The 57,495-nt window shown below is 71.8% G+C and carries 54 protein-coding genes and 1 pseudogene (2 of these 55 only partly in view); 42 read left to right on the top strand and 13 right to left on the bottom strand.

Going from position 1 to position 57,495, the window contains the following annotated elements:
• From ACOOHC_RS16855 to ACOOHC_RS16835, 5 genes are all read left to right on the top strand, one after another.
• A protein-coding gene (locus ACOOHC_RS16855; protein WP_420451555.1) for a sulfatase crosses the window boundary here: on the top strand, positions 1-192 show its final stretch. Its footprint begins 1,338 nt before the window's first position; the window shows 192 of its 1,530 coding nt (coding positions 1,339-1,530); its start codon lies beyond the left edge, outside the window; its stop codon occupies positions 190-192.
• Positions 193-284: 92 nt separating this feature from the next.
• Positions 285-1,616, top strand: a complete 1,332-nt coding sequence (locus ACOOHC_RS16850; protein ID WP_420451554.1) for an acyl-CoA dehydrogenase family protein — start codon at positions 285-287, stop codon at positions 1,614-1,616.
• An 85-nt stretch (positions 1,617-1,701) separates the two neighbouring features.
• Positions 1,702-3,636 (top strand): Sip1-related alpha-galactosidase, encoded by a 1,935-nt coding sequence (locus ACOOHC_RS16845; RefSeq protein WP_420451553.1) that lies wholly within the window; start codon positions 1,702-1,704, stop codon positions 3,634-3,636.
• A gap of 351 nt (positions 3,637-3,987) precedes the next feature.
• Positions 3,988-5,055 (top strand): BclA C-terminal domain-containing protein, encoded by a 1,068-nt coding sequence (locus tag ACOOHC_RS16840; RefSeq protein ID WP_420451552.1) that lies wholly within the window; start codon positions 3,988-3,990, stop codon positions 5,053-5,055.
• A gap of 48 nt (positions 5,056-5,103) precedes the next feature.
• Positions 5,104-6,816 (top strand): hypothetical protein, encoded by a 1,713-nt coding sequence (locus ACOOHC_RS16835; protein ID WP_420451551.1) that lies wholly within the window; start codon positions 5,104-5,106, stop codon positions 6,814-6,816.
• Positions 6,817-6,869: 53 nt separating this feature from the next.
• Here ACOOHC_RS16835 and ACOOHC_RS16830 read toward each other — a convergent pair whose 3' ends face one another.
• On the bottom strand, positions 6,870-7,811 hold the full coding sequence (locus ACOOHC_RS16830; protein WP_420451550.1) for a sigma-70 family RNA polymerase sigma factor: 942 nt from the start codon (positions 7,809-7,811) through the stop codon (positions 6,870-6,872).
• 208 nt (positions 7,812-8,019) lie between these two features.
• Between ACOOHC_RS16830 and ACOOHC_RS16825 the strand changes: the two genes are divergently transcribed.
• The 3 genes from ACOOHC_RS16825 (at position 8,020) to ACOOHC_RS16815 (ending at position 10,017) form a co-directional block, all read left to right on the top strand.
• Entirely contained in the window at positions 8,020-8,355 is a 336-nt protein-coding gene (locus tag ACOOHC_RS16825; RefSeq protein ID WP_420451549.1) for a putative quinol monooxygenase, read from the top strand.
• 91 nt (positions 8,356-8,446) lie between these two features.
• The gene (locus ACOOHC_RS16820) at positions 8,447-9,283 is read left to right on the top strand and encodes a Bax inhibitor-1/YccA family membrane protein (RefSeq protein WP_420451548.1); all 837 of its coding nucleotides are present in this window, start codon (positions 8,447-8,449) and stop codon (positions 9,281-9,283) included.
• Positions 9,280-10,017: a hypothetical protein gene (locus tag ACOOHC_RS16815; protein ID WP_420451547.1), complete on the top strand. Its 738-nt coding sequence runs from the start codon at positions 9,280-9,282 to the stop codon at positions 10,015-10,017. The genes ACOOHC_RS16820 and ACOOHC_RS16815 overlap by 4 nt, the downstream gene beginning before the upstream one ends.
• Here ACOOHC_RS16815 and ACOOHC_RS16810 read toward each other — a convergent pair.
• From ACOOHC_RS16810 to ACOOHC_RS16770, 9 genes are all read right to left on the bottom strand, one after another.
• Complete coding sequence (locus ACOOHC_RS16810; protein ID WP_420451546.1) at positions 9,980-10,963, bottom strand: alpha/beta fold hydrolase; 984 nt, start codon at positions 10,961-10,963, stop codon at positions 9,980-9,982. The two genes, ACOOHC_RS16815 and ACOOHC_RS16810, sit on opposite strands and share 38 nt — an antisense overlap.
• A 25-nt stretch (positions 10,964-10,988) precedes the next feature.
• Positions 10,989-12,176 carry a hypothetical protein gene (locus tag ACOOHC_RS16805; protein ID WP_420451545.1) on the bottom strand — a complete coding sequence of 396 codons (1,188 nt, stop codon included), beginning with the start codon at positions 12,174-12,176 and terminating at the stop codon, positions 10,989-10,991.
• Between the two features lie 101 nt (positions 12,177-12,277).
• Positions 12,278-12,811, bottom strand: coding sequence for a hypothetical protein (locus tag ACOOHC_RS16800; RefSeq protein WP_420451544.1), 534 nt, complete (start codon positions 12,809-12,811; stop codon positions 12,278-12,280).
• A 35-nt stretch (positions 12,812-12,846) separates the two neighbouring features.
• On the bottom strand, positions 12,847-13,698 hold the full coding sequence (locus tag ACOOHC_RS16795) for a DUF455 family protein (protein WP_420451543.1): 852 nt from the start codon (positions 13,696-13,698) through the stop codon (positions 12,847-12,849).
• Positions 13,699-13,728: 30 nt separating this feature from the next.
• Positions 13,729-14,418, bottom strand: a complete 690-nt coding sequence (locus tag ACOOHC_RS16790) for a hypothetical protein (protein ID WP_420451542.1) — start codon at positions 14,416-14,418, stop codon at positions 13,729-13,731.
• A gap of 11 nt (positions 14,419-14,429) precedes the next feature.
• Positions 14,430-15,368, bottom strand: a complete 939-nt coding sequence (locus ACOOHC_RS16785; protein ID WP_420451541.1) for an SRPBCC family protein — start codon at positions 15,366-15,368, stop codon at positions 14,430-14,432.
• Positions 15,365-16,105: a helix-turn-helix domain-containing protein gene (locus ACOOHC_RS16780; RefSeq protein WP_420451540.1), complete on the bottom strand. Its 741-nt coding sequence runs from the start codon at positions 16,103-16,105 to the stop codon at positions 15,365-15,367. Before ACOOHC_RS16780 ends, ACOOHC_RS16785 begins: the two co-directional genes overlap by 4 nt.
• A gap of 198 nt (positions 16,106-16,303) precedes the next feature.
• Positions 16,304-17,767, bottom strand: coding sequence for an ABC1 kinase family protein (locus ACOOHC_RS16775; RefSeq protein WP_420451539.1), 1,464 nt, complete (start codon positions 17,765-17,767; stop codon positions 16,304-16,306).
• The gene (locus ACOOHC_RS16770) at positions 17,764-18,015 is read right to left on the bottom strand and encodes a hypothetical protein (RefSeq protein WP_420451538.1); all 252 of its coding nucleotides are present in this window, start codon (positions 18,013-18,015) and stop codon (positions 17,764-17,766) included. Before ACOOHC_RS16770 ends, ACOOHC_RS16775 begins: the two co-directional genes overlap by 4 nt.
• Before the next feature lie 133 nt (positions 18,016-18,148).
• Here ACOOHC_RS16770 and ACOOHC_RS16765 point away from each other — a divergent pair, with 133 nt between their 5' ends.
• The 4 genes from ACOOHC_RS16765 (at position 18,149) to ACOOHC_RS16750 (ending at position 23,095) form a co-directional block, all read left to right on the top strand.
• The gene (locus ACOOHC_RS16765) at positions 18,149-19,159 is read left to right on the top strand and encodes a polyprenyl synthetase family protein (RefSeq protein WP_420451537.1); all 1,011 of its coding nucleotides are present in this window, start codon (positions 18,149-18,151) and stop codon (positions 19,157-19,159) included.
• Positions 19,160-19,244: 85 nt separating this feature from the next.
• Positions 19,245-20,072, top strand: a complete 828-nt coding sequence (locus ACOOHC_RS16760; protein ID WP_420451536.1) for a nucleoside phosphorylase — start codon at positions 19,245-19,247, stop codon at positions 20,070-20,072.
• A 72-nt stretch (positions 20,073-20,144) separates the two neighbouring features.
• Positions 20,145-21,494 (top strand): Trk system potassium transporter TrkA, encoded by a 1,350-nt coding sequence (trkA, locus tag ACOOHC_RS16755; RefSeq protein WP_420451535.1) that lies wholly within the window; start codon positions 20,145-20,147, stop codon positions 21,492-21,494.
• On the top strand, positions 21,491-23,095 hold the full coding sequence (locus tag ACOOHC_RS16750; RefSeq protein WP_420451534.1) for a TrkH family potassium uptake protein: 1,605 nt from the start codon (positions 21,491-21,493) through the stop codon (positions 23,093-23,095). Before trkA ends, ACOOHC_RS16750 begins: the two co-directional genes overlap by 4 nt.
• A 49-nt stretch (positions 23,096-23,144) precedes the next feature.
• Here ACOOHC_RS16750 and ACOOHC_RS16745 read toward each other — a convergent pair whose 3' ends face one another.
• Together ACOOHC_RS16745 and ACOOHC_RS16740 are read right to left on the bottom strand one after the other, a co-directional pair.
• Entirely contained in the window at positions 23,145-24,374 is a 1,230-nt protein-coding gene (locus tag ACOOHC_RS16745) for an NAD(P)/FAD-dependent oxidoreductase (RefSeq protein ID WP_420453817.1), read from the bottom strand.
• A 64-nt stretch (positions 24,375-24,438) separates the two neighbouring features.
• A complete protein-coding gene (locus ACOOHC_RS16740; RefSeq protein WP_420451533.1) occupies positions 24,439-25,335 on the bottom strand; it encodes a hypothetical protein in 897 nt (298 codons plus the stop codon).
• Between the two features lie 301 nt (positions 25,336-25,636).
• Here ACOOHC_RS16740 and ACOOHC_RS16735 point away from each other — a divergent pair, with 301 nt between their 5' ends.
• The 30 genes and pseudogenes from ACOOHC_RS16735 to ACOOHC_RS16590 all read left to right on the top strand — a co-directional run bounded on the left by ACOOHC_RS16735 (position 25,637) and on the right by ACOOHC_RS16590 (position 57,211).
• Complete coding sequence (locus ACOOHC_RS16735; protein WP_420451532.1) at positions 25,637-26,113, top strand: hypothetical protein; 477 nt, start codon at positions 25,637-25,639, stop codon at positions 26,111-26,113.
• A 91-nt stretch (positions 26,114-26,204) separates the two neighbouring features.
• Positions 26,205-26,618 (top strand): 4Fe-4S dicluster domain-containing protein, encoded by a 414-nt coding sequence (locus ACOOHC_RS16730; protein WP_420451531.1) that lies wholly within the window; start codon positions 26,205-26,207, stop codon positions 26,616-26,618.
• 1 nt (position 26,619) lies between these two features.
• On the top strand, positions 26,620-27,405 hold the full coding sequence (gene extP / locus ACOOHC_RS16725; RefSeq protein ID WP_420451530.1) for a selenite/tellurite reduction operon b-type cytochrome ExtP: 786 nt from the start codon (positions 26,620-26,622) through the stop codon (positions 27,403-27,405).
• A gap of 46 nt (positions 27,406-27,451) precedes the next feature.
• Entirely contained in the window at positions 27,452-28,231 is a 780-nt protein-coding gene (locus ACOOHC_RS16720; RefSeq protein ID WP_420451529.1) for a menaquinol-cytochrome c reductase cytochrome b subunit, read from the top strand.
• 34 nt (positions 28,232-28,265) lie between these two features.
• Positions 28,266-29,156: a ubiquinol-cytochrome c reductase iron-sulfur subunit gene (locus tag ACOOHC_RS16715; protein WP_420451528.1), complete on the top strand. Its 891-nt coding sequence runs from the start codon at positions 28,266-28,268 to the stop codon at positions 29,154-29,156.
• The gene (locus tag ACOOHC_RS16710) at positions 29,156-30,232 is read left to right on the top strand and encodes a c-type cytochrome (RefSeq protein ID WP_420451527.1); all 1,077 of its coding nucleotides are present in this window, start codon (positions 29,156-29,158) and stop codon (positions 30,230-30,232) included. Before ACOOHC_RS16715 ends, ACOOHC_RS16710 begins: the two co-directional genes overlap by 1 nt.
• A gap of 4 nt (positions 30,233-30,236) precedes the next feature.
• Complete coding sequence (locus tag ACOOHC_RS16705; protein WP_420451526.1) at positions 30,237-31,079, top strand: hypothetical protein; 843 nt, start codon at positions 30,237-30,239, stop codon at positions 31,077-31,079.
• Positions 31,080-31,113: 34 nt separating this feature from the next.
• Positions 31,114-31,614 (top strand): NADH-quinone oxidoreductase subunit A, encoded by a 501-nt coding sequence (locus tag ACOOHC_RS16700; protein ID WP_420451525.1) that lies wholly within the window; start codon positions 31,114-31,116, stop codon positions 31,612-31,614.
• 44 nt (positions 31,615-31,658) lie between these two features.
• A pseudogene (locus tag ACOOHC_RS16695) lies at positions 31,659-32,186 on the top strand (NADH-quinone oxidoreductase subunit B); the annotation flags it as partial.
• Positions 32,187-32,214: 28 nt separating this feature from the next.
• On the top strand, positions 32,215-32,763 hold the full coding sequence (locus tag ACOOHC_RS16690) for an NADH-quinone oxidoreductase subunit C (RefSeq protein WP_420451524.1): 549 nt from the start codon (positions 32,215-32,217) through the stop codon (positions 32,761-32,763).
• Positions 32,764-32,815: 52 nt separating this feature from the next.
• A complete protein-coding gene (nuoD, locus tag ACOOHC_RS16685) occupies positions 32,816-34,222 on the top strand; it encodes an NADH dehydrogenase (quinone) subunit D (protein ID WP_420451523.1) in 1,407 nt (468 codons plus the stop codon).
• Positions 34,219-35,016 carry a hypothetical protein gene (locus tag ACOOHC_RS16680; protein ID WP_420451522.1) on the top strand — a complete coding sequence of 266 codons (798 nt, stop codon included), beginning with the start codon at positions 34,219-34,221 and terminating at the stop codon, positions 35,014-35,016. The genes nuoD and ACOOHC_RS16680 overlap by 4 nt, the downstream gene beginning before the upstream one ends.
• A complete protein-coding gene (nuoE, locus tag ACOOHC_RS16675) occupies positions 35,013-35,633 on the top strand; it encodes an NADH-quinone oxidoreductase subunit NuoE (protein WP_420451521.1) in 621 nt (206 codons plus the stop codon). Before ACOOHC_RS16680 ends, nuoE begins: the two co-directional genes overlap by 4 nt.
• Positions 35,630-37,036: a complex I 51 kDa subunit family protein gene (locus ACOOHC_RS16670; RefSeq protein WP_420451520.1), complete on the top strand. Its 1,407-nt coding sequence runs from the start codon at positions 35,630-35,632 to the stop codon at positions 37,034-37,036. The genes nuoE and ACOOHC_RS16670 overlap by 4 nt, the downstream gene beginning before the upstream one ends.
• The gene (nuoG, locus tag ACOOHC_RS16665; protein ID WP_420451519.1) at positions 37,033-39,693 is read left to right on the top strand and encodes an NADH-quinone oxidoreductase subunit NuoG; all 2,661 of its coding nucleotides are present in this window, start codon (positions 37,033-37,035) and stop codon (positions 39,691-39,693) included. The genes ACOOHC_RS16670 and nuoG overlap by 4 nt, the downstream gene beginning before the upstream one ends.
• Entirely contained in the window at positions 39,690-40,961 is a 1,272-nt protein-coding gene (gene nuoH, locus ACOOHC_RS16660) for an NADH-quinone oxidoreductase subunit NuoH (protein WP_420451518.1), read from the top strand. The genes nuoG and nuoH overlap by 4 nt, the downstream gene beginning before the upstream one ends.
• Positions 40,961-41,689, top strand: coding sequence for a NuoI/complex I 23 kDa subunit family protein (locus tag ACOOHC_RS16655; protein WP_420451517.1), 729 nt, complete (start codon positions 40,961-40,963; stop codon positions 41,687-41,689). Before nuoH ends, ACOOHC_RS16655 begins: the two co-directional genes overlap by 1 nt.
• Positions 41,686-42,297 (top strand): NADH-quinone oxidoreductase subunit J, encoded by a 612-nt coding sequence (locus tag ACOOHC_RS16650; RefSeq protein ID WP_420451516.1) that lies wholly within the window; start codon positions 41,686-41,688, stop codon positions 42,295-42,297. The genes ACOOHC_RS16655 and ACOOHC_RS16650 overlap by 4 nt, the downstream gene beginning before the upstream one ends.
• Positions 42,294-42,605, top strand: coding sequence for an NADH-quinone oxidoreductase subunit NuoK (nuoK, locus tag ACOOHC_RS16645; RefSeq protein WP_420451515.1), 312 nt, complete (start codon positions 42,294-42,296; stop codon positions 42,603-42,605). The genes ACOOHC_RS16650 and nuoK overlap by 4 nt, the downstream gene beginning before the upstream one ends.
• Before the next feature lie 3 nt (positions 42,606-42,608).
• Entirely contained in the window at positions 42,609-44,738 is a 2,130-nt protein-coding gene (gene nuoL, locus ACOOHC_RS16640) for an NADH-quinone oxidoreductase subunit L (protein WP_420451514.1), read from the top strand.
• Positions 44,735-46,381: an NADH-quinone oxidoreductase subunit M gene (locus ACOOHC_RS16635; protein WP_420451513.1), complete on the top strand. Its 1,647-nt coding sequence runs from the start codon at positions 44,735-44,737 to the stop codon at positions 46,379-46,381. Before nuoL ends, ACOOHC_RS16635 begins: the two co-directional genes overlap by 4 nt.
• A complete protein-coding gene (locus ACOOHC_RS16630; protein ID WP_420451512.1) occupies positions 46,378-47,895 on the top strand; it encodes an NADH-quinone oxidoreductase subunit N in 1,518 nt (505 codons plus the stop codon). The genes ACOOHC_RS16635 and ACOOHC_RS16630 overlap by 4 nt, the downstream gene beginning before the upstream one ends.
• Before the next feature lie 188 nt (positions 47,896-48,083).
• A complete protein-coding gene (locus ACOOHC_RS16625) occupies positions 48,084-48,608 on the top strand; it encodes a peroxiredoxin family protein (protein WP_420451511.1) in 525 nt (174 codons plus the stop codon).
• 66 nt (positions 48,609-48,674) lie between these two features.
• On the top strand, positions 48,675-49,061 hold the full coding sequence (locus ACOOHC_RS16620) for a nuclear transport factor 2 family protein (protein WP_420451510.1): 387 nt from the start codon (positions 48,675-48,677) through the stop codon (positions 49,059-49,061).
• A 71-nt stretch (positions 49,062-49,132) separates the two neighbouring features.
• Entirely contained in the window at positions 49,133-50,272 is a 1,140-nt protein-coding gene (locus ACOOHC_RS16615; protein WP_420451509.1) for a BMP family protein, read from the top strand.
• 6 nt (positions 50,273-50,278) lie between these two features.
• Positions 50,279-51,901: an ABC transporter ATP-binding protein gene (locus ACOOHC_RS16610; RefSeq protein ID WP_420451508.1), complete on the top strand. Its 1,623-nt coding sequence runs from the start codon at positions 50,279-50,281 to the stop codon at positions 51,899-51,901.
• Complete coding sequence (locus ACOOHC_RS16605; RefSeq protein ID WP_420451507.1) at positions 51,898-53,121, top strand: ABC transporter permease; 1,224 nt, start codon at positions 51,898-51,900, stop codon at positions 53,119-53,121. The genes ACOOHC_RS16610 and ACOOHC_RS16605 overlap by 4 nt, the downstream gene beginning before the upstream one ends.
• A gap of 16 nt (positions 53,122-53,137) precedes the next feature.
• Positions 53,138-54,010, top strand: a complete 873-nt coding sequence (locus ACOOHC_RS16600; protein ID WP_420451506.1) for an ABC transporter permease — start codon at positions 53,138-53,140, stop codon at positions 54,008-54,010.
• A gap of 64 nt (positions 54,011-54,074) precedes the next feature.
• Positions 54,075-55,097, top strand: coding sequence for an isopenicillin N synthase family dioxygenase (locus ACOOHC_RS16595; RefSeq protein ID WP_420451505.1), 1,023 nt, complete (start codon positions 54,075-54,077; stop codon positions 55,095-55,097).
• A 56-nt stretch (positions 55,098-55,153) separates the two neighbouring features.
• Positions 55,154-57,211, top strand: a complete 2,058-nt coding sequence (locus ACOOHC_RS16590) for an alpha/beta fold hydrolase (RefSeq protein ID WP_420451504.1) — start codon at positions 55,154-55,156, stop codon at positions 57,209-57,211.
• A gap of 72 nt (positions 57,212-57,283) precedes the next feature.
• Here the strand turns inward: ACOOHC_RS16590 and ACOOHC_RS16585 are convergent, their stop codons facing one another.
• On the bottom strand, positions 57,284-57,495 hold the final stretch of the coding sequence (locus tag ACOOHC_RS16585) for a thioesterase family protein (protein ID WP_420451503.1). Its footprint extends 670 nt past the window's final position; 212 of the gene's 882 nt are visible here — the last part of the coding sequence; its start codon lies off the right edge, out of view — the gene reads right to left on this strand; it ends in the stop codon at positions 57,284-57,286.

Raw genomic sequence — 57,495 nt, 5'->3', positions numbered from 1 at the left:
GAGCTGGCCGCTGCGATGTGGCGCGAGCAGTCGCGCCTCGGCGACGCCCCCCACCCCTCCCAACCCGTCCCGCCCGGGTGCGCGGACGTCCCCGTCGCCGCGCTCGCGGACATCCCCCGGTACCGCTGGCTCGACGCGGGAGCGATGGACGCGCCCCCCGATCGCGGCGCCGGCCGCCGACGGTCCGGGTGACGGCTCGCCCGCACCGGGCGCGGCGCGAACGCTCGTCACACCGAGTGGTCACGATGGGACGCCCGTCGACCGTCCTCGGTACCGTGGGACGCATGACCGCTCTCGAGTCCACCGTTGACATGTACGACCTGCGCATGTCGGACAGCGCGAAGCCGCTGTACGAGCAGGTCAAGACCTTCATCCGCGAGGAGGTGACCCCCGCCTCGGAGGAGTTCTTCAAGCTCGGCGAGAACCGCGAGGATCGCTGGTCGTACGCCCCGGGTCAGCTCGAGGTGCTCGAGGGCCTGAAGGACAAGGCGAAGGCGAACGGGCTGTGGAACTTCTTCCTCCCCGACGCCGGGAGCGGCGAGGGGCTGTCGAACCTCGACTACGCGTACATCGCCGTCGAGCTCGGCAAGAACCCGCTGGCGTCGGAGTCGATGAACTGCGCGGCTCCCGACACCGGGAACATGGAGGTGCTCGAGCGCGTCGGCACCCCCGAGCAGAAGGAGCGGTGGCTCGAGCCGCTGCTCAGGGGCGAGATCCGCTCCGCCTACGCGATGACCGAACCCGACGTGGTGTCGTCGGACGCGAAGAACGTCCAGTGCAAGGCCGAGCGCGACGGCGACGAGTGGCTCATCAACGGCGAGAAGTTCTACATCTCCGGAGCCGGCGACCCGCGCTGCAAGATCATGATCACCATGGTGCAGACGAGCGAGGACGGCCCCGCCCACCAGCGCCAGAGCCAGATCCTCGTCCCGATCGACACCCCCGGCGTGGAGATCCTCGGCCCGATGCACGTGTTCGGCAAGGACGACGCCCCGCACGGCCACATGCACATCCGCTTCGACAACGTGCGCGTCCCCTACGAGAACGTGCTGCTCGGCGAGGGCCGCGGGTTCGAGATCAGCCAGGTCCGCCTCGGTCCCGGCCGCATCCACCACTGCATGCGCTCGATCGGCCAGGCCGAGCGCGCCCTCGAGATGATGGTGTCGCGCGGGCTCACCCGAGAGGGCTTCGGCAAGCAGATCGGCAAGCTCGGCGGCAACATGGAGATGGTCGCGAAGGCGCGCATCGAGATCGAGTCGATGCGCCGCATGGTGCTCACCGCGGCGAAGGCGATGGACGAGCTGGGCAACGCCGAGGCCCGGGTGTGGGTCAGCGCGGTGAAGGCGATGGTGCCGATCCGGGTGTGCGAGATCATCGACCAGGCGATCCAGATCCACGGTGCGACCGGGGTGTCGCAGTGGACGCCGCTCGCCGACATGTACGCCAGCCAGCGGACGCTGCGCCTCGCCGACGGCCCCGACGAGGTCCACTGGATGGTCGTCGGCCGCAAGGAGCTCGCGAAGGGCGAGGAGGCCGCTCGGGACTACAACCCGAAGGAGACCTTCATGGCCAGCTCCTCGTCGATCGAGGACGGCGCCTTCTCCGGCCCCGCCTGATCCCGAGACGCCTGATGACGGGCCCGACCGCCCCCCGTGCGCAGGGGGAGCGGTCGGGCCCGCGTCGCGCCCGGGCGCACCTCGGGTGAGCGGGTCCGCCGGCTCCGCGCTGCTCGGCGAGCACTCGTCGCGCCCGGCGCCGGGGGTGACCGTCTCGGCGGCGGCGACATCGGGTCTCGCCGCCGATGCCGTCATCGAGATCACGGCCGAGCGCGACCTGTCGGCGCTGGCGACCGGTCGCTTCTCGTCGCCGTCGGTCGGCGTGTCGTGGGGTCGCTCCGACCTGCACCCGCGCCTCGAGCTCCTCGGCTTCGCGTTCACCCAGTTCGCCCTCCCCGTGGTCGCCGGGCCCGAGCTCGACTTCGACTTCCGTCCCGCACCGGGGCTTCGCTCGCCGCGCGCGGTGACCCCACTGGTCGCGCGTGCGGACGGGGTGGTCGTGCTCGTCGCCCCCGTCGACTCGTTCCACGAGCAGATCGTCGCGATCGACGACGACGGCCTCGTCGCCGGGTGGCACGGCGACCTCGACGACGTCCCCGCCGGGTTCCGGACGCGCATGGGCCTGTACGAGGGGCGGACCGTGGCCGGCGTCCTCGATCGGTGGAGCCGGGACCTCGGCGTCGATCAGCGCCGGCGCCGGCGGGGCGGGGCGCTGACCACGCACCTCTCGTACTGGACCGACAACGGAGCTGCGTACTGGTACCGGACCGAGCCGGGTCGCACCATCGCCACGTCCGTCGCCGAGGCCGTCGAGCGGCTGCGTGCCGACGACGTCCCGGTCCGTGCGATCGAGCTCGACTCGTGGTTCTACGACCACGAGGTCCCGCGCCCGATCGCCGAGATCGGGTACCCGCACGAGGTGCCGCCGACCGGGACCCGGTCGTGGACGCCACGCGCGGACGCGTTCGACCGCGCCGACGGGCTCGACCCCGGCGAGGACGAGCGGGGCGGGGGCGCCGCCCCCGGGTCGGACGTGGCCGGCGACGCCCTCGAGCGCTTCGCCGACCGCCTCGGCCGACCGCCGCTCGTGCTCCACGCCCGCCACGTGTCGCCGCGATCGCCCGACGTCGACGGCGGGTGGTGGGTGGACGAGCACGCGGCGTTCCCCCGAGACCCGGGGTTCTTCCGGCGGTGGTTCGCCGACGCCGCCCGATGGGGTGCGACGTGCATCGAGCAGGACTGGATGCTGATGTACTGGTTCGGGGTGCGGGCGATGCGCTCCGCTCCGGGCCGAGCCGCCGCCTGGCAGCGCGCGCTCGACGAGCAGGCCGCCTCGAGCGATCTCGACCTCGTGTGGTGCATGGCCACACCGGCCGACATGGTGCTCGCGGCCTCGCTGGAGCGCGTGGTGGCGGTGAGGACGTGCGACGACTACCGCTTCGCCCGTGATCCAGCGGTGCTGTGGACGTGGTTCCTCACCGTCAACCGACTCGCCGGCGCGCTCGGCCTCGTCGCGTTCAAGGACTGCTTCTTCTCGAACGCCGACGTCGACGACGGTGACGACGACATCGACGGCGACCCCCACGCCGAGCTCGAGGCGGCGCTCGCCGCTCTGTCGGGCGGTCCCGTCGGCATCGGGGACCGGATCGGGCGGACCGATCGTGACGTGGTGATGCGGACCTGCGACGACGACGGGCGTCTGCGACGGGTCGACCGCCCGATCGGCGCGATCGACGACTGCCTGTTCGGCGCCCCCGCCCGCGGGGAGCGCCTGATGTGGGCGACGACGACGACGACCGACGAGCACGACCGGGTGTGGACGACGGTCCTCGCGATCAACGTCGACGCCGCACGGCGGACCGTGACCGACTCGCTGGTCCTGGCCGACGTGGCCGGTTCGTCGACGATCGAGTCGCTGTACGACTGGCGCGCGCGGACCGCTCGCCGTGCGCCGACCGATCTCGAGCTGACGCTCGAGCCGCACGGGTGGTCCCTCCACGTCATCGGCCCGTCGGGCGCTCCCGACGCAGGATCCGTGGGGGACCCCGACCGCTACGTCGTCGTCGAGTCGATCGGCTGACACGTCGGCTGCGGTTCGCCGCGCACGGAGGGGGGAGGGGGAGGGGGGAGGCACCGGATCCGTGGCCCCGTCCCGAGGCTCCGACACGTCCGCTGAGGTGGGACTTCGCGCGCCTTGACGATCTCTTGAGTTGACGTTCCCCCATCTGGGTGAAGAAGGTGTCTCACCCGAAGTAGTGAGTCCAGCACCCGAGGTGAGAGCAACATGATCAAGAACCCGTTCCCGACGCATCGATCGGCCCAGCAGCAGCACGCTGATCGTGCGCTCACCAACCCGGATGGGGGAGGATCGGCCCCGACGACGCGGCGAGGCCGCCGCGCGATGGCGGTCGCGGGTGGAGCACTCCTCTCCGTGACCGCTCTGGGCGCCGTCTCACCCGTCCAGGTGAGCCTGGCGTCACCGACGGTGCACGGCGAGGCCGACACGCTCACCGCGTCGGAGGCCGAGGTCTTCGTCTCGCTGTCTCCGCAGCGCGCCCTCGACACACGCACCGGCGTCGGTGTGGCATCGGCCGCTCGTCTGGGGGAGCGCGAGACGATCACGCTCGAGATCGCCGGCGTGGGATCCGTCCCGTCCGACGCGACCAGCGTCGCGATCAACACGACCTTCCCGAAGGCCTCGACGGAACCGTCGTTCGTCACGATCTGGCCCACCGGTGACGCCCGCCCGACGACCTCGGCGAACAACTCGACGCCCGGTCAGGAGACGCCGAACCTCCTGCTCGCCCGCCTCGGCGACGGCGGAGCGATCGACATCTACAACGACAAGGGCGAGGCCCACTTCGTCGTCGACGTCGTCGGCTACTTCGTCCCCGCCGACTCGGTGTCGGGCCTCGGCACCGGTTCGGGCGGCGGCGACGGACGCACCCTCGTCGGTGACGGTGAACCCACGCCGTCGAGCGGCTCGGACGGCGACACGTACCTCGACCGGGTCGACCTGGTCTTCTACGGACCCAAGACGACCGGCGGATGGGGCGCAGGCGTCGACCTCACGGGCGACGGCACCGCGACCTCGGCCGGCGAGGCCTCGGCGATCAGCGCACGCACCGAGGGCGGCCTGCTCGACATCAGCGTCCTCGGGAGCTCGAAGGTCCCGTTCGACGCCCACGACGTCAGGGTGGGCACCGACATCAGCCTGAACGGCTCCGACGAGTTCGTCTTCGCCCGAGCCGGCACCTACCGCGTCGCCTACGACTTCAGCACCGTCTCGGCCTCCCTGCTCGGCAGCGACGTGGAGCTGCGAGTCGACGGGGTGGCCCGTGACTCGCGCTCGATCCTGAGCGCCGGCGTCCCGGTCTCGGGCACCACCCTCGTCGAGGTCGGCGTCGGAGACGTGCTCAGCCTGCATCGCGTCGGAGCGCTCGTCGCCGGCGTCGCCGTCGACGCCTCGATCGTGATCGACCTCGTCGCCCGCGCCTGATCGAGCTCCACCCGCCCCCCGCCCGTCCCCGCCGCATCGGAGTCCCCCTTGACCACCTCGTCCCTCACCCCACGCTCGGCCGGGCGCAGCTCGCGACGGCGGTCGCGCACGTCTCGCGCCGCCGTGGCCGCCGGCGCCGCCCTCCTGCCGGCGGTCGTCGTCACCACGAGCACGCTGATCGCCGCTCCGGCCGAGCCGGCCGCTCCGATCGACGGGGCCGAGGTGTTCTTCGGCATCGATCCGGTGAGGCTCCTCGACACCCGCGACGGGACGGGCACCGGCACGGTCGGCCCCCTCGGGGCGGGCGAGACCCGCCGCGTCACGGTCGCAGGACGCGACGGCGTCCCGGCCGGAGCCACCAGCGTGGCGATCAACGTGACCTTGCCCCGGGCCGCCACGGAGACGTCCTTCGTCACCGTGTGGCCGGCGGGGACCCCCCGCCCGGGGACGTCGGTCAGCAACGCCACCCCCGGCCTCGCCGTGCCCAACTTCGCGCTGTCCGAGCTGGGGACCGGCGGGGCGCTCGACGTGTTCAACGAGAGCGGCGACACCCACGTCGTGATCGACGTCGTCGGCCACTACGTGGCGCTCGACAGCGTGCTGGACGGCGCCGACGGGGCCGGTGCGACCGTCGGAACGGGTTCGCCCCCGGTGTCCACGGGTCAGCCCGGCGACGTCTACCTCGACGAGGACGGCGGCGACCTCTACGTGCGGAGCTCGACCGAGTGGGTCCTCGTCGTCGACCCGGGGCACGACGTCGATGCGCGCGTGATCGCACGGGCCGGAGCGCCGTCGACCGTGGTCGGGCTCGACGGTGACGTCTACCTCGACACCACGGGTCCGAGGATGTACGGCCCCAAGACCGGTGGCTCCTGGGGCGTGGGCGCGTCGATCGGCCCCGACGGGGACGGCATCGCGTTCACCACGGGGGCCGTCGCGCCGTCGGACACCACGGGTTCCGTCGGCGACATGCACCTGGACACCTCGACGCTGCTCCTGTACGGGCCGAGGACGTCGAGCGGCTGGGGGGCGGGGGTCGCCCTCGACGCCGGCGCCGGCGGCACCGACTTCCTCACGGGATCGGGCGCGCCGTCGGTGTCGCTGGGTGCGGACGGAGACACGTACCTCGATCTGTCGGCGTTGGAGCTGTTCGGTCCGAAGACGGGCGGGGCGTGGGGGTCGTCGGTCTCGATCGGCACCGGCCCCGAGCTGCTCACGGGATCGGGCGCGCCGTCGGTGTCGCTGGGTGCGGACGGTGACACGTACCTCGACCTGTCCGCGCTCTCGATGTACGGCCCGAAGTCGGGCGGGACGTGGGGATCACCCACCGCGCTGAACCCCGTCGACGTGCTCCCCGGCGCCAGCGTCTACGCCGACCCCGACCTCGGCGTGTCGCTGAGCATCGGTGCGAGCGAGTTCGCCGTCCCCTTCCCCGACGACGGCGTCACGGTCGGAGCCGGGCTCACCCGCATCGACGACGACACCCTGCAGGTCACGCGGGCGGGCACCTACCGGATCGACCTGCGGCTCGTGGCGGCCTCGCTCGCGCTGCTCGGGGCCCGCGACGTGGAGATCCGGGTCGGCGGGGTGGCGACGCCCGAGACCTACCGGCTCGCCTCCTCCGGCGTCGCGGTCGGCGGATCGACGCTCGTCCACGCGGACGTCGGCGACACGATCGAGGTCGTCTCCGGTCGTCCGGCGATCGCGTTGAGCATCTCGCTCGGCGGATCGCTGGTGGTGCAGATGGTCGAGTCGGACTGACCGTCGACCGCCCGCTGGAGAGCCGGTCCCGGTGAGGGGCCGGCTCGATCGCGTCAGACGGCGAGCAGGTCTCGAGCGCCGGTGTCGCTCGAGGGGTGGCGCAGCTTGCTCATCGCTCGGGCCTCGATCTGGCGGATGCGCTCGCGGGTGAGGCTGAAGTGGTCGCCCACCTCCTCGAGGGTGCGGGGCTCGCCGCGGTCGAGGCCGAAGCGCAGCTTGAGGATCTCGCGCTCACGCTCGTCGAGCGGGGCGAGGAGCCGGGAGATCTCCTCGGGGAGCAGCGCGGTCGCCGCCACCTCGAAGGGGGACTCGGCGGAGCGGTCCTCCACGACGTCGCCGAGCTCGGCGTCGCCGTCCTCGCGCAGGGGCTCCGACAGCGACAGCGGCTCGGCGGCGAAGCGGAGCGCCTCGGTGACCTTGTCCTCGGGCATCTCGACCTCCTTGGCCAGCTCCGAGAGCGTGGCGGGGCGGCCGTACTTGAGCTCGAGGCGCGAGCGCGCCTTCTGCAGGCGGGCGAGGGTGTCTCCGGCGTGGACCGGGAGGCGGATGGTGCGGCCGGTGTTCGCGATGCCCCGGGTGATCGCCTGGCGGATCCACCAGGTGGCGTAGGTCGAGAACTTGAAGCCCTTGCGCCAGTCGAACTTCTCGACGGCGTGCATCAGCCCGAGGTTGCCCTCCTGGATGAGGTCGAGGAGCGGGAGGCCCGACGCCTGGTACTTCTTCGCGATCGAGACGACGAGGCGCAGGTTGGACTGGACGAACTGCCGCTCGGCCTCCTCGCCCTTGCGGGCGGTCCGGCGGAGCTCGCGCTTCTTGGCCGGGGTGAGCTCCTTGCCGCCGTCCGCGTCGAGCTGCTCGATCGCCTCGTTGCCGGCCTCGATGGCCTTGGCGAGTCGAACCTCGTCCTCCTTGGTGAGCAGCGTGTACTGCCCGATGTCGGTGAGGTACAGGCGGACGAGGTCCTCATCGTCCCGTTCGACTCGATCTTTTGCCACCGGCGACTCCTTGGGTGTCTGAGAGACCTGGTTCCGCGAACCCGGATCAGGGCGTGCCCCACTGCTTGAAACACGCTTCCTCGTCTCGGATTGTGTTAAGGCAGCGAGACGGCCGTCACGATACCGAGGTGCCGGTCCTCGCCAACTCCCTCGGCGGCACACGGCGCCGGGTATCAGCGGTTCAGATGACGAGATGGGCAGTATCACGATGACAGATGACACCTCCGGTGACGCGAGGACCGACGAGATCGCCGTCGTCACGATGCGCTTCGACGGGTCCGATCCGGCGGCGCTGAACGCCGTGCTGTCCAAGTACGTGGTGCTCACCCGGATGGTCGACGGCTGCCGCAACGTCGATCTGTGCGCGTCGACGACCGTCCCGGGGCGATTGCTGGTGATCCAGAAGTGGGCCGACGCCCGGTCGCAGCGTCGCCACTTCGACTCGGCCCTGATGGTCGAGATGGCCGAGTCGTGCACCGGGCTGCTCGCCGCGCCTGCCGACATCGACCTGTGGGACGGCGTGAGCGCGCACGACCTCGCCTGAGCGCCGTGGACCACGGCCTGCTCGCCCGGCGCGCGGATCCCGCCGGACCGCCGATCCGGTGATCGTGGGGGGCGGTATCCTGGGACGCACCATGGCGAACCCATTCTTCAACGAGAAGCGGATGAACGAGGACGCGTCCGGGTGGGCGGCACCGAGCGGTGCCTCCTCCACCTCGACGGCGACCCCGGGAGCGTTCCCCGCGCCCACGAGCCCTCCCGTGACCGACGGCCCGATCAGCGACTGGAAGCCGTCGATGACCGTCAACGGCGTGATCACGGCCACGACCGTGCTGTTCGTGCTGCTGCTCGCCGCGGCGAGCGTCGGCTGGATCATGTCGTCGACCTCGCCCGAGGGCGAGTTCACGTTCCCGCCGTTCGCGATGGCGGGGATCCTCGTCGGGTTCGGCGCGGTGATGGTCGCCTACTTCAAGCCCCGCTGGGCGAAGGTGCTCGGGCCCGTCTACGCGATCTGCTACGGCTACGCGGTCGGCGCGATCTCGCGCGCCTACGAGACGTTCAACGACGGCATCGTGCTCCAGGCCGCCGGTGCCACGGTCGCGGTGTTCTTCGCGATGCTGGTGCTGTACCGCACCGGGATCATCAAGGTGACGCCCGGGTTCCGCAAGATCGTCGTCGGCGCGACGATGGGGATCATGGTCCTGTACCTGGTGTCGTTCGGCCTGAACCTCTTCACCGGTGGCGGGATCGCGTTCATCAACTCGCCGAGCCTGCTCGGGATCGGGTTCTCGATCTTCGTCTGCGGTCTCGCGGCGATGAACCTCGCCCTCGACTTCGACCTGATCGAGCGGGGCGTCGAGATGCGGATGTCGAAGGACTACGAGTGGGTCGCGGCGCTCGGGCTCGTGGTCACCATCGTGTGGCTGTACCTCGAGATCCTGCGCCTGCTGGCCAAGCTCAACCGCCGGTGAGCCCCCGGTCGCGACGCTTCGCGGAAGCCGTCGCGACCGCCGCCGCCGGATCGGTCCTCGGCGGTCTCGCCGCTCGCGCCGTCGGCCTCGGCGACGTGGCCCTCACCGTCGCCGCCGTCGCCGGGGCGAACGGTGCCATCTCCGGGTGGCGCCAGATCTACGCGTGGCGACGCCCGACCGGGGTCGTCGCGTTCGTGCTCGACTCGACGTGGTCCGCGCCGATGACCGCGGCCGGGCTGGTGGGGCACGCCGTCGGGTTCGTCCAGCGCGACTCGGGCTACGTCGCCGATCTCTCGCGGCGCGCCGACCGTCACGTCTACCGGCGGGGGTTCACCCCACGCCGCGGCTTCGCCACCACGCTCGGCCCGGTCGTCGCGGGGGCGGGTGACGTGACCAGCGCCCGTCGTCGACGCCTCGTCGTCGACCACGAGCACGTGCACTGCTGGCAGGCGCGCTGGCTCGGCCCGGCGTTCCCCGTCCTCTACGTCGGCTGGACCGTGCTCGGCGGCGCGGTCGGGGTCGTGGTGTGGCTCCTCGCGCGGCGCGACCAGCGCTTCACCGACGTCGTCGAGACGTTCGGCTACTACCTCAACCCCCTCGAGTGGTGGGCGTACAGCCGCGACGGCGACTGGCCGCCGCGCGGCAAGGTCGACGGCCTCGGGTGGAGCGACCCGTGCTGTCGCCCGCTGGTCGCGGTCAGAGCCGATCGAGGGTCGCCAGCAGCGCCGCGTTGAACTGCTCGGGGCGCTCCTGCTGGGTCCAGTGGCCCGCCCCCTCGATCATCGTCGTCCCGCGGAAGTCGTCGAGCAGGTGGTTCATCGAGTCGACGTACTCGGGGCGGTGCGCGATCACGAGGTCGTGGTCTCCGCCGATGAACGCGCACGGCATCGACGGCGCGGGGAGGTCGCGGGTGAGCTCCCAGTCGGCGTCGAGGTTGCGGTACCAGCTCACCGGCCCGAAGAACCCCGACGCCTCGAACTGCTCGACGTAGACCCCGAGGTCGGCGGGTCGCAACCAGTCGGGGAGCCCCTCGGGGACCTCGCGGCGGGTGCCGAACGCCGACAGGAAACCGGTCCCGTCGGCGGGAGGGAGGTCCGCCGGATCCGGTGGCGGCCCGTACATCTCGGCGCTGGCTCCCCACAGCACGAGGCGCATCGTCCGCTCGACGTCCTCCTCGAGCTCGATCTCGGCCGGGCCGACCTGCTGGAAGTAGGTCATGTAGAAGAAGCGGTCGCCCCACGTCGCATCGAACAGCTCCGTCGGGCGCATCGGCCACGGGGTGTACGGCACGCTGACGTTGATCACGCCACGCACGCGGTCGGGGTGGTAGCGGGCGAGGTCCCACACCAGCAGCGCGCCCCAGTCGTGGCCGACGAAGACCGCGTCGTCGGCGCCCACGTCGTCGAGCAGCGCGAGCAGGTCGCCGGCGAGGTGGTCCGAGCGGTAGGCGGCGACGTCGACCGGGGCCGAGGAGCGTGCGTAGCCGCGCTGGTCGGGCACGAGGACGCGGTAGCCGGCGTCGGCCAGCGGCTCGATCTGGTGGCGCCACGAGTACGACGACTCGGGGAACCCGTGGGACAGCACGACGAGGTCGCCGTCGACGGGTCCGGCGTCGATCAGCTCGATCTCGATGCCGCCGAACGACGAGGAGGTGGCGAGGCGGCGACGGGTCGTGGACATCGGACCATCGTCGCACGCCACGGTTTCAGAGGTAGTAGCCGGTGATGTCGACGACCACGTCGGCCGCTGCGGCGGCCTCGCCGCCGGCGATCACCTCGAGGCGCCGGTCGCCGCCGAGGCGGTAGATGCCGGCGTTCGACAGGTTGGCGCCGTCGGTCCAGTTGAGCGCGGACGCGCCGACCGCGTCGTCGCCGCCGGGGTTGACGGTGAGGAACCCGGTCCCGCCGGTGCGGACGGCGGCGACGTTCGCCGCCACCGCGACGGCGCCTGCGGGGACGGCGTCGCGCCGCACGACCGCGCCGGTCGTCGGGTCGAGCACCACCGCCACCGACACCGTGACCGAGTCGCCGGCTGAGAGTCGTCCTCCGGCGTCGAACCGGCTGTCGAAGGCGCGGAACGGGGTGAGCGGGTGGAGCGCCCCGGCCGTGGCGGCTCCGGCGAGGGTGCGCCACGTCCCCGGCGACCCGGCCGACACGCAGTACCAGAGGGTCCCGTCGCGATCCGCGACCACCTCGCCGCGACGGTGCGCTCCCGACCGGGCCGCGGGCGCGTCGCCGGCGTTGGCGAGCTCGAGGTTCGCGCGCTCCCCGATCGCGAGCAGCCCGGTCGCCCCGGCATCGGCGCCGTGGGCGACCACCCCGTGGCCGTCCCCGGTGGTGCGCCCGTACATCCCGTTGGGGACCGAGTCGCCGCCGTAGCCGGCGCTGGCCGCGGGGTGGTCCGTCGGGCCCGGGTCGAAGGGGAACGGGACGGCGTCGTCGACGTCGTCGACGAGGAAGATGTTCGCCGCGTACGGCCCGGCGATCCCGGGCAGGCGGGGCGCCTCGTCGTTGACGTAGGCGATCCGGGTGGAGGTCGTCCCCGAGTCGCCGGCGACGTTGACGTCGGAGCCGAGGACCAGGTTCGAACCGTCGGCGGCGGCCACGGTCCCCGAGCGCGACGCGAGGGCCGCTCCGGCGCCGACGGCGGCGGTGCCGGCGGCGAGTCGCAGGAGGTCGCGCCGCGACCCGCTCGGTCGCGCCGCGGTCCGGCCGTCGCCCGACGCACGGTGGTCGGCCGCGGCCGGTCGACGGGTGGGGGCGTGGCGGTCGCGTTCCCGGGGTGCGTCAGCCCCCGGGGTGCCGTGGCGGAACTCGGAGTGGCGAGCGAGGCGGGCCTCGATCGCGGCGAGGCGAGCGAGGGGGCCGTCGCTCGGGGGTTCGGACGTGGTCATGGCGGGTCCTCCATCGGTCACGCACGTGGGTGCGGACGCCGTTCTACCAGTGGCACGGGACGCGGCGCCGCGGAGGGTGCGACACGCGGTCGCGGGTGGGGTCAGTCGTCGCCGAGGAGGTCGGACCAACCGAGGTCGTCGGCGAGCCACACCTCGTCGAAGCGGCGGTCGACGGCGTCGGTGAACCCGAACCGGTTGCGGAAGTCGTAGCGGAACTGCTGCTCGGACGGCTCGAGGCCGGCGCGTGCGAGGCGTCCGGCGCAGTAGGTGTCCCAGGCCGCGTTCTGCGCGTTGGTCAGCTCGCGGTCGGAGGGCACGTCCGCGAAGTCGGGTCGCAGCCGGTCCCGGGCGCGCAGCAGCGCCAGCCCGGCGGAGAGCCGGGCGCGGCGCGGGCCGAAGTTGGTCAGGTCTCGGCTGTCCTCGAGGGCGCCGCTCTGGAAGCGCAGCACGACGGCCGTGTCGGGGTCGGGCGGTCCATCGAGCTCGGCGGAGCGCTTCGCGAGAGGGGTGGTCTCGTCGACGACGACGCGGATCGGGTTCGCGACGCCGAGAGCCGTCGCCACCTCGGCCACGGTGCGGGCGATCACGTCGGCGTCGTAGTCGACGAGAGAGAACTCCCGGGGCTCGACCGACACCGGTGGCCCGGCCGTGGCGGTGTCGCCGTGGGCGCTCAGACGCCCGCGGCTTCCTGGGCGAGGCGGACGGCCGCCTTGCGCTCCTCGAGCGCGTCCTGGTCCATCTGCGAGATCACGTCGACCTCGTCGTCGGTGAAGCCGGCGAGCTCACGGAAGCGGCGTGCGAGGCCGATCGAGCTCTCCTCGCTCTCGCCGCGGACCCCGCCGAAGCTGAACAGCTTGTCGACGACCTGCTGGAACTCGAGGGCGCGGGCCCGACGCTCGGGATCCTTCTCGGTCACCGCACGCAACCAGTCCGACCCCATCTTCACGTGGGTGACCTCGTCGGCGAGCATCCAGTCCTCGCAGAACTCCAGGAACGGATCGTCGGCCATCTGGCCGAACTCCTTCATCTGGGTGAACACGTCGATCGCCAGACCCTCGAGCGCCCGGTTGACCCCGGCGAGACGCAGGATCGGATCGTTCGAGCAGGCGGCCTCGAACAGGACCGTGTTCTCCTGGAACTCGCCGATCTCGGTCCCCATCCAGTCGGACAGCTTGGCGCTGATCTCGACGTGGCGGGCCTCGTCCCAGGCCTGTCGGGCCATGTCGAGCTTGAGCTCGAAGGGGACGGTGTCGCCGGTGCCGTCACCGGCGGGGAAGTCGTGGGCGGTGCGCCCGGCGCCCTCCAGCGCCTGGATCTCCCCGACCATGATGCCGTGCATCAGGCTGCGCGCCGCGTCGGACGCGTCGTGGCGCTCGGGGGTGAGGCGGCTCGACGACGAGCGGCTCCTCGACGTCGATCTGACGTCGACCGCCGAGCGCTTGTCGGCGAGGCGCGTGGCCATGTCGGTCTGCGCGAACCGCTCGTCACGAGCGAGGTCCTCGACGGGGAAGAACTGACGCATGGGTGCTCCTCGGTGGTGTCGGGGTCGATCCTACCCGCCCGTGCCGATGCTGTCCGGTCCGGAGACCCCGCCCGCCTCGACCATGATCGCCTCGAGGCGTGCCTGGTGCTCGCTCGCCCGGCGCACGTGGTCGGGGGTGGTGATCAGCGACTGCAGCAGCATCTCGCCGTCGCGCCAGTCGTCGTGCTCGTCGGCGAGGGCGAAGCGCAGGGAGCGGATCGTCGGGGCGTCGGTGATCTCGCTGGTGTTGTTCAGGTGGTACGTGTACGCGGCGATGAACCGGGGGATGAGCACGCGGTACGCCCCGACGAGCTTCTCGATCGTCAGCTCGGGGGCCTCGGGCTCGGTCATCGCCGCGACGAAGCGCTCCATCGCCTCGTTCGCCGGGACGGTCAGGCGCTCGGGCTTCATCTCGCGGAGCTCGGGGAGGCGCTCGTGCCACAGCTCGGCGTGCCACGCGTGGTGGTAGCAGTGGGTCCCGAGGCGCATCTTCACGTCGAGCTCGGGAACCGTGGCGACCCAGCCGCCGAGCGCCTCGAAGAGCTTCGTCTCCGTCCACTTGTAGTGGCCGACGCGCCGTGCCGTCTCCGCGACGTCGAACGCGCCGGGCAGCTCGCGGCGGTCCCACGGCGCGAACGGTGCCCGGACGGTCGACGCCGATCCCGCGTCGGACGCGGTCGGCCCGGTCGAGGCGGTGTCGGTCTCGGTGCTCGAGGACATGGTCGCGGATCCTAGGACCCACGCTCCGACGCGCTCCCACGGGCCTCGAGCCACTCCCGCCAGCGGGGGTCGTCGCGCTCGGAGGCGAGCGCGCCGTCGGGCCCGTAGAGGTAGGTCCAGACCGAGACCGAGATCGATCCGCCGACCTCCTCGGCCGCGACGAACGCGGTGCCGGGGGTCGGGCGGTCGACGACGAGGGCGAGGTGGTCGTGGGAGGTCGCGGCGACGACGCCGCCGAGCTCGGGGGCGTCGGCGGCGCTGGTCGCGACCCGGTCGCCCGGGCGCGGGTCCGCGGGGAGGCCGAGATCCGCGAGCAGGCGACGCCACGCCGCGTCGCGGGGCCCGGGCCAGGTGGCCATCGGCAGCGAGGCGGTGGCCGACTCGCCGGCGAAGTGCTCGAGGTGGAGGCGCAGGTTGGTGAGGAAGATCAGCCAGCCGTCGCGCATCGCGTCGTACTGGCCGTCCCAATCGGCGCCCGAGCCGAACCCGGAGTTGACCAGTCGCACGATGCAGCTCGTGCCGTCGCGCGCCTCCACCATCCACTCGAACGCGAGTCCGCCGGCCCCGTCGCCCCCGTCGAGCACGATGCGGTGCGGAGGCTCCCACACCGCCACGCGGCCGGTGCCGTCCATGCCGGGACCGAAGCTGAGCTCGACCGATCCGCCGGCGCGCTCCTCGACGGCGTGGGGGACGTACCACGACGAGATCCCGGGTCCGGTCGCGATCGCCCGCCACACCTGCTCGGGGGTGCCGGGGACCTCGACCTCCAGCTCGATCGAGCGCCCGACGCCGTCGGTGCCGTCGCTCGCGCCGGTTCCTCCGTCGCTCGCGCCGGTTCCTCCGTCGCTCGTCGTCGCGGGGTCGGCGGCGAGCGCGCTGGTGGGGTTCGCGTCGGCTCGGCCCGGCTCGTCGGTGCCGTCCGCGTCCTGGTGGGGCGTGTCGTGGTTCATGGCGTCTCCTCCGTGGGTCGGTGGGTGGGGTGGTCCGAGGGGTCGTGGGCGAGGTCGTCGTCGTCGACGGGGTCCGACGCCGGGGCGACCGTGGGCACGGCGGTGCGCTCGAGATCCCTCGTGGGCCGCGGGTGGGCGGCGACGACGAGGCGGTGCCACCGGCCGCCGGGGGCGGCCTCGTCGTGGAACTCGGCGACCAGGTCGTGGATCGTCGCGGTCAGCCGGCGCGCGAACTCCGCTCGGTCCGCGGCCGTGGCGAACCGGACGTCGGCGTCGACGGTGAGCGTGGGCAGCGGCCGACCGGCCGCGCGCGCCGACCGGGCGAGGTCGCCGACCTCGGACACGAGCCGGGCCGCGATCGCCAGGAGGTAGCGACTCGCCAGGCGTTCGTCTCGGCGGTCGTCGGGACGAACGTGGGGAGCGTTGTCCCCGGCGAGGGAGGGCGCGAGCAGCACGGCGTCGGAGGTGGCCACGACGATGCGCTCGACGAGCCCGCGCCGCGGGCGCTCCTCGACGAGGCGGACCAGGCCGTGCTCCTCGAGGGTGCGCAGGTGGTGGTTGACGCGCTGGCGCGTCTCGCCGAGCTCGGCGGCGACGGTCGACGCCGACCCCGGGGTCGCGAGCGCCGCCAGCACCCGCGACCGCAGCGGATCGAGCAGGAGCCGGGCGACGACGACGTCGTCGACGAGCGAGATGTCGCGAGCGATCTCGTCATCGGGAGCCGTGGGGGTGGCCACGTGCCCCACCGTACGTATTGACAACATGCTTTGTCAATACGTCGTGCAGGGGCCGGCGCGCGGGGTCCGAGCCCGCCCGGTCGTGCCGGGGCCGCGGCCCGCGGCGGGGCGCGACGGCGCCGGTGCGTTCGCGGAGCGGCGCCGGGCGGGTTCGCCGAACGAGGTGCCGGGTCTCGCGGGAACCAGGGGAGTCGGTCGTCAGGGCGCGGTGCGCGACGCCGCCCAGGCGGCCTCGGCGACGCCGAGCTCCGTGGCGGGCGGGCCGCCGGAGGTGTACTCCAGCAGCATCGAGCGCCAGGGACCGTGCGCCTCGAGCTTGCCGAGGATCGCGCTCACGCCCCACACCACGCGATCGAGGATCACGAAGCTGGGCGGCATGTTCAGCGACTCGATCACCCGGGCGTGGGGACCGTTGACGTCCATGATCGTCGCCAGCGTGTCGCGCATCCACTCCCGCGTGAAGGTGAACTCGTCGGTGAGGTAGGGCGTGTACGGGCTCGACACGTAGTCGTAGACGAGCTGGGGATCGAGGCCGTGGTCGGGGCGCAGGAACCCGTTGCGCTCCATCGTCGCCACCAGCAGCTCGGGATCGCGCTCGACCACGATCGCGTCCATCGACGGGGCGAGGCTCTCCCACTCGCCGGGCGACCACCGCTTGACGAGACCGAAGTCGAGGAAGGTGACGCTCCCGTCGTGGTGGAAGCGGTAGTTGCCCGGGTGCGGATCGCCGTTGAAGATGCCGTGACCCAGGATCGCGCCCTGGGAGAAGCGCCAGACGACCTCGGCGGCGCGCTGGCGCACCTCGGGGCTCGCCGAGGCGCGGAACTCGTCGAAGCCCATGCCGTCGACCCACTCGGTGGTCAGCAGTCGCCGCGTCGAGAACTCCTCGACGAGGACCGGGACCCGGGCCCACGGGTGCCCGGCGAAGCGACGCTGGAACTCGGCGACGTTGCGCGCCTCGATGCGGTAGTCGAGCTCCTCGCGCATCCGGTCGCGCAGCTCGTCGACGAGCCCGGCCGCGTCGAGGCCCTTGAGCATCATCGCGGAGAACATCGCGTACATCGTCTCGGCGGCGTCGAGGTCGCTCTCGATCGCCTCGCCGACGCCCGGGTACTGGACCTTCACCGCGACGTCGCGACCGTCGGGGGTGACGGCACGGTGCACCTGGCCGATCGACGCCGCGGCGACGGGGACGTCTGTCCAGTCGAGGAACGCCCGCTCGGGAGCGAGACCCAGCTCCTCGGTCACCACGCCGGCAGCGAGCGTCGGCGACATCGGTGCGGCGTCGGCCTGCAGCGTCGCGAGGGCGTCCTGGGCCTCGGGGGGGAGGGCCTCCATGATGAAGCTGATCATCTGCCCCGCCTTCATCAGCACCCCCTTCATCTGGCCGAGCTCGGCCGCGACGTCGGCCGCGGTGCGGATGGCGAACCGCTCGTCGAGCTCGGCGCGCCGCTCGCGCCCGCGCCCGACGCCGCGCACGCGCGAGACCGCGAAGCGCGCCGAGTTGCGCGTCGAGAGCCTCCAGATCCGAGCGGAGCGCCGGGCGCGGCTGGTCAACGGCGAGGCGTCGACACGCCGGGCCCCGACCGCCGCGGCGATCGCGGCGCCGACGACGGCCAGCGTGGCCGCCGAGGCGACCGGGCGTCGACGGCGCTCGATCACGCCTGGGCGCGTCCGCTCGTCGGGCCCGGGTCGGCGGACGTGCCCGACGTGACCGTGCCGTCGCCCGGTCGCGGGCCGGGGTCGGTCCAGTAGGTCCCGTCGTCCATGCGGGCCAGCGCGGCCTCGACCGCGGCGAGGTCCGACTCGATCTCGTCCAGGTCCACGGCGGCACCCGGCTCGGGCGCGGGCTCGGATCGATCCCCGCTCGCGGGCTCGGCCGTGGGTTCGTGCCGGCCCTCGTCGCTCACGTGGTGCACGATAGTCCGGTGGCCGATCCGGGCGCCCCGCGACGATCGCCGTGCCGGTCCCGTGGCCGTGACCGCGCGTGACCCGCGGCCGCCGCGTGGGCACCGAACGCACGACAGCACGTAGCCTGTCGAGGTGTCCTCGGAGAACGTCACGTCGAGCGTGCCGATGACGCCGCTCACGACGCTCTCGGACAGCGAGGACGATCTCGCCCGGATCGAGGAGGCGATGCACGCCTCGGTGATCACCGCCGACACCTACCTCACCGAGATCGCCTCCCACCTGATCGTCGCGGGCGGCAAGCGCCTGCGGCCGGTGCTGGCGACGGTGTCCGCCCGGATCGCCGGCTCGGCAGCGTCCGACGACGTCGTGCTCGGCGGGGTCGCCTGCGAGCTCGTGCACCTCGGATCCCTCTACCACGACGACGTGATGGACGAGGCCGACACCCGGCGCGGGGTCGAGACGGTGAACGCCAAGTGGGGCAACCTGCAGGCCATCCTCGCCGGCGACTTCCTGCTCTCGCGCGCATCGGAGATCGCCGCGTCGCTGGGCGTCGAGGTCGCCGGGCTCCTCGCGCGCACCATCGGCTGGCTGTGCGAGGGTCAGATCGAGGAGTTGCGGCACACCTACGACGTGAGCCGCTCCGAGGAGAGCTACTACGCGTCGATCCACGGCAAGACGGCGTCGCTGTACGGCACGGCGGCGCGCATCGGGGGGATCGTCGCCGGCCACGACGGGGCCACCGTCGAGGCGCTCACCGAGTTCGGCAACGCCTACGGGATGGTCTTCCAGATCGTCGACGACGTGCTCGACGCGACCGCGACCGAGGAGCAGCTCGGCAAGCCGGCGGGCCACGACATGGTCGAGGGCGTCTACACCCTGCCGGTTCTGCGCACGGTCGCCCTCGAGACACCCGCGGCCGCCGAGCTCGCCGAGCTGCTCGGCTCCCCGCTCGACGCAGCGAACCAGGCCCGGGCGCTTGCGATCGTGCGCGACGGCGACGGGGTGGAGTCGGCCCTCGCCACGGCCGGCGACTTCGCCCGGCGCGCGGTCGAGGCGTGCGACGGGTTCCCGGACTCGGCGGCCACCGACGCGCTGCGCTCGGCACCCGCCGCCCTCCTCGCCACGGTCACCAGCCCGGTCTGAGCGGTCCGGCTCCGTCGCCGCGCCGCGCGTGGCGGTCCCCGGTGTCGTGCCCCGGCGCCGCGCCTCGACGTGGCAGAGTCGAGCCATGGCCTTCCCGAACGTCGCCGGCAAGCACGACGGGGTCCCCGTCCTCACCCCGGCGGCGCTGCTCGCGCACCGCACCGACGACCTCGGCGAGACCCTCCCCGCCGGGATCCCGACGCGCGTCGTGATGACCTACCAGCCGCAGCTGCTCGACGCCGTCCGCTCGCTGGAGGAGACGACGCCGGTCCACGTCGGGGGGTTCACGCGCACGGTGCACGCCCTCGACCGGACCGCCGGCAGGGTCGGGGTCGTGGGCGGGTTCGGGATCGGCGCCCCGGCGGCCGCGGTCGTGCTCGAGGAGCTCGTGTCGCTCGGGTGCGACGCCGTCGTGAGCGTCGGTGCGGCGGGCGGCCTCGTCGAGCTCGAGATCGGCGACCTCGTCGTGTGCGAGGGAGCGGTGCGCGACGAGGGGGTGTCGCACCACTACCTGGCGGGTGACGTCGACGCGGTCCCCGACCGCGGGTTGACCGACGCGCTCGCGCAGCGGTTCGAGCGCGCCGGGCTCGTCCACTCGCGGGGTCGCACCTGGACGATCGACGCCCTGTTCCGCGAGACGGTCGACGAGGTGCGCCACCACGCCGCGAACGGCGTCGCGACGGTCGACATGGAGGCCGCCGCGCTGTTCGTCGTCGCCGCTCACCGGGGGGTCGACCTCGCCTCCGCGTTCTGCGTCAGCGACCTGCTCACGGGGGCGGTGTGGGAGGCCTCCTTCGACTCCGAGCGCCTGAAGGCGAACATGTGGAACCTCCTCGACGCGGCGATCGACGTGCTCGACGAGATCCCCGACGGCGACGGAGCCGGCGCAGCCCGGGAGCGGCCCGGGAGCTGACGATCGTCGTCGCCGCCACCGCGGCCCGAGTCGTGTGCGCGCTCCTCGTCGCGATCGGTCACACTGGCGGGCGTGCACGTGATCATCGTCGGGGCGGGGGAGGTCGGGCGCTACCTCGCGCAGCGCCTGGGAGCCGAGGGCCACGACGTGGTGATCGTCGAGCAGGACCACCTGGTGGCCGCCTCGATCGGCGAGGAGCTCGACGTCCAGGTGGTCGTCGGGAACGCCACGGCGCCGTCGGTCCTCGCGACGGCGGGGATCGACCACGCCGACGTCCTCGCCGGGGTCACCCAGAACGACGAGGTCAACTTCATCACCTCGCTGCTCGCGAAGGAGGCGGGTGTCGACCAGACCGTCGTGCGGATCCAGGCCGAGGAGCTGCGCGGCCCCGCCGGCAAGGCGCTGCGGGAGACGATGCGCGCCGATCTGATCATCGACCCCGACGCGGACACGGCGGACGAGATCATGGAGCTCGCCCGGGTGTCGGGGGCCGACGAGGTCTACCGGATGTCCGACGGCGAGCTGATCGTGATCGGGGCGCGGATCGCCGAGGGGTCGCCGCTCGCCGGGAGCACGTTGGCCGACATCGGTCGCAGCTACGAGTCCGATCGCCAGTTCCTGTTCGGGGCGCTGACCCGCGACGGCGAGACGGTGATCCCGCGCGGCGACCAGCGCCTGGCCGTGGACGACCACGTCCGCGTGCTGACCAACCGCTCCGCCCGACACGAGATCCTCGAGCTGCTCGGGGCGCGCCATCGTCGGGCGAAGCGCGCGATGGTGCTCGGCGGAGGTGCCGTCGGCTCGCGCGTCGCCGAGCGCCTGGCCGACGAGGGGACCGAGGTGGTGCTCATCGAGCGCGACCTCGACCTGGCGAAGCAGCTCAGCGAGCGCCTGGGTCTGGTCACGATCGTGCAGGGCGACATCGAGGACATCGACCTCCTCAACGAGGAGTCGATCACCCGGATGGACCTCGTGATCGCGGCGACCGGCGACGACGCCGCCAACGTGCTCGCGTGCGCCTTCGCGGCCGGCGAGCAGCGGACGTTCACCGTCGCGGTCCTGCACCGCCTCGCGCTGCTGCCCCTCGTGCGGCAGTTCGGCATCGACGCGGCGCTGAGCCCGCGGACGGCGTCGGCGAACGCCGTGCTGCGCCACGTGCGCGGCGGCACCACGTCGGTGGCGACCTTCCTCGAGAGCGACATCGAGGTCGACGAGTTCCGCATCGAGGCCGGGTCCGCGGCCGACGGGGGGCGGGTGGTCGATCTCCACCTCCCGCACTCGATGGTGCTCGGCGCGGTCATCAGCCCGGGCGAGCCCGGGCGCATCGTGAAGGGGGACACCACGCTGAACGCGGACGACAACGTGGTGTGCTTCGTGCGGCCCGACGCGATCCCGGCGCTGCGCAAGGCGTTCTCGGCGTGAGCGCGACCGACGAGTCGCAGCGCCCGATCCACGACTTCGACCCCCGCGGTCTGCTCGACCGGCGGACGTCGGCCTACGGCGCCCGTGGCGAGCGGCTCGTGCAGTCGAGCGGGATCCCGACCCTCGTCGGGCACATCGTCGGGCTCTCGCTGCTCGTCGTCGGTCTCGGGGTGGTCGTGGCCGGCCTGATCGACCTCGCGCACAGCGGTTCCGACGTGGTCGAGCTGCTCGTGGTCGGCACGATCGTGTCGGTGATCGGGCTCGTGCTGTGGAAGGCGACGGTCACGCCGAAGCGGATCCGGGTCCTCGACGTGTTCACCGCGGTGACCCTGACGTGGATCGTGATCGCGCTCGTCGGGGCCGTGCCGTACTACGTCACCGGCCACTTCGACCGCCTCGACGACGCGATCTTCGAGTCGATCTCGGGGTTCACGACGACCGGTGCGACCGTGACCCGCGACATCGAGTCCACCTCGCGCGGCCTGCTGTTCTGGCGCTCGACGACGCAGTGGATGGGGGGGATGGGCGTGATCGTGCTGGTCGTCGCCGTGCTGCCCACCGTGGGCTCGGGCGGGATGAGCCTGATGCAGGCCGAGGCGCCGGGGCCGACCGGGGAGCGGCTCACGCCGCGGGTGCGCGAGACCGCCCGCCGACTCTGGGCGGTCTACATCGGCTTCACGATCGCGCTGGCCGGCGCCTACGCGCTGGCGGGGATGGGGTTCTACGACGCCGCGAGCCACAGCTTCACCACCGTGTCCACCGGGGGGTTCTCGCCGTACCAGGCGTCGATGGGGCGCTTCGAGTCCGATGCCGTCCAGTGGGTCTCGATCGTGGGGATGTTCCTCGCCGGCGGGAGCTTCACCCTGTACTACCGGGCGCTGCGGCGCGATCCGAAGCCGTTGCTGCGCTCGACCGAGTTCCGCATCTACGCGGCGTTCGTCGCGGCGGTCACCCTGTGGTGCTACCTCACCGCGGGCAACGGTTCGGGGAGCGGGTCGGGGTTCCGCGACACCCTGTTCACCGCCGTCTCGACGATCACCACGACGGGCTACGTCACCAGCCAGTACGGGCTGTGGAGCCAGGCGGCGCAGACGCTGCTGCTGATCGTGATCCCGATCGGGGCGATGGCCGGCTCGACCGCGGGCGGCGTCAAGGTCCTGCGCGTCATGGCGGTGTCCAGCTTCGCCCACCGCGAGGCGCTCGGCCACCTGCACCCGAACCTCGTGCGGCCGGTGCGCGTCGGCAACGGCATCCTCCCCGACGACATCGCCGACAAGGTGGTCGGCTTCCTGCTCCTCGCGCTGCTGATCTTCGGCGGCGGGTCGTTCGCGATCGCGGCGACCGGTCCGGACATGATCACCGCGTTCTCCGCGTCGGCGACCTCGTTCGGCAACGTCGGCCCGGGGCTCGGGGGGTTGGACCACACGGGCGACTTCCTCGCCATCCCGCGGCTCGGGCGGGCGGTGGCGATGGTGCAGATGCTGCTCGGCCGCCTCGAGATCTACCCCGTCATCCTCGCGATGTCGGTGTTCACGCTGCGGCTCCCGCGCCCGGGACGGCGGATGCGGCTCCCGGGCGCGCTCGGGTCGAGCCGCTCCTGACGGCGAGGCCGGCGGCGTGCGTCCCCGGCGGCTCGCCGGCGTCGCGACGTCACCAGCTCGGGGCGAAGCGCGACGCGAAGCGGGCGAGGGCGTAGGCGCGCTCGGCGCCGCCGCGCTCGTGGGGACGCAACTCGTCGGTCGCGATGCGCAGCGCGGCACCCATCGCGGCGTCGGAGCGGATCGCGCCGGCCAGCGCGATGCGCAGCAGCCACGGGCGGCCGAGGAAGCGCGCCGTCAGCCTCCCGACCTTGTGGTACTGCCCGATCCGCCGCTCGAGGCTCGCCGGGTAGCGCTGCAGGGTGGTCGAGTTGCCGACCGTCAGCGCCTCGTCGATGACGGCGGCGGCCATCCGCCCCGTGGCGAGCGCGGCCTGGATCCCGTGGGCGTTGAACGGGTTCGCGAGACCTGCGGCATCGCCGGTGACGAGGAACGTGGGCCCCATGGTCGGCGAGACGGACCCGCCGAGCGGGGTGCGCCGCCGGACCGGCTCGACGAGGCGCTCGTCGGGGTCGAAGCGCCACCGCTCGGCGGTCGCGGCGCAGTACGAGTCGAGCAGCTTGACGATGTTCACCCCGAGCACGTCGCGGTAGCTCGACAGCGCCGTCACCCCCACCGAGAGCGTGCCGTCCCCGACGGGGTGGACCCACGCGTGGCCGGTGACCGGGTTCCCCGCCGGGTCGGGGATGCCCAGGCTCGTCTCGAACCACGACTCGGCGGTGAGGTCGCTGCGCACGTGCGTGGCGGCCGAGATGGCGTACGGCCAGCGTCGGTCTCGGTTCGTTCCCAGGCCACGCCCGAACCGGCTGTTGGCTCCGTCGGCGACGACGAGGAAGCGGCACCCGATCTCGCTGGTCGAGCCGTCGTCGGACACGACCGCCGCGCCGCGGACGAAGCCGCGCTCGACGATCGGGGTCGTCGCCGTCTGGCCCAGGCGCACGTCGACTCCCGCCTCGACCGCCCGTTCGCGCAGCCGCCGGTCGAGCTCCGATCGCCGCCACACGACCCCGACCGGTTCACCGTCGGGGCCCCGCGGCCAGCGGATCGCCACGGACCGGTCGCCCGATCGCATCCGCGTGCCGAGCACCGGGTGCGCGTCGGAGCCGGGTGCCGTCGGGTCGACGCCGACCTCGGCGAGCTCGCGCACGGCGCCGGGAGCGAGCAGGGCGCCGCGCGCCGACGAGGCGGGGGTGCGGCGGCGCTCGAGCAGGACGACCTGGTGGCCGGCCGAGGCGAGTCGCACCGCGGTGGCGCAGCCGGCCGGACCGCCGCCCACGACCAGGACGTCGGTCGTCGCGGAGCCGCCGGGACGCGTGGACGGGATGGTGGAGGGGGAGGCGTCGGGTTCAGGAGCCAGAGCCGGCCGAACCCTCGATCGGCTCCGGACCGACGGGCTCCACCGTCACCTCGTCGCCGTCCGCGTTCTCGACGGTGACGGGCTCGTCGGACACGAGGGTGAACTCGCCGGACTCGACCAGCTCGAAGATCGGCGATTCCTCCGAGCACCACAGCTCGAACTCCTCGGCCCACTCCTCGTCGTCGGGATCGGCGCCGCCGAGCGAGTAGCGCTCGTGGCAGATGACGCCCAGGATCTCCTCGTCGGCCAGGTCGCCGCCCGCCTCCGAACCCTGCTGGGGCATGACGCCGAACGACCCGGCCTCGTGGGCTCCCCCCGGCCGGTCCGGGTCGCCGTAGACGGACACGCCCGCGAGGTTGTACCCCTGCGTGCCCCAGTAGGTGAAGCGGAGCTGGTCCTGGATGACCGGGAACGTGTCGAGCACCTCACCGCCGGAGAACTGCCGTCCGACGCCGCCGCCGCCGTTCGCGCCGTGGCAGCTGGCGCACGACCCGTAGACCTCGGCGCCCACGCCGAGCGGTCCCTCGACGACCTCGGGGGCCTCGGTGACCGCACGGACGTACATGAAGCCCCACACCGGCATCAGCCCCAGGGTGGCCATCGCCCACCACGGCACCTTGCGTCGCGACTTGGCGGCGCTGACGTAGATCGGGTCGGGCTTCGGGGGCTTCGGCGCCTCCGGCTGCGGAGCGGCCGCGCGCGTCGGCGGCCCGCTCGGGCCGGTCTCGGCCGGGGTCGCCGAGCCTCCCCCCGAGGTGGTCGCCGGAGCGTCCGACGACGCCTCCGTCGTGGTGGGGGCGTCGTCGGATCCGCCGTCGCCTCCCTTGCCGATCGCGGATCGACGCTCGCGCGACCGCTTCAGCAGGTGCTCGGGGATCTCAGTCACGGGCCCGAGGATAGGTGCACGACAGCGACCTGGGAAACTCCCCGCGCACATTGTGAACGAGTGATGGAGCGCCGTCGACGGCCGCCCCGGCCGACGCCGCACCGACGGGCCGCGCGTCACGCGTGAACTTGCGCACAACCTGGCGCGGCTTCCGCGACCGTCTGCCAGACTTCTCCACACCCCCCGGCCCGGTTAGGATCGGTGGGACCACGGGTCGGCCGCCACGGCGTGCCGTCCGAACCCGTGGCATCCGACAGATGAACCGACGCAGACCGAATCGACGAGGAGTGACCCCGCACCGATGATCGCCATCGACATCCTGGAGTGGCCAGGCTTCAACCAGGCGTTCATCGTGTCGTTCCTCGCGTCGGTGGCGATGGTCGTGGGCATCGTGCTGTACGGCAAGCGCCGTCCCCGGGGACGTCCGGCGTCGTGGGGCGAGGCGATGCTCGGCGCGACCTACGTCTTCGGGATGCTGTTCCTGACCTACGGCATCCTCCCGCACCAGTTCATCGACCACGCCGACAAGAACCTCGGCTGGTCACGCGACATGCTCATCGCCGGCCCGGGCGGGATCCTCAGGTCCGAGGCCCAGGGCGGGTGGCTCCCTCTCACCCTCCAGTACGAGGCGGTGCGCGACACCCTCGTGGTCCTGCTCCACGCCGTGTTCTTCGGTCTGCACATGTGGGTCGCCGTGTGGTGGCAGAAGCGTGGCGAGACCAAGCAGGCCGAGCTCCCGACCTCCACCTACGGCCGACCCCTCGTGAAGAAGGCGTGAGCGCGATGACGACCCGTCCGACGATGCGAGCGAGCGAGCGCCGACGTGCGCACCGCCCGCGCACGGCCCGCGTGGCCGGGGAGCGCTGATCATGGCGAAGACCGACGCGAACCCCCCGATGATGCCGTACACCGACGAGTACACCCTCGTCGAGGTCGACGCTGACTACCTGACCAAGGCGGTCAAGCCGAAGCAGTTCATCCACATCGACCAGTCCGAGTGCATCAGCTGCGAGGGCTGCGTCGACATCTGCCCGTGGAAGTGCATCCACATGATCAGCCTCGACTCCGTCGACGAGGCGATCGGCACGGAGAAGCCGGGTCTCGACCCGTCCGACGCCTTCATGTTCACGATCGACGACGACATCTGCACACGGTGCGCCCTGTGCGTCGACCGGTGCCCGACCGGGGTCATCATCCTCGGCAAGGCCGGCCAGGCCACCGCCGTCGGCGACCACCACACCCGCACCAACAACCACGGCTACAGCTACGGCATGAGGCTCTGACATGGCGAAGATCATCGACGACAAACCACGCCCCACGATCAAGGACCGGGTGAACGACACGGTCGACGCGGTCCAGGGGAGCCAGGCGTGGGGGTCGATCTTCCGTCCGGGCTCGATCTTCCGCAAGGGCTACACCGACAGCCCGCGCAACCGCAGCTACGTGGTCATGAACTCGGTGCTGTACCACCTGCACCCGGTGAAGGTGAAGCGGCACGCGGTCAAGGTCAGCTACACCCTCTGCCTCGGCGGGCTGAGCTTCTTCCTGTTCATCCTGCTGACCGTGACGGGCATCTTCCTGATGTTCTTCTACCGTCCCGAGGTCACCGCGGCCTGGAACGACATCAACAACCTCCAGACCTCGGTCACCTTCGGTCTGCTGGTGCGCAACATGCACCGATGGGGTGCCCACCTCATGGTGCTGGCCGTCTTCTTGCACATGGCCCGGGTCTTCTACCACGGGGCGTACAAGCCGCCGCGCGAGTTCAACTGGGTGATCGGCGTGATCCTGCTGATGCTCACCCTGCTGCTGTCGTTCACCGGGTACCTGCTCCCGTGGGACCAGTTGGCGCTGTGGGCGGTGACCGTGGGCACGAACATGATGGGCTACACCCCGGTGTTCGGCCAGGAGGTCCGCTTCGTCCTGCTCGGCGGTGCCGAGATCGGCGCCGAGACGCTGCTGAGGTGGTACGTCCTGCACGTGCTGTTCCTGCCCTTCGTGATCGTCATCTTCATGGCGATCCACTTCTGGAGGGTCCGCAAGGACGGCGGGATCTCGGGGCCGCTGTGATCCGGATCGACGATCGGCGACGAACGATGAGCGGAGGCTCGGCACGATGACAGAGATCCCGGAGCACCTGCTCAAGCGGGCCGCAGCAGCCCGCGACAAGTCGAAGCCCGAGCCGGCCCAGGCCGGTGGCGGGTCAGCTGCCGCATCTTCGAGCGGCGATTCCCGCATCCCCGCCCACCTCCTCGAGCGGACCAAGGCGGCCAAGGAGAAGTCGGCCGGCACGGCCACCGCCGAGGACGGCGGCGGCTCGGTCGCCGTCGCCGAGAAGGTCGGATCCGTCGTCGCCGCCGGTCCGGCCGGTGCGGGCGTCCCGATCGGTGCGGGCCCCGGCGGTCACACGCAGCGGTTGCTGACGGTCGTCAAGTCCGGCACGATCCAGGACGTCAAGGCGACCCCGGTCGACAAGGTCCACACCTGGCCGCACCTGCTCGCCGCCGAGTTCGTGGCCGCCCTGGCGTGCACCGCGCTCACCTTCGTGTTCTCGATCTTCGTGCACGCGCCCCTGCTGCAGCTCGCGAACACCAACCAGACGCCGAACCCCTCCAAGGCGCCGTGGTACTTCCTCGGCCTGCAGGAGATGCTGACGATGTTCCACCCGATGGTGGCGGGGGTGACCCTCCCCGGCGTCGGCATGATCGCCCTGATCCTCACCCCGTACCTCGATCGCAACCCGTCCAACAAGCCCGAGGACCGCAAGTTCGCGACCTCGCTCCAGACCGTCCACCTGATGTTCTGGGCCGTCCTCGTGATCATCGGATCGTTCTTCCGAGGTCCGGGCTTCGCATTCGTCCTCCCCTGGGTCGAGGGCCTCTTCTTCGAGCTCTGAGCCTCGAAGGACCATCTGAAACGGAGACCACGTCATGAGCACCGCAGCAGCAATCGCCATCGTCATCGGGGCGGTCGTCGTCCTCGCGGCGATCAGCTTCCTCACACTCGCACGACGCAGCGACGTGCGCGGAGCGGGTGCGCTGTCGGGTGAGACCGTCGATCGCGACCAGCGCAACCGAGCGGAGTCGCGCGCCTTCGAGGCCGAAGCCACCCGCACCCGGACCCGCACCGCCGAGGTCGCCGAGGCCGAGGGCACGGCGTCGCGCGGCCAGGGCACGGCGCTCGCGAAGGTCGACGACGAGCCGGCGCTCGTGCCGTGGACCCCGCCGGACCCCGAGGCGCTCGGCGTCACCCGTCGCCAGTTCTTCAACCGCGCCACGGTCACCCTGATGAGCGCGGGTCTCGGAGCGTTCGCCGCGGCTGCGTTCGTCGGGTTCCTGTGGCCGAGCGGGACGGGCGGCTTCGGCGGCATGGTCCCCGTCGGCAAGCTCAGCGTCATCAAGGACGGCATCGACCAGGGCGGCGGCTTCTTCTACGCCCCCGAGGCCCGCTCGTGGATCACGGAGTACCCCTCCGACGCGCTGCCGCTCGCACGCACCGTCTACCCCGACAACCTGCTCTCCACGATGGAGGAGGGGATCGTCGTGCTCAGCCAGAAGTGCCCGCACCTGGGCTGCCGCGTCCCCGAGTGCAGCACCAGCCAGTGGTTCGAGTGCCAGTGCCACGGCTCGCAGTACAACCGGGTCGGCGAGAAGAAGGCCGGCCCGGCGCCGCGCGGCATGGACCGCTTCCCGGCGACGATCTCGCCCAGCGGTGACGTCACGATCAACACCGGCATCGTCGTGCCGGGTCCCGCGATCGGTGTGAACACCACCGGCCAGGAGGCCGAGGGGCCGCACTGCACGGGTGGTGGGGAGCACTGATGGTCGCTCTCGCAACGACGGCCATCGCCGGCTTCGCGTTCGCGATCATCGTCGTCGGGTTCATCGTCTACGCGGCGTTCAACATCCGCGCCGGGCGGGCCGAGATCGGCTCCGAGATCGAGCTCGCGGCGAACCGCAAGAAGTACTACGACGACGAGACGATGGAGGGCTCCCGCCTCGAGCGGATGCAGCTCCTCGGGGTGCTGCTCCTCATCGTCTCGGTGATCGGCCTGCCCTTCTACTGGATCCTCGAGCCCGGCCGCCAAGCCGGCGCCCAGGAGGGGTGGGACCGCCGCTTCGCGTCGTGGGGCTCGCAGCTCTTCGAGCCCACGGCCGACGGCGGGTTCAACTGCGCCGGCTGCCACGGCGGCATGAACGCCGTCGGCGGGGAGGCCCCGTTCACCGTGACCGACCCGGTCAGCGGAGAGGTGCAGGCCGTCAACTGGAAGGCGCCGGCGCTGAACACGGTCTTCTACCGCTTCGACGAGGCCGAGGTCACCTTCATCCTCAACTACGGCAGACCGTTCTCCCCGATGTCGCCGTGGGGCACCATCGGCGGCGGCCCGATGACCACCCAGCAGATCGAGACGCTCATCGAGTACATGAAGAGCATCCAGATCCCGCGCGAGGAGTGCGGCGAGGGCGAGCTGGGTGGCGACGAGTACTTCGACGTCCAGCTGTGCGAGAGCGGGGTCCTGCCCGCCGACGAGATGGAGGCGATCGAGACGGCCGCCCGATCGGCGATGGAGGCCGAGGGGATCTCCTACGGCCAGGCGCTGTACGAGCTCGAGCTGGGCAGCGGCGCCTACAGCTGCGCTCGGTGCCACACCCTCGGGTGGAGCTACGACCAGCCCGGTGTCCAGGGACAGGGCGCCTACGGCTGGAACCTGACGGGTGGCGCGACGAACAGCCACTTCGAGAGCGAGGACCAGATGGTCGACTTCATCAAGGGCGGATCGGAGTTCGGCAAGCTCTACGGGCTGAACGGCCAGGGGAGCGGCAGGATGCCGGCCTTCGGCGCCCTGCTCACCGACGAGCAGATCCGCGCCGTCGTCGAGTACGTGCGGAGCCTGTGATCCGATGAGCGTGCTGGCGATCGGCTGGGAGCCCGAGCTCCGTGGCCTGCTGACCGTGGTGATCGCGGTCGTGATCCTCATGGGATCGGTGTACATGATCATGGCGACGAACATGGGGGCGCGCCTCGCCTTCCTCGTCGCGCTGGCCGGCCTGGCCGGCTGGATGATGCTGATGGGCGTGGTCTGGTGGATCTACGGGATCGGGCTCGTGGGCGCGTCGCCGACCTGGCAGCCCGTGGCCGGTTCGGCCGTCCTGCAGGACACCGCGGCGCTGCGCAGCGGCGGCGTGCTCGACGTCCTCCCGCCGATCCCCGAGGACGCGAACCCGACCGAGGAGGCCTCGATCGTCGGGGCCGAGCTGATGGAGGAGGGCTACGTCGTGCTCGACCCGGCGTCCCCGGCGTCCGGTCAGGCCCAGGCCGAGGCGAGCGTGCTGCTCGAGGAGGCCGGTGCGTTCGAGGCCGGCCAGTACGCGATCACCAACATCTACGACATCGGCGGCGACCGCTACCCGATGATCGAGGCCGGCAAGGTGCCCGGCCTGACGAACGAGTCGCTCGACTTCCTCGCGTTCTTCCACGAGCCGCACTACGTGCTCGCCGAGGCCGCGCCGTTCCAGCAGGTGCGCACCGAGGCGGGCCGCGCCCCGGTGACCCCCCAGATCGACGAGACCCGCCAGCGGCAGTACGTGTACATGGTCCGCGACCTCGGGACCCGGCGCCAGCCGGCGGTCGTGCTGACCCTCGGAGGCGGCGCCATCTTCCTCGCCCTGTGCTGGCTGCTGCACCGCCGCGAGCGCCACCTGCAGCACAACCTCGACGAGAACATGGCGGTCACCCCGGCATGACCGTTCGCGGCGCCGCCACGGGTGCGGAGGCCCGATGAGCCAGTACCTCCCGATCGTCGTGCTGATGCTGCTGGGCATCGTGTTCGGCGTGCTCAGCCTGCTCGCGTCGCGCCTGCTCGGCCCACGTCGCCCGTCGGCGGCCAAGGAGGCCCCGTACGAGTGCGGCATCGTGCCGACGCGCGAACCCCCGGAGCGGTTCCCGGTCAGCTTCTACATCGTGGCGATGCTGTTCATCATGTTCGACATCGAGATCATCTTCATCTACCCGTACGCCGTCTCGCGTGGGGCGCTGGGGGCCTACGCCTTCTGGGCCGTGCTCCTGTTCTCCGTCGTGTTCTTCCTGACGTTCGTCTACGAGGTGGCCCGTGGCGGACTCGACTGGGGCCCGGTGCAGCGGTACCGGAGCCTGGAGCGCGAAGCGGCGATGGTGTCGCCGGAGCGGTCCGCGACGTCGACCATCCGGCGCGTCGGCGGCGAGGGCCGAGTCATCGAGACCCAGCGGGCGAACGAACCGATCGAACCGAACGCAGCCTGAGGAGAACCGACATGGGCATCGTCAACGATGTGCTCGACGACGGGATGGGCGGGCTGTCGCACAACGTCATCACCGGCAAGCTGGAGGACCTGGTCAACTGGTCGCGCGCGCGATCCTCGTGGCCCGCCTCGTTCGGCCTGGCCTGCTGCGCGATCGAGATGATGGCGGCCGGGGGCGCGCACTACGACATCTCCCGCTTCGGGATGGAGGTGTTCCGCGCGAGTCCACGTCAGGCCGACATCATGATCGTCGCCGGTCGGGTCAGCCAGAAGATGGCCCCGGTGCTCCGCCAGGTCTACGACCAGATGATGGAGCCGAAGTGGGTCATCTCGATGGGGGTGTGCGCCAGCTCCGGCGGGATGTTCAACAACTACGCGATCGTCCAGGGCGTCGACCAGGTGGTCCCGGTCGACGTGTACGCCCCCGGGTGCCCTCCGACCCCCGAGACGCTGATCCACGCGATCGAGCAGCTCCACGGTCTGATCGAGAACGAGCAGATCCTCAAGCGCCGGGCCGAGACCGGTGCGGGAGCGAACCTCCACGTCGAGCACATCGAGCCCGGCGCGACCCCGGTGCTGATGGGCACGAGGAACTGACGCCGTGGCCGACGAGACGACCGGGGACGAGGCGACCGACGACGAGACGGGCGACGTCGATGCGAGCGGGGACGACGACACCACCCCGATGATCCACGGGTGCCCCGTCACCGACTCCCACGGCGACGAGGTGGTGCACCCGACGCGCGAGCAGTACCTCGACGTCGCCAAGGCGCTCGCCGACGAGGGCTACACGATGGTCACGGACCTGTGCGGCATCGACTACCTCGAGCACCCGGACCGACCCCTCCCCGAGGGCATCGTGCCCGAGCGCTTCGAGGTCGTCGTCCAGATGCTCGACATCGGGAACCGCCGCCGCGTGCGGCTGCGCGTCCAGGTCCCCGAGGGCGACCCGGTCGTCGAGTCGCTGTTCGACCTGCACCCCGGGACCGAGGCCCACGAGCGCGAGACCTACGACATGTTCGGGATCGCCTTCGAGGGCCATCCCGACCTGACCCGCATCCTGATGCCCGAGGACTGGGAGGGGCACCCCCTGCGGAAGGACTTCGAGATCGGCCGGATCCCGGTCCAGTTCAAGGAAGCGCACACGTGAGCGGGGGCCGCCGAGCCAGCCACGACACGATCGCGAGAGAGGCACATCCTGCATGTCCACGACCGAAGAGGCACTGATCGACTCGGGTTCCGACCCGATCGAGATCGAGGACGAGCACGTCGACTCGCGCTACGCGGTGTTCGTCCCGAACACCCACGAGGGGCGCCAGCTCCTCAAGCCGCGCAGCGAGACCACGGCGCGCGAGCTGATGCGCGAGATCGGTTCCGTGCTGCGGTTGTCCGAGGCCGAGGCCGCCCGGCTGGGCGACCTCCCCGAGGACCCCGAGGACGATCAGACGATGATCATCAACATGGGACCCCAGCACCCCTCGACCCACGGGGTGCTCCGGTTGATGCTCGAGATGCAGGGTGAGCAGGTGCTGCGCTGCAAGCCGATCATCGGCTACCTGCACACCGGCATGGAGAAGACGGCGGAGTCGCTGACGTTCATGCAGGGCGGCACGAACGTGACGCGGATGGACTACCTCAGCCCGATCGCGAACGAGCTCGCCTTCTCGATGGCGACCGAGAAGCTGCTCGGCATCACCGAGGAGATCCCCGAGCGCGCCGTGTGGATCCGGACCCTGATGAGCGAGCTCAGCCGGATGGCGAGCCACCTGCTGTTCATGGCCACCAACGGCATGGACCTCGGCGCGGTGTCGATGATGATCTACGGGTGGCGCGAGCGCGAGGAGGTGCTGCGCTTCTTCCAGGAGGTCACCGGACTGCGGATGAACCACAACTACATCCGCCCGGGCGGGGTCGCCGCCGACCTGCCCGCCGGGTGGCGTGACGGGGTGGCCCGCCTGCTCGAGATGATCCCGCCCCGCCTCGACGAGTACGACACCCTCATGACCGGTCAGCCGATCTGGCGCGAGCGGTTGCAGGGCGTCGGCGTGATCACCCCCAACGAGGCCCTCGCCCTCGGGGCGACGGGACCGATCGTGCGCTCGACGGGGGTCCCGTGGGACCTGCGTCGCGACATCCCCTACGGCCGCTACGACCAGCTCGAGTTCGACGTGATCGTCGGCGAGTACGGCGACGCCTTCGACCGGTACGCGATCCGCCTGGCCGAGATCCGCGAGTCGATCCGCATCGTGGCGCAGATCGTGGAGATGATGCCCGGCGGCGACTTCCGGATCCAGGACAAGAAGGTCACCCCGCCGCCGCGCGCTCGGATCGACGAGTCGATGGAGGCGCTCATCCACCACTTCAAGATCTTCACCGAGGGGTTCAAGGTGCCCGAGGGCGAGGTGTACGTGGCGGTCGAGAGCCCGCGTGGCGAGCTCGGCTGCTACATGGCCAGCGACGGCTCGCCGACCCCGTACCGGGTGCACATGCGCGACCCCTCCTTCACCAACATCCAGTGCCTGCCGCACATGATGCGCGGTGGTCTCGTGGCCGATGCGGTCGCCGTGATCTCGAGCGTGGACCCGGTCCTCGGCGGGGTCGACCGATGAGGGCCGCCCGAGCCCTCCTCGTGGCGGTCGCGGTCGTGGCGGCCGGCTGCGGGAGCGATGACGACCCGACGACCGCCGAGACGACGGCGACCACCCCGTCGAGCTCCGAGACGGTGGTCGAGCAGACCGCCCCGGAGTCGACCGACGGCGCTGGCGCCACCGCGCCCGTGGACACGGCGGCGCCCGGCACCGCCGCCGACACCGCGGTGCCCGACACCGCGGCGCCCGACACCGCGGCGCCCGACACCGCGGCCGCGGGCACCGCGCCGGTCGGCACCGTGGACGGGTCCGCTCCCGGCACCTCGACGGAACCGGGAGGCGACGGCTCCTCCGAGGTCGACGCCGACGGCCGGTGGATCGCACCGTCGGGTGACTACTCCGTCGTGTTCCCCGACGGCGCCGAGCCGCGCGTGCTGGAGCAGGACGTGCCCCTCGGTCCCGAGACGCTCCGGATCCAGGTGCACCTCGTCGAGACGGGCGTCACCTCGGCCACGACAGCCACCCAGATCGACTACTCGAGCCTCGACGCCGAGGTGGTCCCCGACCTGCAGGGCGCGGTCGACGGAGCGATCGGGAACCTCCCCGGCGGCGAGCTGATCAGCCAGACCGAGCGCACGATCGACGGGCGCGACGCCATCGAGTACGAGTTCACGGCCGCCGGCGGGACCGGGTCCGGTCGCGCCCTGGTGGTCGAGCTCGACGGGACGGTGATCCAGCTCCAGGTGGTCCACGACGCGACCTCCGACGAACCCGACTTCATCGACACCTTCGAGCTGACGGGCGGTGCCGGATGAGCCGGTTGAGCGACCACAACGTCGTGCTGGCGCAGGAGATCATCTCCCGCTACCCACGGCCGAAGTCCGCCCTGATCCCGCTGCTGCACCTGAGCCAGGAGCAGAACGGCTACGTCACCCAGGACGCGATGCGCCACCTCGCCGAGCTGCTCGACATCACCCCGGCCGAGGTCATCGGCACGGCGACGTTCTACGAGATGTTCAAGTTCGAGCCGGTGGGCCGCTACGTGGTCAACATCTGCCAGACGATGTCGTGCGCCCTGCTCGGCGCCGACGAGCTCGTCCACCACGCCGAGCGCACCCTCGGGATCCGCGCCGGCAGCACCACCGCCGACGGGACGATCACCCTCGAGGTCGCCGAGTGCCAGGCGGCGTGCACCGAGGCGCCCACGCTGCAGGTGAACTACCGCCACCGCTACCGGGTGACCCACGACGACTTCGACCGCCTCGTCGAGGACCTGCGCTCGGGAGCGCTCGACGGCGAGATCCCGCCCCACGGGACGCTCGGCCGGTACCGGCAGGTGATCCCGTCGGACAAGTTCGTCGGAGCGCCCGACCCCGACGACGTGACGGAGGGGCCGGCGTGGATCCCGGTGACCGTCGGAGACGACTCGTGAGCGGCGCCGGAGACGAGATCGCCGTGGGGTTCCACGCGGGGGATCGCCCGCGCGTCGTCACCTCGCGCTTCGAGCACGCCGACAGCCACACGATCGACCGGTACCTCGCGACCGGGGGCTACGAGGGTCTGCGGGCCGCGCTCGAGCGCACCCCCGAGGAGGTCAGCGCCGAGGTGAAGGCCTCGACCCTGCTCGGACGTGGAGGCGCCGGCTTCCCGGCCGGCGTGAAGTGGGGGTTCACCCCCGAGGGCGTGTGGCCCCGCTACCTCGTCGTGAACGGCGACGAGTCCGAGCCGGGCACCTACAAGGACCGCCTGCTGATGGAGCGCGACCCCCACCAGCTCATCGAGGGGTCGCTGATCGCCTGCTACGCGGCGGGCCTGTCGCAGTGCTTCCTGTACGTGCGCGGCGAGATGCCCCTCGCGCACGAACGCATCGCCACGGCGCTCAACGAGGCCTACGAGCTCGGCTACGTGGGTCGCGGGATCATGGGCACCGACTTCAGCGTCGACGTCGTGCTCCACTGGGGTGCGGGCGCCTACGTCGTCGGCGAGGAGACGGCGCTGATCGAGTCGCTCGAGGGCGAGCGCGGGATGCCGCGGCTGAAGCCGCCGTACTTCCCGGCTGCGATCGGCCTCTACGGCCAGCCGACGATCGTCAACAACGTCGAGACCCTGTCGAACCTGCCCTTCATCGCGAGCAACGGATCCGACGCCTACACCGCGATCGGCACGGCCACGTCGCCGGGCACCCGCATGGTGGCGGTGTCCGGCCACGTGGTGCGCCCGGGGGTGTTCGAGATCGTCAACGGGTCGACGACCTTCCGCGACATCATCTACGGCGAGGAGTTCTCGCAGGGGATCCGCGACGGCAACGAGCTCAAGGCGTTCGTGCCCGGCGGGGGATCCGCGCCCTGGTTCGTCGAGGATCAGCTCGACATCCCGTTCGAGGGCAAGGAGGCCGGCCAGGCCGGCTCGATGCTCGGCTCGGGAGCGGTGATGGTGATGGACTCCGAGACCGACATCCCCGCGGCCGCCCTGACCCTCGTGCGGTTCTACGCCCACGAGTCGTGCGGCAAGTGCGTCCCGTGCCGCGAGGGCGGCACCTGGCTGCTGCGGATCCTCGAGCGCGTCTGCTCCGGGCACGGCACCACCGCCGACCTCGATCAGCTCCTCCAGGTGGGCCAGTCGATCTGCCCCGGTGACATGCCGCACGCCGCCAGCGAGCGGCTCGGCCTCGAGGCGGTGCCGTTCCCCTACAAGATGACGACCATCTGTTTCGTCGGGCCGTCCGCGTATGCTCCGGTCCACTCGGCGCTGACGTTGTTCCGCGACGAGTTCGAGGCGAAGGTGACCGCCGCACCCACGCGGATCACCATCCCCGTCACGGCAGCAGGCTCATGAGCGACGACACCCCCGACACCCCCGACCGCGACGCGGACGCCGACCGGGTCGACGAACCCGTCGACGCCGTCGAGGAGGGCTCGGCCCACACCGAGCAGAGCGCCGAGGTCGACGACGACGAGGTCGCCCGCGACGCGCACGCCGTCGAGGAGTCGAGCCAGGCGAGCGGGAAGGGCCCCGGGGAGCCGACCGACTCGGTCGCCGAGCCGTCCGGTGCCGCCACCGACGACGCGAGCCCGGCCCACGACGACAGCGACGACGACTTCACCGGGACCACCGACGAGGAGGCGGCCGATGCCGCCGACCCCGAGCCGGAGCCCGAGGCGGCGACGGTGCCGGTCACCCTGAACGGGCGGCCGATCGAGGCCCACGACGGCGAGCTGGTCATCGCGGCGGCCGACCGCCACGGTGCCTACATCCCGCACTTCTGCTACCACCCGCGCATGAAGTCGGTGGGGATGTGCCGTCAGTGCCTCGTCGAGGTCGACACCGGCCGCGGTCCCCAGCTCCAGCCGTCGTGCATGATCACCGTGTCGCCGGACATGAAGATCGAGACCGAGTCGCCCACGGCCAAGCGCGCCCAGGAGGGGATGATCGAGCTGCTCCTGGCGCAGCACCCCCTCGACTGCCCGGTGTGCGACAAGGGCGGCGAGTGCCCCCTCCAGGACCAGGCGTTCAGCCACGGGCCCGGCGAGTCGCGCTACATCGAGGAGAAGCGCCACTTCGAGAAGCCGATCCCGATCTCGGACCTCGTCCTGCTCGATCGCGAGCGCTGCATCCTGTGCGACCGCTGCACCCGCTTCGCCGACGAGGTCGCCGGCGACAAGCTGATCCACTTCACCCAGCGCGGCAACCAGACGCAGGTGATGACCTTCCCCGACGAGCCGTTCGCGTCGTACTTCTCGGGGAACACCGTCCAGATCTGCCCGGTCGGGGCGCTGACCGCCGAGCCGTACCGCTTCAAGGCGCGGCCGTGGGACCTCGCCCAGGAGGAGACCACCTGCACCACCTGCTCGGTGGGGTGCCGCACCGTCATCCAGTCGAGCCGCGACGAGATCCTGCGCTACCAGGGCGTCGACTCCGACCCCGTCAACCACGGGTGGTTGTGCGACCGCGGCCGCTACGACTTCGAGGCGGTCAACTCCGACCAGCGCATCGGGGATCCGCAGATCCGCACCGAGGCCGGACTCACGACGACCTCGTGGAGCTCGGCCCTCGGCGTCGCTCGCGACCTGATCGGCGAGGCGCTCTCCTCGGGCGGTGCGAGCAGCATCGGTCTGCTCGGCGGGGCGCGCGGCTCGAACGAGGACGCCTACGCGTGGGCGGCGATCGCGGACGCGCTCGGCATCGAGCACCGCGACGCCCAGCTCGGCGACGGGCTCCCCGCCTCGGTCCTCGGCTGCCGACGGGCGACGATCGACGAGGCGGCCACCGCGCCGACGATCGTCGTGCTCGGCCCCGACGTGAAGGAGGAGCTGCCGGTCCTGTACCTGCGCCTGCGCGAGGCCGTCGTCGACGGGTCCTCGAAGCTGATCGAGTTCTCGAGCATCGACACCGGCCTGTCCCGGGTGGCCACGCACACGTTCCGCCACCAGCCGGGGTTGCAGGCGAACGCCGTGGCCTCCGCCCGCGAGCACCTGCTCGACGCCGACGGCGACGTCGTGGTCGTCGTCGGTCGCTCCAACCTGGCCGAGTCGGCGGCGGGGACGATGACCGCCCTCGCGACCCTGCTCGACATCGTCCCCGGGGCGAAGGTCCTGCCGGCGCTGCGGCGCGGCAACGTCGTCGGGGCGATCTCGATGGGGTTGACCCCCGCCGACCCCGGACACGACGGCCTCGCCACCCTGCGGGCCGCCGCCGAGGGTCGCCTGGAGCTGCTGATCCTGCTCGGGTGCGACCCGCTGAACGACTGCCCCGACGCCGACCTCGCGCGCCGGGCCCTCGCCGGCGCGCGCCGGGTGATCTCGATCGACACCCACCCGAGCGAGTCCACCCAGCTCGCCGACGTGGTGCTCGCGGCCGCCGCCTACGGCGAGAAGGCCGGCACCACCACCAACATCGAGGGCCGCGTCACGACCCTCGCCGACAAGGTCACCACGACCGGCACGGCCCGGCCCGACTGGATGATCGCCGCCGAGCTCGCCGCGATGCTCGACGTGGAGACCGCGCTCGACGACGTGTCGACCGTCGCCGACGTCACCGAGGCGATCGCCGCCCACGTCGCCGGGTTCTCCGCCGTCACGCCCGCCGCCCTCGCCGCGAGCTCCGACGGGGTGCTCGCCGAGGTGGTGCCCACCGAGCTGGGCGACGTGTCGACCCCGGCCGGCATGCGCAACAGCTACGACCATCGCCTCGTGGTGAGCCGCAAGCTCTACGATCGGGCGATCGGCACCGCGATGTCCCCCTCCCTGGCTCGCCTCGCTCACGGAGCGGGCGCCTACGTCCACCCCCTCGACCTCGACCAGCTCGGGATCGAGGAGGGGCACGACGTCAAGCTCGTCGGGCGCACCACGTCGACCGTGCTGGCGATCCACGCCGACCCCCGGGTCGCGCGCGGGGTCGTGTGGTCGGCGTTCAACCAGGGCTCGAGCAGCGTCGAGGACCTGATCGACGCCTCCGAGGCCGTCACCGACGTGCGCATCGAGGTGGTGCGGTGACCGGCCTGGTCGCGATCGACCCGATCACCGAGGGCGGGCTGCTGTGGACCCCGATCCTGATCGTGCTGGTCAAGGTCGTCGTCGTGTTCGGGGTCAGCCTCGTCGCGACGATGGCGATGATCTGGGGGGAGCGCAAGGTCGTCTCGGGGATGCACAACCGGGTCGGTCCGAACAAGGCCGGCCCGTTCGGCCTGCTGCAGTCGCTCGCCGACGGGATCAAGGCGTTCTTCAAGGAGACGTTCACCCCGAGCAAGTCCGACCCGTTCATCTACAAGCTGGCGCCGTACCTGATGTTCGTCCCGGCGTTCCTGCTGTGGTCGGTGATCCCCCTCGGCGGCGACTTCTCCGACGGCCGCGACGGGACCGTGACGATCTTCGGGGAGACCACCCGCCTGCAGCTGGCGGATCCGCCGATCGGCATCCTGTTCGTGCTCGCGATGTCGGCGATCGCGGTGTACGGGGTGATGCTCGCCGGCTGGTCGTCGGGGTCCAAGTACCCCCTCCTCGGATCGGTGCGCGGCTCGGCGCAGATGATCTCCTACGAGGCCGCTCTCGGTCTGAGCCTGGCGGCGGTCCTCCTGACCAGCGGCACCCTGTCGACGGCGGGGATCGTCCGGGCGCAGGACGGCATCGCGAACTGGAACCTGCTCGCGACCGGGATCGTGCCGTTCGTGATCTTCGTCATCGCGACGACCGCCGAGCTCAACCGCCCGCCGTTCGACCTGGTGGAGGCCGAGCAGGAGCTGGTGTCGGGGTTCAACACCGAGTACGGCGGGATCAGCTTCGCGCTGTTCTTCCTCGCCGAGTTCATGAACCTGATCACGATGTCGGGGAGCATCGTCACGCTGTTCCTGGGCGGACCCCAGCCCCTGGAGATCGCCGGCTTCGACCTGTTCGGTTGGGCCGGCCCGGTCGGCGGCACCCTCTGGTTCGTCGCCAAGCTGCTGATGTTCCTGTACATGTACATCTGGTTCCGGGCGACGCTGCCGCGGCTGCGCTACGACCAGCTGATGGACTTCGGCTGGAAGATCCTCATCCCGCTCTCGCTGGGGTGGTTCCTGCTCCTCGCCGCGCTGCGCCAGTTCTCGCCCGACGGGACCTTCGCCGACAGCCTGCGAGTCGTGGCGATCTCGGTGGCCGTGGGTCTCGCGGCGACCGGGCTGTTCGTCGTGGCGCTGCGCGTCGCGGCGAGCGATCGCACCGAGTCCGTGGGGGCCGCCCCGCTCGATCCGCGGACCGCCGACGAGACGAAGGGAGCGAGCGTCTGATGGGCTACCTCGACGGATTCCTGGTCACCGCACGACAGCACCGCCTGTTCGGCGGCAAGCGCGTCACCACCGAGTACTCGGGGGGGCGCAAGGCGAGCGGGCGGCAGGCCAAGGACGCGTCGTCATCCGGCCCGCCCGCCCGCGACGTCGAGCACGACACCAAGCTCCCGCGCTTCGAGCGCCTCCACGGCCGGCACGTGCTGAACCGCTACGAGGACGGCATGGAGAAGTGCATCGGCTGCGAGCTGTGCGCCGGCGTGTGCCCCGCCAAGTGCATCCACGTCCGCGGTGCCGACAACGATCCGGTGAACCCGACCTCACCGGGGGAGCGGTTCGGGTGGATCTACGAGATCAACTACCTCCGCTGCATCCACTGCGACCTGTGCGTCGAGGCGTGCCCGACGGAGGCGATCACCGAGTCGAAGCTGTTCGAGTTCTCCTTCACGAACCGCAAGGACGCGATCTACACCAAGGACGAGCTCGTCGTCGACGACGAGGGCCGGCCGAAGGACCTCCCGTGGGAGGACTGGCGCGCGGGCGACGACGAGCACACCTCGGGGTGGATGCGCGCCACGTCGTCGTCGGGTGACGCCACCTTCGAGGGCGAGGTCGGGTGGAGCGGTGAGCTCGGCTACGGGGTGCGCGACGCCGAGCCGACCCAGGCCGTGGCCGACGACGCGTCGACGGAGTCGGCGCAGCGCACCACCGTGCGCAAGGTCGGTCGATGAGCGACGCCACCGTCCTCGAGTACGTCGTGTTCGCCGTGGCGAGCCTGATGATGCTCGGCGGGGCGGTCGGGGTCATCGCGTTCCGCAACCCCGTGTACTCGGCGCTCGGCCTCGTGCTCACGCTGTTCGGCGTGGCGGTCCACTTCGTCGCCCAGGAGGCGCACTTCCTCGCCGCGGTCCAGGTGATCGTCTACGCCGGCGCCATCGTCGTGCTGTTCCTGTTCGTCATCATGCTCCTCGGGGTCGACAAGGTGAGCGACCTGTCGATCGAACCCATCCCGATCCAGCGCCCGATGGCGGCCGTCATGGCCGTCGGACTGCTCGGTCTCGTGACCGCCGCCGTCGTCCGCGCCGGTGACGCGATCGGCTCGATCGCCCCGCGCGTCGACGCGACCGGCGCCCCGATCCAGCTCGACGTGGCCGGCCGGGCCGCGGCCGACGGCACGGTCGTCGGAGGCGACGGCAACATCCGCCAGCTGGCGCAGAACCTCTACACCGACCACGTCTTCGCGTTCGAGCTGACCTCGGTGCTGCTGATCGTCGCGGTCGCCGGCACCGTGATGATGACGCGCCGGTGGCCCAAGGCGGAGACGTCCGACGTCGCATGATCGCCGCCATCGAAACGACCTGGTACCTCGTCGTCGCCGCGCTCCTGTTCTCGCTGGGCGCGTTCGGCCTGCTGATCCGGCGCAACCCGCTGGTGATGTTCATGTGCATCGAGCTGATGCTGAACGCGGCGAACCTGACCTTCGTGGCGCTGGCGACGCAGCTGGGTGACATCAACGGCCAGACGGCCGTCTTCTTCGTGCTCGTGGTCGCGGCGGCCGAGGTCGTCGTCGGCCTCGGCATCCTGGTGTCGATCCTGCGCCGGCGACCGGGCGCGACGGCCGACGACCTCGCCGAGCTGAGGGGCTGAGCGGTGACCGAACTCGTCTGGCTCGTTCCCGCGTTCCCGCTGGTGGGCTTCCTCACGATCCTCGTCGCCGGGCGCCGCCTCGGCGAGCCGCTCTCGGGGTTCCTCGCGACCGCGATGGTCGGCGCGAGCTTCGTCGTGTCAGCGCTGATCTACCTCGACCTGCTCGGCACGGACGCCGAGGAGCGATCCCACGTCGAGACGCTGTTCTCGTGGGTGCCGGTGTCGGACCTGCAGATCGACATGGCGTTCCTCGTCGATCCGCTGTCGATCACGATGTGCCTGTTCGTGACCGGGATCGGGTCGCTGATCCACCTGTACTCGGTGGGCTACATGCACGGGGATCCGAAGTTCTCCAAGTTCTTCCTCTACCTCAACCTGTTCATCCTCTCGATGACGCTGCTGGTGCTCGGTTCCAACCTGCTGGTCACCTTCCTCGGGTGGGAGGGGGTGGGCACCTGCTCGTACTTCCTCATCTCGTTCTGGCACACGAAGGACGCCAACGCGACAGCCGGCAAGAAGGCGTTCGTCACGAACCGCATCGGTGACTTCGGGTTCATGCTCGCGATGTTCCTCGGCTTCGGTGCCGTCGGATCGGTGGACTACGCCGTGCTCAACGACTCCGCCCTCGCGGGGACGCTCGCACCGGCGACGGCGACCGGGATCGCCGCGCTGCTGTTCGTCGGTGCGGTCGGCAAGTCCGCCCAGCTCCCCCTGTACGTGTGGCTGCCGGACGCGATGGCCGGACCGACCCCCGTCTCCGCGCTGATCCACGCGGCGACGATGGTCACCGCCGGGGTGTTCCTGATGGTGCGGGTCAACCCGGTGATCGGCGCCGCCGCCGACTGGGTGCCCGTCGTCATCGCCTGGACCGGGGCGATCACCGCCCTGTTCGCCGCCACGGTCGCGCTCGCGCAGAACGACATCAAGAAGGTGCTCGCCTACTCGACGGTCAGCCAGCTGGGCTACATGTTCCTCGCGGTGGGCACCGGCGCGTACGTCGCGGCCATCTTCCACATGGTGACCCACGCCTTCTTCAAGGCGCTGCTCTTCCTCGGTTCCGGGTCGGTGATCCACGGGATGCACGAGGAGCAGGACATGCGCAAGATGGGCAAGCTCTTCCGCTTCATGCCGATCACCGCGGGCACGTTCATCATCGGCTGGCTCGCGATCGCCGGGGTCCCGCCGTTCGCCGGGTTCTGGTCGAAGGACGAGATCCTCCTCTTCGCGCTCGCCGAGAACCCCGTCCTGTACGTCATCGGCATCGTCACCGCGATCCTCACGGCGTTCTACATGACCCGCCAGGTCGTGATGACCTTCTTCGGCGAGCAGCGCTGGGGCAGCCGCGCGAACGCCGTCGAGGCGGCCCACCTCGACGGCGCGGCCGACGGGCCCGGCGGCGAGGTCTCCGACACCGCCGGGGCGACCGAGGGCGCCGAGGCCGAGGCCGTCGCGGAGGAGGGCACCGGCCCCGAGAGCTCGGACCCCGCGACCGCGCCGGACCACGACGGCGAGCCCGTCGGCGCGACCCACGGCGCGCACGGCGAGTTCAAGCCCCACGAGTCCCCCCCGTTCATGGTCATCCCGCTGGTCGTGCTCGCCGGGCTGTCGATCGTCGGCGGGGTCATCCAGCTCCCGTCGCTCGGGTTCGTGCCGTCGTCGTGGCAGCACAAGCTGCTCGACTGGCTCGAGCCGCTCGTCGAGTTCGGCGAGGGGCCCGAGTCGCGCGGCATCGGCGAGGCGATCATCGACGGCACCTGGGCCGACGACAACAAGATCGTGCTGATCGCGATCGCGGTGGCCTGCGCCCTCGCGGGGATCGTCGCCGCCTTCTTCGTCTACCAGCGACGTGCGGTCGACCCCGTCGAGCCCGAGCTGCTCGCACGCGGGTGGCGCTACGACGAGGCGATCGCCTGGTTCACGGGCAACCCCGGGCGCTCCGGGTTCCAGGGTGTCGCCGACGCCGACTCGCGGATCGTCGACGGGAGCGTGAACGGGGTCGCCGCAGCGGTCCGCGCGGTCGGCGGCGAGCTGCGACGCGGCCAGACCGGCTACGTCCGCCAGTACGCCGGCGTGATCGGCATCGGCGTCGTCCTGCTCCTCGTCTGGTTCGTCGTCGTCCGGGGGATCCTGTGACCGGCCGGGTCGAGGTCCTGGCCGCCGAGGCGGCCCACGGCGGGTCCGGGTCGTTCCCGATCCTGTCGATGCTGATCGTCGTGCCGATCGTCGCCGCGGCTGCGATCACCCTCACCGGCGCGCGTCGCACCGACTGGGCGAAGCTGATCGCCGTCGCCTCCTCGGTCACGACCGGGGCGATGAGCGTCTGGCTGCTCGCGTCGTTCGACCGCGACGCCGACGGCTTCCAGTTCGTCTCCGATGTCACCTGGATCGAGCGGTGGGGCATCGGCTGGCACCTCGGCGTCGACGGGATCTCGCTGTTCCTGGTGGTGCTGACGGCGTTGCTGTTCCCCCTGGCGATCGTCGGGATCGACCCCCACCACGACTCCAAGCCGTACCTCGCGTGGCTCATGATGCTCGAGGCCGGGGTCATCGGCTCGTTCGTGAGCCTCGACCTGTTCCTGTTCTTCCTGTTCTTCGAGATCGTGCTCGTGCCGATGTACTTCCTCATCGGCGGGTGGGGCTACGAGAGCCGCGAGTACGCGGCGATGAAGTTCTACCTGTACACGTTCCTCGGCTCCGCGTTCATGTTCGTGTCGATCACCGCGACCGCGTTCCTCGCGGCCGACGACCTCGGGCGCGTCACGTTCGACCTCGTGGAGATCGCCGAGGGAGCGGACTTCGCGGCGTCGACCGGCCGGTGGCTGTTCTTCGGGTTCGCCGTGGCGTTCGCCGTGAAGGTGCCCATCTTCCCGCTGCACACCTGGCTGCCCGACGCCCACACCCAGGCGCCCACCGCCGGGTCGGTGGTGCTCGCCGGGGTGATGCTCAAGCTCGGCACCTACGGCTTCCTGCGCTTCGGCCTGTACCTGTTCCCCGAGGCCGCGGTGTGGAGCCGGTCGCTGTGGCTCACCCTGGGCGTGATCGGGATCATCTACGGCGCGATCGCGGCGACGATGCAGACCGACCTCAAGCGACTCGTCGCGTACTCCTCGATCGCCCACCTCGGCTTCATCGTGCTCGGCACGTTCGCGTTCACGTCGCAGTCGATCTCGGGGTCGGTCATCCAGATGGTCAACCACGGGGTGTCGACCGGTGCGCTGTTCCTCCTCGTCGGGATGATCTACGAGCGCCGCCAGACCCGGGCCATCTCCGAGCTCAACGGGCTGCAGTCGGTGGCGCCGATCTTCGCCGCGGGGTTCATGGTGGTGATGCTCTCCTCGATCGGGGTCCCCGGCCTCAACGGATTCGTCGGTGAGTACCTGATCCTGATCGGCTCGTTCCAGACCGCTCGCTGGTGGGCCGTGGTCGCGACCGCCGGCGTGATCCTCGCCGCGCTCTACCTGCTGTGGGCCTACCAGCGGGTGTTCCACGGCGAACCGACCGACGACGACCGGACCTTCCCCGAGCTGCGCTTCACCGAGGCGCTGGTCCTCGTGCCGTTCCTCGTGGCGATCGTGTTCACCGGCGTCTACCCGAAGCCGCTGCTGGAGAGGATCGAGCCGAGCGTCGACCGCCTCGTCGCCCACGTCGTCGACAACTCGTCGCACGAGGATCCGACGATCGGCTCCCAGCGCGGTGAGTTCACCGTCGAGCACGGTGGCTCCGACGCCGGCGAGCACGGCGGCGACGACGAGAGCGGCGAGGGGGCCGACCGATGAGCGACCTGCTGGCGCAGTTCGACCCGATCTCCCCCGGCGGGCCCGAGGTGCAGTGGTTCGCCCTGTCCCCCCTGCTCGTCCTCGTCGGCGGTGCCCTGCTGATGCTCGTGGTCGGTGCGCTCACACCGCGGTGGCCGAGCGGCCTCACCGCCTTCGCGTCCGCCGCGACCGCAGGGACGGCCGGGGTGCTCGCGATCGTGCTGTGGGACGACATCTCCGACGACGGCCCGATGACCCTCGTGGAGGGCGCGCTGGCGTTCGACACGTTCGCGATGTGGTCGACGATCGTGCTGTCGGCGTCGGTGGTGCTCGTGTCGCTGCTCGCGGACCAGTACCTGCGCGACACCCCCAACGACGGCCCCGAGGTCTACGCGCTGCTGCTCGTGGCCGCGGCCGGCGGGATCGTGATGTCGGCCGCGAACGACCTGATCGTGCTGTTCCTCGGTCTCGAGACCCTGTCGCTCGCCTTCTACGTGCTCGCCGCCTCGAACCGTCGCAGCGACACCTCGGCCGAGTCGGGGCTGAAGTACTTCGTGCTCGGCGGGTTCTCGTCCGCCTTCTTCCTCTACGGGATCGCGCTGGTGTACGGCGCGACCGGCTCGACGAACATCTCCGAGATGGTCGCCAACCTCGCCGGCGGCCTCGACTCCGACAACGACACCCTCGCCCTCGCGGGGATCGCGCTGCTGATCGTCGGGCTCGGCTTCAAGGTGGCGGCGGCTCCGTTCCACGTGTGGACGCCCGACGTCTACCAGGGCGCGCCGTCTCCGGTCACCGCGTTCATGGCCTCGGCGGGCAAGGCCGCCGCGTTCGGAGCTCTCGTGCGCGTCCTGGTCAGCGGGTTGCCGTTCTACCGCGACGACTGGCGTCCGGTGATCTGGGCGATCGCGGTGGCGTCGATGCTCGTCGGCTCGTTCCTCGCGATCGTGCAGACCGACGTGAAGCGGATGCTCGCCTACTCCTCGATCAGCCACGCCGGGTACGTGCTCGTCGGCGTCGAGGCGGCGGCGCACACCGCCGGCGACGCGGTGGGGGGCCTCGGGATCTCCTCGGTCCAGCTCTACCTGCTGCTCTACGCGGTGCTGGTCATCGGCTCGTTCGGCGTGGTGACCGTCGTCGCCGGCACCGGATCGGCCGACATCTCGACGTTCGCCGGCCTCGCCAAGCGGTCGCCCGCCCTCGCGGTCGCGTTCACCGTGTTCCTCCTCGCGCAGGCGGGCGTCCCGTTCACGTCGGGCTTCGTCGCGAAGTTCGGCGTGGTGCAGGCCGCCGTCGAGGTCGACAGCTTCGTGCTCGCCATCATCGCGATGGTGACCGCGGTCGTCGCGGCGTTCCTCTACCTGCGGATCATGGTCAGCATGTGGCTGCACGACGGGGACGAGGGCTCGGCCAGCGTCGACGTCCCGCTGTCGGGTGCGGTGGCGATCACGATCGCCGCGGTGTTCACGATCGCCGTCGGGATCTACCCGTCGTGGTTGATCGACCTGTCGGACAGCATCCAGCTCGTCCGCTGACGCCGACGCCGTCGCCCGCCGATCTCCGGGGTGGCCCCGCCAGCGGTCATGATCGCGAGATGACCGAATCGAACGACATCGACGAACCGATCATGGGCCTGCGACGGGGCGGTTCCGCCGTCGTGCTGCTCACCTACCGCGGCGATTGGTGACCGTACTGCTGCGGCCAGCTCGTGAAGCTGGCGGCGATGAGCGACGGGATCCACGCAGCCGGGGGCGAGGTGATCGCGATCAGCGTCGACTCCGAGGAGCGCAACGCCGCCATGCGCGAGCGCTGGCCCGTCGAGAGCTTCCTGTTCGTCTCCGACCCGGGCGGCGAGGAGCACCTGCGACGGATGGACGTGTTCGACCCCGAGGAGCGAGGCGGGATCGCGCTGCCGGGCCTCTTCGTCCTCGCCCCCGACGGGCGTGAGGTCTTCGCGCACCGCGGGCGCGACTTCGCGGATCGCACCGAGGACGACGTCGTCGAGGCCCTCGAGCGGCTCGGCCTCGACGCGATCGAGGCGCCCGCCGGCGCCCCCGTCGTCGCCGACGTCGAGGTCGACCAGAAGGGCACCTTCACCCCGGAGCTGTTCACGCCGTACTTCCTCGGCAACCGCTTCGGCGCGATGGCGATCGCCGGGCGGCTGGACGGCGATGCGCGCGACGTCGCGGAGGAGCACGCCGACATGGCGGCGGCGATGCTCGAGGCGTGGAAGGAGGTCCGCTCCTGACGAGGCGGGTCCGAGGGGCCCGACGTGGGTCGCCGGGCCGGTGGCGCTCGCGGTACGGTGCGCGCGGTGGACGACGTCGATCCCGTCAGAGCTGCCAACGGCGCCTTCTACCGGGCCCACGAGGAGCGCGACCTCGACGCGATGGCGGAGGTGTGGCACCGCTCGGAGCGAGCGGTCTGCGTGCACCCGGGCTGGCCCGTGCTGCGCGGGTGGGACCAGATCGCCGAGTCGTGGCGGAGGATCTTCGCGGGTCCGGGGCGCAACCAGTTCCTGCTCACCGGCGAGTCGTTCGACGTCGGCGCCGACCGGGCGTGGGTGACGGTGGAGGAGAACCTCGTCGACGGCGACCGGATGGTCGCGGTGTCGGCGCTGAACGTGTTCGCGCTGGTGCCCGACCGGTGGGCGATGGTCGCCCACCACGCCTCGCCGATCGTCCCGATGCTCGACCGGTGAGCCGGCCCCCCCGCCCCTGTTCACGTCACCGAAACACGCGGGTAACAGAGGCATCGCTACCTTCCCGGGTCATGACGAGCACCACCTCCACCGTCCGCCGCGTCGCCGGCGCGATCGCCGCCGTCGGCCTCCTCGCCTCGTGCGGGAGCGACGGCTCCGCCGACGACGAGGCCGCGGACGACGGCGCGTCGAGCGAGAGCGCGACCACCGACGAGCCCGCCGGGACCGCTGTCGGGGCCGAGACCGACACGACGTCGCCGGCGGGGACCGCGGGCGGCACGGCGAGCGCCGGATCCGCGTCGGGTGACGCCCCGAAGCTCGCGATCGTGTACTCCGCCGAGTGGTTCGACGGGTCGTGGGGCGAAGCCGCCTACGACGGCGCGAACGCCCTCGAGGAGGAGGGCGTGGTCAGCGAGATCGCCCTCTCGGAGAACGTGCAACCCGGTGCCGAGGCCGAGCGGGCGATGCGCTCCTACGCCGAGGACGGGTTCAGCCCGATCATCGCCCACTCGTTCGACTTCGGAGACGACGTCAAGAAGGTCGCCGCCGACTTCCCCGACACGATCTTCGTCTACGCCGGCGGCTTCGGTGACGTCGAGGGCAACGTCGGCGACTACGAGCAGCCCTTCTACCAGGCGTCGTACCTGGAGGGGATCCTCGCCGCAGGAGCCACCGAGGAGGGTGACGTCGCCGGGGCGGCCGGGTTCGAGATCCCCGCCTGCTACTCCATGTACGAAGCCTTCCTCGCCGGCGCCCGAGAGGTCCGGCCCGAGACCGAGGGCAGCTTCGTGGCCGTCGGCGACTGGTACGACGTGCAGCTCGCGAAGGAGGCCGCGATCGGCCAGGCCGACGGCGGCGCGACGATGTTCGTCGGGTGCGGCCAGGCCCCGACCTTCGGCCAGATCGAGGCCGCCAACGACCTCGGCGGGGTCTCGACCGGCTACGTCGGCGACATGGGCGATGTCGGCGAGTCGGTGCTCTCGTCGTTCGTCTGGAACCTCGACACGGTGTTCGCCCAGATGGTCGAGACCGTGCGGTCCGGTTCGAGCGCGGCCGAGTACTACGGGGTCGGCCTCGCCGACGGCGGTCTGGAGGTCGTGATCGACGACCCCGAGGCGGTCTCCGACGAGGCGATGGCGCTCTACGACCAGCGCCTGAGCGAGATCCAGGACGGCTCGTTCGAGGTCCCGTTCGTCCCCGAACGAGGCTGAGGGTCGATGACGTCGGGACGCGCCGGGCCGTCGGACGGCCCGAGCGCGTCCACGGCGCCCGAGCGCGGTCGCCCGGCGGTCGAGATGTCGGGCATCCGCCGGTCCTTCGGGACGACGGTCGCGCTCGACGGCATCGACCTCGTCCTGCGCGACGGGGAGATCCACGCCGTCCTCGGGGCGAACGGAGCGGGCAAGACCACGCTGATGCGCGTCCTCGCCGGCCTCGAGCGCCCCGACGCCGGCGAGGTGGTGATCGACGGTGAGGCGGTGAGCGAGTTCGAACCGCGCCGGGCGCGCTCGCGCGGGGTGGCGCTCGTGCAGCAGCACTTCACCCTCGTCCCGACGCTGACCGCGGCGGAGAACCTCGTGCTCGCCCGTCCCGACGGGCGCCTGCGACCCGATCGAGGCGCCCTGCGCCGTCGCCTCGACGAGCTCGTCGAGCGCTACGGCCTCGACGTGCGCGGCGACGTCGCCGCCTCCGAGCTGTCCGTCGGTGAGCAGCAGCGCCTCGAGCTCCTGCGTGCGCTCGACGCCGATGCGCGGGTGCTCGTGCTCGACGAGCCGACCGCGGTGCTGACCGACCGCGAGGCCGAGCACCTGCTGGGGGTGTGCCGGTCGCTCGCCGACGACGGTCGAGCCGTCGCGGTGATCACGCATCGGCTCGGCGAGGTGTTCTCCGGCTGCGACCGGGTGAGCGTGCTGCGCGCGGGGCGCGAGGTGCTCGGAGACGTCGCGGTCGCCGACTGCGACCGCGCCCAGCTCGCGACGGCCATGATCGGATCGGAGTCGACCGGGAGGTTCGCGGCGCGCGAGCCGGCCGTGCCCACCCCGTCGATCGACGGCGGGATCCGCGGGTCGGTGACGAGGGGATCGGGGCCGTCCCCGGACGCGCCGCCGTCGCGGCGCGTCCGCCTGGCCGCTCGCGGGCTCGGCGCCGGACGGGTCCACGGCCTCGACCTCGACGTGGCGGCCGGGGAGATCGTGGGGATCGCGGGGATCGACGGGAACGGCCAGTCGGATCTCGAGGCGGTGCTGTCGGGGCGGGCCGCCCCCGACGCCGGCACGGTCACCATCGACGGGTCCGCGATCGAGACCGGCGACCCGGCCGCCCGGGCGGCGGCCGGCGTCGCGTACGTCCCCTCGGACCGCTACCGCCACGGGCTCGTGCGGCCGATGGACCTCTCGGAGAACCTGGAGCTCGGCCGGACGCGCACCGTCCGCCACCCGCGCCGACGGCGCCACCGCGAGGCCACCGACCGGCTCGACGACTGGGACGTCCGCTCCGCCGGCCCCGGTGCCGCCGCCTCGACGCTCTCGGGCGGCAACGCCCAGAAGCTGGTGCTCGCGCGCGAGCTCGGGGGCGACCCCGGTGTGGTCGTGGCCTGCTACCCGACGCGCGGGCTCGACCCGGGAGCCGCGGCGACCGTGGCGGAGCGCCTGGTGGAGCGCGCTCGGCGGGGGTCGGCCGTGCTGTGGATCGGCGCCGAGCTCGACGAGCTGTTCGCCGTCTCCGACCGGATCGTCGTGATGTCCGACGGCGCAGCGGCCGGCGAGTTCCACCCGCCCTTCGATCGCGACGCGATCGGGCTGGCGATGACCGACGACGTCTCACCGGTGGCGTCGACGTGAGCGGCCCGGACCGTGACGTCACCGTCGACGAGGCGCCCGGGGGCGCGTCGGTGACTCACCGGGGGTCGAGGTTCGACGAGAGGAGCGATGCTGCGTCGGCCGATCGCGGCGCGTCGAGCGAGGCGGCCGCCGAGGGGCTGGAACCGGGGGCCGGTGGCGTGGACGCCACGGTGGCCGGGTGGTTCGACCGCTCCGCGTCGTCGGGGATTGCCTCCGCGGTCGCGATCCCGGTGCTCGCGACCGCGTTCGCCCTCGTCGTGGGCGCCGTGCTGATCGCCTGGATCGGCAGCGACCCGGTCTCCGTGTACGCCGACGTGGTCGACGGGGTCGTGCGTGCGCCGCGGGGGTTCAGCGACACCGCGACGACCGCCACCCCCGTGCTGCTCATCGCGCTCGGCTACGCCTTCGCCTACCGGGCGCGCGTGTTCACCATCGGCGCCGAGGGCCAGTACCTGCTCGGCGCGGTCGCGGCCGTCGGCGCGGTCACCGCCCCGGGGGTCCGCGACCTCCCCGCAGCGGTCCTGGTCCTGCTCGGTCTCGTCGTCGGCGCGCTCGCCGGTGCGGCGTGGAGCGCGCTGTCGGGGGTGCTGCACGTGCGCTTCGGGGCGAGCATCGTCATCTCGTCGCTGATGCTCGTCTACATCGCGCAGGCCACGCTGCAGTGGGCCAACCGCGTCGGGATCCGCGACCCCGACTCCTTCGTCCCGGCCAGCCGCCAGGTGGGCGGCGCGGCCCTCCCCGAGATCCCGTGGATCGACACCCACGCCGGGTTCGCGATCGCGCTCGCCGTGGTGCCGGTGATGGCGTGGGTGCTGGCCCGCCACCGGCTCGGGTACCGCGTGCGCGCGCTCGGCGACAACGCCGAGGCGCTCGACGCGAACGAGGTCTCGGCGAACCGCGTCGTCGTGATCGTGCTGGTCGTGTCCGGAGCCCTGGCCGGGCTCGCCGGGTTCGTCGAGATCGCCGGGGTCAACGGCCGCCTGAACGACTCGGCCAGCCTCGGCTACGGCTTCACCGCGATCGTCGTCGCCCTCGTCGGTCGGCTCCACCCCGTCGGCGTGCTCGTCGCCGCGCTCGCCCTCGCCGCCCTCGACATCGGGTTCGAGGTCGCCGCTCGCTCCTCGGACCTGCCGACCTCGATGGCGGGCCTCGTGCAGGTGCTGGTGGTCGTCTTCGTCGTCGCCGGCGACGCGGTCCACGAGCGGTGGTCGGCGACGTGATCGCGAGGTCGCGCTGATGGACGTTGTGCTCACGTTCGCGACGCTGACCGCCGCGCTCCGCCTCGCGATCCCGGTCGCGATGGCGGCGCTCGGAGCGCTGGTCAGCGAGCGGGCCGGGGTCCTCAACCTCGGGCTCGAGGGGATGATGCTGTCCGGCGCGTTCGCCGGCTACAGCGCCGCCGAGGTCACCCGGTCGCCGTGGCTCGGTCTCGTCGCGGGGGCCGTCGTCGGCCTCGTCGTCGGCCTCCTGCTCGCGCTGTTCGTCGTCGTCGGCCGCGCCAACCAGATCGTGACCGGGATCGCGATCACGCTGCTCGCCGGGTTCGCGACGACCCTGCTGTTCCAGCAGCGCTACTCGGTCGGCCAGAACCCGCCGCGGATCGACCGGATCGGGCTGTGGGAGCTGGTCGCGGTCACGGTGGTCGCGTTCGCGGTCGTCGCGTTCGCGCTGGCGCGCACCGTCGCCGGGCTCGCTCTGTCCGCGATCGGTGAGGCCCCCGAGGCCGCCGACGCCCTCGGCTACCCCGTGCAGCGGACCCGCACCGTGGCGACCGGCGTGAGCGGCGCGCTCGCCGGACTGGGCGGGGCGATGCTGGTGTGCGGTCCGCTCGGGTTGTTCATCGAGAACGTCACCGCCGGGCGTGGGTGGGTGGCGCTCGCCCTCGTGGTGTTCGCCGGTTGGCGCCCGGCCCCCGCCCTGTTCGGCGCCTTCCTGTTCGGCCTCTCCGACGCCGTGCAGCTCCGGCTCCAGGGCACCGACACGGCCATCCCCTACGAGGCGTTCGTCGCGCTGCCCTACGTCGTGACGCTGATCGCGCTCGTGCTGCGCGCCCGCGCCAGCCACACCCCCGCCGCGCTCGGCGTCCCGTTCGTCCGGGGCGCCGGGTGACGCCCGCCGATGCCGTGGCGGACGACACCGCCGTCCCATCCCCCGCTCCCCAGGAGGACCGACCATGACCCTGCAGACCTTCGACCTCGCCCCCTTCGCGACCGGGCGCGAGCTGCCGTCGCCCGACGCGCGGCGCATCGCCGACGACATCGACGACACGCTGCGCTCGACCGGCTTCCTGCTCGTCACCGGCCACGGCGTCGACGACGAGCTGCGCGAGTCGTACTTCGACGCGATGCGCGCGTTCTTCGCTCTGCCCACCGAGGACAAGGACGCGATCGCGATCGGTCGCAGCGACTGCCACCGCGGCTACGTGGGGATGGCGACCGAGACCCTCGAGGGCGCGCTCGCGGGCGACGAGGACACCGTCGGCGCGCAGCTCGCCGGCGACCTGAAGGAGACGCTCGACACCGGGGTCGAGCAGGGACCCGATCACCCCGAGGTCGTCGCGGGAACGCCGCTGCACGGGCCGAACCAGTGGCCCGACCTCCCCGGCTTCCGCGACGCGGTCGAGGCCTACCGGGCGGCCGTCATCGAAGCGGCGCGCCGGATGCAGCGGGCCCTGGCGATGGCGCTCGACCTCGATCCCGGCTACTTCGAGGACCGTCCGGGCGAGACCATGTTCCACCTGCGCCTCATCCACTACCCGCCGATGGAGACCCTGACGCCCGAGCCCGGCCAGCTCGGGTGCGGGGCGCACACCGACTACGGCACCCTCACCCTGCTCGCCGACGACGGCAACGGCGGGCTCCAGGTGCGCGAGCGCTCGGGGGAGTGGACCGACGTCGTCGTGCCCGACGGCCACCTCGTGGTCAACCTCGGTGATCTGATGGCGATCTGGACGAACGACCGCTGGGTGTCCAACCCCCACCGGGTCGTCAACCCCCCCGGCGTCGACCGGTACTCGTCGCCGCTGTTCGTCACCCCGCCGTTCCACCTGCGGATCGAGGCGCTCGAGACGTGCCTCCCCGACGGCGAGGCGCCGCGGCACGATCCGATGACGTCGGGCCCGTACCTGCTGTCGCGCTTCGACGGCACCCACGCCTACCGCAACGAGCTGCTCGAGGCGCACAACCGCACCGGTTGAGGTCCCGCGACCGCGGGGCTCGGCGCGGCGGTGCGAGCGTCGGGCAGACTGCGGACGTGTCCGCCCCCACCCCCTTCCACGATCTCGACGACCACATCGCCCTGCCCCGGGTGTCGGGGCTCGCGATGTCGCCCGACGGCCGCCGCCTCGTGACGACGGTCCAGACGCTCTCGCCCGATCGCACCGAGCACCGCAGCGCCCTGTGGGGGATCGACCCGTCGGGCCGGTCGGGGCCCGTGCGCCTGACCCGGTCCGAGAAGGGGGAGAGCTCGCCGGCGTTCCTCGCCGACGGGACGCTGGTGTTCACCTCGTCGCGACCCGACCCCGACTCCGACGACTCCTCCGACGACGACGATCCCCGGGCGCTGTGGGCGCTCCCGGCGGGTGGCGGGGAGGCGTCCCTGGTCCTGAAGCGGCCGGGGTCCGTCGCCTCGCCGGTCGCGGCGCGCGATGCGGACGCCGTCGTCGTGGTGGTCTCGATCCTGCCGTCGGCCGACGGTGTCGACGACGCGACGGTCCGGTCCGAGCGCGCCGACGCGAAGGTCAGCGCGATCCTGCACGAGAGCTTCCCCGTCCGGTACTGGGATCACGACCTCGGCCCGGCGCAGCCGCACCTCGTCCTCCTGACCGGGGTGCGACGGACGGATCGAGCGGCCCCCGACGGCGACCGGGACGGTGTCGAGGTCGTCGATCTGACCCCGGAGCCGGGCCGCCGCTTCGACGAGACCACGGTCTCGATCTCCTCCGACGGAGCCACCGTCCTCGCGGTCGCGTCACGACCCGACGGCGGCGGGCTGCGCGCCGAGATCGTCGCGATCGACGTGGCGAGTCGCGAGCAGCGCGTCCTGCTCGCGTCCGACGAGGCCGAGTTCTCGAGCCCGGTGATCGACCCGACCGGTCGTCGCGCCGTGGTGCTGCGCGAGTCCGACAGCTCCCCCGACGAGCCGATCGACGTGCGCCCGCTTCTCGTCGACCTCGAGACCGGGGAGGTGACCGAGCTCGTGGCGGACTGGGACCGCTGGCCGGGGGGATTCGCCTGGCTGCCCGACGGCTCCGCCGTCCTGTGCGTCGCCGACGACGACGGGTCGGCCCCGGTCTTCCGCATCGACCTCGCCGACGACGGGTCCTCGACCGTCACCCGGCTCACCACCGACCACGGCGCGTACGGCGACGTGCGCGTCGCCCCCGACGGAACCGCGTTCGCGGTGCGCAGCGCCGTCGACTCGCCACCGGGCGTCGTGCGGATCGACGCGTCGAAGCCCGGCGAGCCCACCCCGCTCGACGGACCCGCGCCGTCGGTCGATCTCCCCGGCCGCCTGGAGGCGGTCGAGGTGCGGGCCGACGACGGGGCACGGGTGCGCGGCTGGCTGGCGATGCCCCACGACGCGAGCGCGCACGAGCCCGCGCCGCTGCTGCTGTGGATCCACGGAGGCCCGCTCGCGTCGTGGAACGCCTGGTCGTGGCGCTGGAACCCGTGGCTGGCCGTCGCTCGCGGGTACGCCGTGCTGCTCCCCGACCCGGCGCTGTCGACCGGCTACGGCCTCGACTTCGTGCGCCGGGGGTGGGGCCGATGGGGCGCCGAGCCGTTCACCGACCTGATGGCGATCACCGATGCGGCCGAGTCGCGCGACGACGTCGACGCGACGCGCACGGCGGCGATGGGAGGCAGCTTCGGCGGCTACATGGCGAACTGGGTGGCCGGGCACACCGACCGCTTCGACGCGATCGTCACCCACGCCAGCCTGTGGAACCTCGAGCAGTTCGGCCCGACCACGGACCGGCCCGACTACTGGCGCCGGGAGCTCACCGACGAGATGGCGAGCCGGTGGTCACCGCACCGCCACGCCGAGGCGATGACGACCCCCGTGCTCGTCATCCACGGCGACCGCGACTACCGCGTCCCGATCGGCGAGGCGCTGAACCTGTGGTCGACGCTGGCCCGGCACCACGCGGCCGCCGACGGGACGATGGACCACAAGCTGCTCTACTTCCCGGACGAGAACCACTGGATCCTGTCGCCGCAGCACGCCGTGACCTGGTACCGGACCGTGCTCGCCTTCCTCGACCACCACGTGCTGGGCGCGCCGTGGCGCCGCCCGGGTCGGCTGGGCTGATCCGCTCGGTCGGCGCGTCCGGGAGGCGTGGTGGCCCGCCAGGAGGCGTGGTCGCCCGCCGCGCCGTGCCGATCAGGACCGGCGCGGCGCGAGCTCGGGGTGCATCCGTGCCCGGTGCTCGGCGCGCATGTCGTCGGGGATCGACGACGCACGGCGGGCGTCGATGTCGAACAGCACGTTGACCACCTCGAACGAGGCGAGCAGGTCCGCGCGATCGAGGTCGTAGACCCACATCGACATCTGCGTCGTCTTGTCGGCCATCGCCGTCGTCGCGCCGAACGACT

The sequence above is a fragment of the Ilumatobacter sp. genome (assembly GCF_965215205.1).
GTDB lineage: Bacteria > Actinomycetota > Acidimicrobiia > Acidimicrobiales > Ilumatobacteraceae > Ilumatobacter_A.
Note: the sequence above shows the minus strand (reverse complement) of the source record. Positions and strands in the feature narration are given on the sequence as shown.

Coding starts and splice junctions, on each gene's coding strand:
- ACOOHC_RS16850 (WP_420451554.1), top strand. CDS start 285: ATGACCGCTCTCGAGTCCACCGTTGACATGTACGACCTGCGCATGTCG.
- ACOOHC_RS16825 (WP_420451549.1), top strand. CDS start 8,020: ATGACAGATGACACCTCCGGTGACGCGAGGACCGACGAGATCGCCGTC.
- ACOOHC_RS16820 (WP_420451548.1), top strand. CDS start 8,447: ATGGCGAACCCATTCTTCAACGAGAAGCGGATGAACGAGGACGCGTCC.
- ACOOHC_RS16810 (WP_420451546.1), bottom strand. CDS start 10,963: ATGTCCACGACCCGTCGCCGCCTCGCCACCTCCTCGTCGTTCGGCGGC.
- ACOOHC_RS16805 (WP_420451545.1), bottom strand. CDS start 12,176: ATGACCACGTCCGAACCCCCGAGCGACGGCCCCCTCGCTCGCCTCGCC.
- ACOOHC_RS16795 (WP_420451543.1), bottom strand. CDS start 13,698: ATGCGTCAGTTCTTCCCCGTCGAGGACCTCGCTCGTGACGAGCGGTTC.
- ACOOHC_RS16790 (WP_420451542.1), bottom strand. CDS start 14,418: ATGTCCTCGAGCACCGAGACCGACACCGCCTCGACCGGGCCGACCGCG.
- ACOOHC_RS16785 (WP_420451541.1), bottom strand. CDS start 15,368: ATGAACCACGACACGCCCCACCAGGACGCGGACGGCACCGACGAGCCG.
- ACOOHC_RS16760 (WP_420451536.1), top strand. CDS start 19,245: ATGGCCTTCCCGAACGTCGCCGGCAAGCACGACGGGGTCCCCGTCCTC.
- ACOOHC_RS16735 (WP_420451532.1), top strand. CDS start 25,637: ATGATCGCCATCGACATCCTGGAGTGGCCAGGCTTCAACCAGGCGTTC.
- ACOOHC_RS16730 (WP_420451531.1), top strand. CDS start 26,205: ATGGCGAAGACCGACGCGAACCCCCCGATGATGCCGTACACCGACGAG.
- extP (WP_420451530.1), top strand. CDS start 26,620: ATGGCGAAGATCATCGACGACAAACCACGCCCCACGATCAAGGACCGG.
- ACOOHC_RS16720 (WP_420451529.1), top strand. CDS start 27,452: ATGACAGAGATCCCGGAGCACCTGCTCAAGCGGGCCGCAGCAGCCCGC.
- ACOOHC_RS16715 (WP_420451528.1), top strand. CDS start 28,266: ATGAGCACCGCAGCAGCAATCGCCATCGTCATCGGGGCGGTCGTCGTC.
- ACOOHC_RS16710 (WP_420451527.1), top strand. CDS start 29,156: ATGGTCGCTCTCGCAACGACGGCCATCGCCGGCTTCGCGTTCGCGATC.
- ACOOHC_RS16705 (WP_420451526.1), top strand. CDS start 30,237: ATGAGCGTGCTGGCGATCGGCTGGGAGCCCGAGCTCCGTGGCCTGCTG.
- ACOOHC_RS16700 (WP_420451525.1), top strand. CDS start 31,114: ATGAGCCAGTACCTCCCGATCGTCGTGCTGATGCTGCTGGGCATCGTG.
- nuoD (WP_420451523.1), top strand. CDS start 32,816: ATGTCCACGACCGAAGAGGCACTGATCGACTCGGGTTCCGACCCGATC.
- ACOOHC_RS16680 (WP_420451522.1), top strand. CDS start 34,219: ATGAGGGCCGCCCGAGCCCTCCTCGTGGCGGTCGCGGTCGTGGCGGCC.
- nuoE (WP_420451521.1), top strand. CDS start 35,013: ATGAGCCGGTTGAGCGACCACAACGTCGTGCTGGCGCAGGAGATCATC.
- nuoG (WP_420451519.1), top strand. CDS start 37,033: ATGAGCGACGACACCCCCGACACCCCCGACCGCGACGCGGACGCCGAC.
- ACOOHC_RS16655 (WP_420451517.1), top strand. CDS start 40,961: ATGGGCTACCTCGACGGATTCCTGGTCACCGCACGACAGCACCGCCTG.
- ACOOHC_RS16650 (WP_420451516.1), top strand. CDS start 41,686: ATGAGCGACGCCACCGTCCTCGAGTACGTCGTGTTCGCCGTGGCGAGC.
- nuoK (WP_420451515.1), top strand. CDS start 42,294: ATGATCGCCGCCATCGAAACGACCTGGTACCTCGTCGTCGCCGCGCTC.
- ACOOHC_RS16630 (WP_420451512.1), top strand. CDS start 46,378: ATGAGCGACCTGCTGGCGCAGTTCGACCCGATCTCCCCCGGCGGGCCC.
- ACOOHC_RS16625 (WP_420451511.1), top strand. CDS start 48,084: ATGAGCGACGGGATCCACGCAGCCGGGGGCGAGGTGATCGCGATCAGC.
- ACOOHC_RS16615 (WP_420451509.1), top strand. CDS start 49,133: ATGACGAGCACCACCTCCACCGTCCGCCGCGTCGCCGGCGCGATCGCC.
- ACOOHC_RS16610 (WP_420451508.1), top strand. CDS start 50,279: ATGACGTCGGGACGCGCCGGGCCGTCGGACGGCCCGAGCGCGTCCACG.
- ACOOHC_RS16600 (WP_420451506.1), top strand. CDS start 53,138: ATGGACGTTGTGCTCACGTTCGCGACGCTGACCGCCGCGCTCCGCCTC.
- ACOOHC_RS16595 (WP_420451505.1), top strand. CDS start 54,075: ATGACCCTGCAGACCTTCGACCTCGCCCCCTTCGCGACCGGGCGCGAG.